Source organism: Rhodococcus sp. NPDC058521, assembly GCF_042719695.1.
Classification (GTDB): Bacteria; Actinomycetota; Actinomycetes; order Mycobacteriales; family Mycobacteriaceae; genus Rhodococcus_F.
In genome coordinates, this window is sequence record NZ_JBHXNL010000012.1 from 1 (window position 1) to 56435 (window position 56435).

The window sequence follows — 56435 nt, forward strand, 5'->3', positions numbered from 1 at the left end:
GCTACCAAGGACAACTCCGCCCCGCCGCCGCATAGAATCTGTCTCACATCTACGTAGACACCCGTGTCCCACGTCTACCTAGACAGCACAGAGTCTCTGGACTCCTCAACCACTCACAGGGGTTATTCGGGGCGATCCTGCAACGACGGTGCGGCTGCGGCCAGGAGTGCTTCGCGGTTGCGGTTCAGCGGGGGATAGATGCGCTGGGTGTTGATGTTGATCTTGGTGGCCTTGGCCTCTGCGCCGCGTGACACCACGTGACGGTCCCACCCCTCCGTATACACCGCTCCCGCGGCGCCGAGGTCGAGAACCGTGACATACCAAGGTATTCGGAGCGGCAGTATCGGCTGTCCGAGTAGGTCGCCGACGACGTTGTACCCCGCATACCGCCCCATCGGTCGCCCGTGCTGACACGACATCACCGACAGGTGCTCGTCGTCCATCCGTGCCGCTGCAACGTCGCCGGCCGCGAACACGTCGGGTACGCCGGCGACGCGCAGGTAATCGTCGACGGGCAAGCGCCCCAACCGGTCGTGTTCGTGACCGATCTGCGTAGTGAGTGGATTGGCGCGCATCCCGGCGCACCACACAACGGTGCTCGCGGCCAGCTCCTGGCCTGTGGACAGTGTCACGCTGCGCTCGCCCACGGATGAAACGCCGACACCCGTCATCGCCTCGATCCCGTTGTCGTTCAAGGCGTCTTCGATCACAGGCCGCGCAGAGTCGCCCATGTCGGAACCGACATGCGGGTTGTGGTCGACCAGTATCACTCGTGGCGTCACCGCTCGGTCGGCGAATGCTCTGGCCAACGCCCCGGTCAGTTCGGATGCCGTTTCGATGCCGGTGAGACCTGCGCCGACGACCACTGCCGTCGCAACCCCGGCATCTCCGTCACTGTCCGACAACCGGGCCAGGTGGCGCTGCAACTCGATGGCGCCGTCGTAGGTGTCGACGTCGAAGGTGTACTTCCGCACGCCCGGAAGATTCGGTTTCGCGACCTGGCTTCCGAGGGCCATGATCAACCTGTCGTAACCATGCTCGCTGTTGTCCGACGTCGTCACGGTACGGGCGGTGGTGTCGATCGACGTGACGTCGCCGGCGATATGGTCCACGCCCACAGGGTCGAGCAGGTCCCCGAGCGGGATGCGGCAAGAAGTCAGGTCGGCCTCGTAGTTCCGGACCCGAATGTCGTGGAAGGGCTTCTTGCTGATCACCGTGACATCGACAACGTCCGACGCATCGAGTTGGTCGAGTCTTCGGGCCGACCCGAGCGCGGCCCACAACCCGGCGAATCCCGAGCCGAGGACGAGGATGCGACGCGAATCGGTCACCACTCCATCGTGACAGGTTTGTGTCGACGACGGATCGCTACAGGCTCCGGAGTCTTCCGCCGCGGCGTCCGGCCTCCCGCATAGCCATCACCCAGCCGTCGTCGCCGGGGGCGATTCCCGAAATTTCCCAATCGTCGCGTTGTTCGTATCGAAGGCGGGCGGCATGCCCGGAATCGACCAGGTCCTCGGTGGATGAACGGTCGGCGAGTTCGGTGCGGGCTTTCGTCAGCAGTTCGAGCGCTTCGTCCAGGGCTGTGAGCAGGGCTTCCTGGTTGCCTTCGCACATCGCGCGAACCAGTCGGGGGGCAGAGCCCGCCACCCGCGTTCCATCCCGAAACGAGCCGGCGGCAAGCCCCAGCGCGAGCGGACCACCCGCGTCGCCGGTGATGGCAAGCGTCTCGGCAAGGATGTGCGGCAGGTGGGAGATGCGCGCGGCCGCCCGGTCGTGTTCTTTCGAATCGGCGGGAACCACCTCGGCCCCGCAGTCGAGCGCCAGCCGGGCGACTTCCGTCCACACAGCCGCGTCCGCGCCCTCGTCGGTCGCCACGACCCACACGGCGCCCCGGAAGAGATTCTCGTCGCCGGCCGCCCACCCAGACTCGGACGTGCCTGCCATCGGGTGCCCGCCGACGTACCGCTTCGCGAGACCGTGTCGGCCGACCGCCGCGGCGATCTCCGCCTTCACACTGACGACATCGGTGATCGGGCAGTCGGGTGCATGTTCGGCTATCGCGCCGAGAATGGTGTCGACCGCCGGGACGGGTACGGCGATCACGATAAGGGCGTTCTCGTCGGCAGCTCGCTTCGCGGTGGCAACGAGATCGGTGTCCGCCTCGAAACCGTCGGCTCGTGCGGCCTCGACCGAGGCGTTCGAACGGTTGTATCCCCAGGTGGAGCGCCCGGCCGCGGTGGCTGCGCGCAGTAGCGAACCGCCGATCAACCCGAGGCCGAGAACACAGACGGGGGTGGAGCTACTGGTGTCGGACACCCGAACAGGTTGGCACATTTGTTCACAGACTTCATTCAGTGGCGCATTGCGGGCTACCGTTGCCTCCATGGGTGCACAGCGCGCAGGAGAGAACAGCTCCTCCACGAGTCCGGTCGAGGACTTGGAGGGCTTCGGTGTCGCCGTCGTACACGAGGACGGTGCGTGGAAAGTGAAAGCGCTCGGCCAAACGTCGTTGACCAGCCTCAGCGCTGCCGAGCAAGAGCTCAAGGGACTACGTAGTCCCGGAGCGTTCTTCGGCCTCCTCGATGTGGACGACGAGTTCTTCGTCATCCTCCGTCCCTCACCTTCCGGCACGCGACTTCTCGTCTCCGACGCGACGATGGCAGTCGACTACGACATCGCCGCCGACGTCCTCGAGGCTCTCAACATCGACGTTCCGGACATCGACCCGGACGAGCTCGATGACATCGAACCATGGGCGGAAGGTGACTTGAGTGTGCTCTCGGACCTCGGGCTTCCCGAACCGATGATGGCGGTGATCACCGCCGAGACCGACCTGTATCCGGACGAGCAACTGGGCATGATTGCAGAACGGCTCGGATTCACGTCCGAGCTGTCCGCGGTCCTGGACAAGCTCCCGCGTTAGATGGGTCTGCCCGACGACGAGCAGATGATCAGGGCGGCGATCGATGCCGCTCGCGAGACGTATTCGGCCGATGTGCCGGTCGGAGCTGTCGTGTTCGACGCCCACGGAAACGAGTTGGCCCGTGCCGCCAATGCGCGCGAAGCCTCGGGGGACCCCACCGGTCACGCCGAGATCGTGGCGCTGCGTGCTGCCGCACTGGTGCACGGGGACGGCTGGCGGCTCGAAGGCGCCACCCTCGCCGTGACTCTCGAACCGTGCACGATGTGCGCCGGAGCCCTGGTGCTCGCGCGGGTCGGGCGGGTTGTGTTCGGAGCGTGGGAGCCCAAGACCGGTGCGGTCGGATCGTTGTGGGACGTGGTGCGAGATCGTCGACTCACGCATCGTCCGCAGGTGCGCGGCGGAGTGCTGGAAAATGACTGTGCAGCGTTGCTCGCCGAATTCTTCCGCGATCAGCGCGGTTGAATCCATCTTGTGAGACATTCCACCCAGCGGTGGCCATCACCCAGCAATCCGTGTTTGAGTGGACGACAGGTGCCCAGGCGGCACTACCGGGCCACCAACTTCGGTGGTTCGTTCGGATTCACGGAGGAGTTCTCATGGGAATCGCAGACAAGGCAGAAAACGCCAAGGACGACCTCACGGGCAAGGCGAAGGAAGCCGCAGGCAACGTCTCCGGCGACAACGACCTGGAGAACGAAGGCAAGGCCGATCAGTTCACCTCTGCCGTGAAGGACGCCGGCGAGAAGGCCAAGGATGCCGCCTCCAACATCAAGGACAAGCTGACCTAAGCCGCCTCACCAGCCGATTTCGGCTCAGACGCGCCCTCCGGTAATGTCTCTTCGCGGTGGCGTGTCCGAGCGGCCGAAGGTGCAGCACTCGAAATGCTGTGTACGGTAACCCCGTACCGAGGGTTCAAATCCCTCCGCCACCGCCAACGAAGTCCCCCACCTGCAGTGCAGGTGGGGGACTTTCGCATTGCAGGTACGTCAGTGCCCGGAGCTGTGGACGAACAGGTGCGAACGGTGCTGGTCGTGGTTGAGATGCGCGGTGACGGTGTCCATTGCACCTCTCGGTGGAAACTGAGTCGCGATTGTTCCGGGCGTGCATACGTAACCAAGTGAGCTCCAGTTGCCAGCCTTTGTCTCATCACACTCCGCTGGCGTCATTGCTGGGTAGGTCGGATTCGCCATGGAGACTGCTCGGCCGTCGCCAAGCTCGGAAGGTCCGTCGAACCGGGCCCACCGCGAGGGTTCACCCACGAACTCCGCGTACTGATACGCCTGCCCGAACTCGAAGCCGGACGGCACGTTGAAGCCCGCATCCTGCAAAGCCTCGATGATCCTGTCCTCGTCGAGAGTCTCGCGCTCACCGACTGTGGTTGATCCGCAGGATGCCAGCACGACGACCGAGACGGCCAGGGCGGAGACAGTCACCCAGCGATGCCTCGAGGTCACGATTGTTTCCGGATGAGCTGCCATCCGAACCGACTCAGGCCTGCAGCCAGCACCAGCCCGAGAAGTGCCCCGATCAGTGGGGCGGCCAGAAGCACTCCACTCGGGAATTCGAATGAGGTCCCGCTGTCGTCAGCACCCACGAAGGCATAGTTGACGCGTCTCGGAGTCGACGTGTCGCTGCTCCAGATCAACAGAGCGGCACTGACGAGCAGACCGAGTGCAAACCCGAATCCGGCCAGCAGGACGAAGAGAACTCGCATCTGTGTATGAGACCACGGTGAACCTTCAGATAGCGTCGTTCCACGTCGGTGGCCACGGCTAATGTCGGCTCATGGGTCATTACTTGCGAAAGGAACCGATTCCGTACGAGTCCGCGCCGACATCCCGCAAACGTTGGTATAGGCGATTTTCCCTGCGCGGACTGATGGGTGACCGAAAGGCAAGTAGATATTCGTCCTTGGCACCGAGGCACCCCGATGGTTCACGTACCGCCGTCATCTCGCCGAACAACGACGGGTCAGGCGGCGCGGGTTAGCCAACGAAATCCCCCATCTGCAATGCAGGTGGGGGATTCTCGCGTCGTACGGCTGATCACCAGGGGACGGCCCCGTCGCGATCGATGAACGTCCCGGATGCGGCGGTGTCGGGCAGCACGGCCGCATCCGTCACCACTCTGGCGGCGTCTTCGGCCGTCAGTGGGGCCTGTGCGCGGTTGGCCGGCGTCAGGTCCGTCTGCACGAAGCCCGGACACACGGCCGTCACCTTGATCGGTGTATCGGACAACTTCTTGGCCAGGCCGACGGTGATGCTGTTCACCGCCGCCTTCGAGGCCTGATACGCCGGCACGACCATCCTGAAGTACGGCGAACCGGGGTCCGACTGGTCGGTGAGCGAACCCATTCTGGTGGAGACGTTCACGACGCGGCCGGCGACGCTCTTCTTCAGGAGAGGAACGAAGGCCTCGGTCGTGGCGACTAGTCCGAACACGTTGGTCGCGAACGTCGAGCGGAAGAGATCAGTGCTCGCGAACTCGTGGGGCTCGGCATCCGTGGCCTCCGGGAGGACGCCGGCATTGTTGATCAGTATGTCGAGAGAGCCACGGCGCCTGCCTATCTCGTCGGCCGCGGCCGCTACGCTCGATTCGGAGGTGACATCCAGTTCCAGTGCTTCGACATCCATGCCTGGATTGGAGTTGCGGAGCTCGGTGGCGGCCGATTCGGCATCCGCCAGGCTCCTGCTCGTCAGTACGACGGAGATCCTCTTGCCTGCGAGTGCCTGCGCGGTGGCGTATCCAATGCCCCGGCTACTGCCGGTGACCAGTGCGAGTGTCATCGATTTTCCGATCTGTCGTCAGGGCCGGCGTCTGTGGAAGCGGTGCCGGTTGGGTGAGCTGCCCACACCGCGTAGACGCCAGGTGATCGGAAAATGTGAGATCGGTCAGTTCGGCACGGCGTGTATCCGGTCGTGGACATCTTGGCCGTGGGCCTGGGACAGCAGTCGGTCGAGTGCCGCGCCCACCGCAGTGGGGTTCTCGTCGATCACCATGTGGCCACACCCGGGTACGCGGACCAACTCTGCGCCTGGCACGTGGTCGGCGATCTCGAGGGAATGGTGGAAGGGGGTGACCTTGTCGTCTGCCCCGCACAGCACGACGGTGGGGATGGAGCCCAACAGCGGCAGCGCGGCCGTCTCGTCGTGATCGGCGAGGGCGCTCAGGAATCCGAGCATGGTGCGTGTCTTGGTGGAACGGATGGTCGCTGCCGTGCGCTTGGAGATGGCGTCGTCGGAGAAGTTCTTTCCGAATGCGTAGTACTTGACGGCGGTGTCGACCACGGGATTGACAGCCCCTCGGACAACGTCCGCGAAAGGGCCCACACACCACGCTGCTGCCTGCACGGTGGGGACCAACGGTCCCCCGAGCAGTCGGGCGATGCCGGACCGCTGCAACTTCGCGGCCGCTGTGGACAGTAACGCGGTGCCCACGACGGTGGTGCCGATCTGGTCCGGGTGGCGCCGGGCCCAGGCCAGGATGGTCATCGCGCCCATGGAGTGGCCCACGAGGACGACCTTCGACTGTGCGGGCAGGGTGCGGAGTACGGCTTCGAGGTCATCGCCGAGTTGGGATACCCGGAAGGTGTCGCGGTGGCCTTCGCCGGAGCAGCCGTGGCCGCGCTGGTCATAGGACACGAGCTGAATGTCCGAACCCCACACACGCTGCAGATACTGCTTCTGTGCATCCCAGCACTCCATGCGCATCGTGTAACCGTGAACGAAGACGACAACGACGGGGGCCTTGCGCGGACCACTGGTTTCGACAGCAAGGGGAACACCGTCGTCAGTGACGATCGTGGACCGTCTCGTGCGGGAGATAGTCGTCACGTTGGGCATTTCTGCCGATTTGTCGAAACCGTTCATGCCACCAATCAAACATGCCGATTGTGTGAGTCACGTCTCAGTTTGAGACACTTGTGACCCACCACGAGTTCCTTCACTAGGCGGACCAAAGAAAGGCGACGCGTGCCAGCAGATTTGCCAGTTGATGTGATCCGGGGCGCGCGCGAAGAATTTCTCGACGGGAGAGATGCGCTCCCGGACGTTGTTCGTGCGCCGGTTCTCGACTCCTGGAAGCGATCGAAGTCCTGGAACGTCGACAGCCAGAACCTCGAATTCCCGTTCGTGCGGGAGCCGAACCTCGAGACCGTGCTCGGCCGAGCCGCGGCACCGGTGACGCGTGAGCTGGCCGAGGACCTCTCGGGCGAGCCGGTGGCACTCGTTCTGTCTGCAGCGGATGGGGTGGTGCTCGACAGATCTTCCGCTGACAGCGCGTTGACGCAGGCATTCGACACTTACGGGATTCTGCGTGGGCACAGCTGCGCCGAGGAGCACGTCGGAACCAACGCGATCGGCACCGCGCTCGAAGCTCGCGCGACAGTGCTTGTCGACGGGCACGAACACTACGCTGACCCACTCGTCGCAATGTCGTGTGTGGGTGTGCCGATCGTTCACCCTATTTCCGGGACTTTGCTCGGAGCGCTCGACCTGACATGGTGGGCGGGCGGCACCCGATCACTGCTGGCCTCCTTGGCCAAGTCCACGGTTCGCCACATCGAGAGCCGGATACTCGACGGCTCGGGCGTGCGAGAGCGCCACCTGTTCGAGGCATATCGGCGCACTTGCCGGCGCACCACGAAGGGTGTGCTGGCTATCGGCGGAGACGTACTCCTTGTCAACGACTACGTGCGCAAGATTCTGGACAACGACGATCAGACGGTTCTGGTCGGGCACGCCGTAGATCTGCTGGTTGCGTCAATCGTGCAACCGCTGACCGTGAGTCTGCCCAGTGGGCGCAGTGTTCGAATCACACCGGTGGATGCAGGAACGGCGGGTCGCGGAACGGTGGTGTTCACCGTCGCAGCGTCCGAGTCGAAGCCAGTGCACGACCTCTCGGCTGCCCGCCCAAAGCTGCCCGGCGTGGTGGGAGCCAGTACCTCGTGGCAGCGGAGCTGCGCCGAAGTGGTGCGCCGCGTGCGTGCGAAGCGGTGGGTTCTGGTGGAGGGCGAAACCGGTGTCGGGCGCAGCCACCTTCTTCGCATCGCCGCTGCCGAGAACCTGCCGGGCGGCCGGCCGAAGGTGCTCGGCGTACTCGACTACACCGACCAGGAGAGCTTCCTCGGAGACGTCGCCTCCGAGCTCGAGGTGGACGATTTCAGGCTCGTGCTTCGCGATCTGGACGCTCTCGATCCGTCGGTGGCCTTGGATCTGCTCCGGCTCCTCGAGAAGCGCCGCCAGGACGGTTGGGTGGGAGCGTCGATGAACACCGCTCCGACCGGGGAGTCGTCGGCGCTGCGGGAGGCTTTCGACCGGGTGGTTCCCGTGACGCCATTGCGCCACCGTGTCGGGGACCTCGAGCAACTCGTTCCTCATTTGCTCGGACGAATGTCCACCGGGTCGGGTCCCATGTTGTCACCTGACGCCGCTGCGCAGCTCGCCAGGTATGCGTGGCCGGGCAACGTCGCCCAATTGCGCCGCATCCTCGCGGAAGTGGTGCAGAAGCAGCGGTCGGGTGTCGTGGCGGTCGACAAGTTGCCCGCCGAGTGCCGTGCCGTGACGAGACGTCGGCTGACGCAGATCGAGTCTTTGCAGCGTGACGCGATCGTGCAGAGTTTGCACGACAATTCCGGTGATAAGACCGCCGCCGCGGCGGCACTCGGGATCTCTCGGGCGACGATCTATCGCCGAATCCGAGAGTTCGGCATCACCTGAACGGATCCGCCCTGAACTCGGCGGGTTGCCGGATTTTCTACTGCGATGGTAGGAATTGCGCGTGCACATCACAGCAAGGGTCGACTACGCAGTTCGGACGCTGGTCGAACTCGCGGTTGCCGAGCCCTCGCTCCGCAAGTCGGAGTTCCTGTCGACCTCGCAGAACATTCCGCACAAGTTCCTCGAAGCCGTCCTCGCTGATCTGCGGAGGGGTGGCCTGGTCGAGAGCCGCCGAGGTCCCGAGGGCGGATACCGGCTGGCTCGTGCGGGCGCGGACATCTCGATCGCCGACATCATCAGGACGGTCGAAGGGCCGCTTGCGTCGGTGCGTGGTGAGCGGCCGGAGGACGTCGAGTACCAGGGGCACGCCGCGCCCTTGAAGGATGTGTGGATCGGCGTGCGGGTGAATCTGCGCGCCGTGCTCGAGAACGTCAGCGTTCAGGACGTTGCCGACGGCACGCTGCCGGCTTTCGTCGACGATCTCACCGCGGATCCGGGGGCCTGGAGTCGCCGGTAGTGCGGTGACTACCGCCACAGCGGGGTCGAATCTGTGGCGAAGAACATTCTTTTTGCACCCCTCTGCAAACTTGCAGAGCTCTGCAAGATCGGTACCGTCGATGAAGTGACCAACTGCCTCAGTCTCCGCGACCGCAAGAAGGCCGCCACCCGTGCGGCCCTCGCGGCAGCTGCTGCTCAATTGGCGCACCGCGTCGGAATCGAACACGTCACCGCAGATGTCATCGCTTCCGAAGCGGGAGTCTCGACCCGCACCTTCCACAACTACTTCGCCAACAAAGAAGAAGCTGTGCTCGCTCACTTCGAGGAGTTCGTGAAGGGATGGGTCGAGGTGCTGCGCGCTCGCCCGGCCGAGGAGCCCATCCTCGATTCGCTCGAGTACCTGACGACGAACATCGTGACCGATCCCAATCGAACGCTTGAAGAGACCTTCGAACTGATCGAGATCGTCGAGTCCAGTCCGGCGCTCATCGCAAAGAAGATGGAGATGCACACCCGCATCACCCGTCTGCTGGGCTCGGTCATCGCCGAACGAACGGGAACGGATCTCGATCGCGATCTGTATCCGAGCCTCGTGCACATGATGGTCGGCGCGGTGTGCAAATCCTCACTCGACCTGTGGTTGAGCGGGAAGTCGGATGCGTCCGGCCCGGACGAACTCGTCCAGGACGCGTTCCGGCAAATTCGCGCGGGGCTGCCACAGCCCCACTAGTTCGGGTCTCATCCGACCCGACGCCTGTACCTGAACCGACAATCGAGGAGCCTTTCGTGGCCACCTATCTCTATCGGATCGGCAGATTCGCCTACCGGCGAAAAGGTGCCGTCCTCTCCGTCTGGCTGGTGATCCTGGTCCTGATGGGCGTCGGGGCAGCAACGTTGTCCGGCCCCACCAAGGATTCGTTCTCCATTCCGGGCACCCCGGCGCAGAACGCCCAGGACCTGATGGCCGAGCGCTTCCCCGAGGCGGCCGGCCAGGACCCCATGAACGCTGTTGCCGCCCGTTACGTCTTCGCGGCGCCCGAGGGGCAGACCCTCGAGAGCGAACAGAGCCAGGCCGCCATGGATGCGGTCCTGACCAAGATTCGCGGCATCGACCAGGTGAAGGAGGAGGCGAAGGCAGACCCGAGCCAGTCCGAACAGGCACTGGTCAATCCCGTCGTCGCCGACGCCAAGCTCGCTGAGATGTCCAAGGCCGCCGCGTCCTCGCAAGGCATCCCCGAGGACACCGCACTCGCGAACGCGAAAGCACTCTCCCCGCTGAACGAAGACAAGACCGTCGGCTATGTCGAGGTTCCGTTCACCGGTGGAATGGGTGACGTGACTCAGGATCTGCGTGACGAGATCGCCGCAGCGTCCGACGCCGGTACGAACGCCGGCCTCACGGTCGAGATCAGTGGTACCGCCGTCAACGAGACCGAGCCCCCCGGTGGCACATCGGAACTCATGGGCATCGGTGTGGCTGCCGTGGTCCTCGCACTCACATTCGGCTCACTCGTGGCGGCAGGACTGCCGTTGATCACCGCGATCATCGGTATCGCCATCGGCAGCCTCGGTATCACCGTGGCATCCGGCTTCATGGACCTGAACTCGATGACGCCGACCCTGGCGATCATGATCGGTCTGGCCGTCGCGATCGACTACTCACTCTTCATCGTGTCTCGCTTCAAACACGAACTGAGCCTCACCGACGACAGATCCGAAGCCGCCGGGCGAGCAGTCGGCACTGCCGGCTCGGCAGTGGTGTTCGCCGGTCTCACCGTCATCATCGCGCTGATCGCCCTGCGCGTCGTGGGCATTCCGTTCCTGTCGGACATGGGTGCGGCTGCCGCGTTCACCGTGTTCATCGCGGTGCTCATCGCACTCACGCTGCTGCCCGCCGTGCTCGGGCTGTTCGGCCGCAAGGCGTTCGCCGGGAAGATCCCGTTCCTGTCCGGCAAGGAGCTCGAGCACGACGAGGGCAAGCCCAGCGCCGCACTGCGCTACATGTCCTTCGTGGTGCGTCGTCCTGCCGTCCCGCTGATCGCGGGTGTGGTTCTCCTCGGTGCGTTGGCCATCCCGGCCGCTGGACTGAGCTTGGCCCTCCCGAACGAGGGCACGGGCGATCCCGAAACCAGTGCGCGGCAGGCCTACGACCTGGTGTCCGAAGGATTCGGTCCCGGCCGCAACGGTCCGCTGCTGGTAGTTGCGGACGCCAAGGATGCAACCGTTCCGGCGGGTGAAGCCTTCGGCGAGGTCGTGAAGACCATCAGCGACCAGGACGATGTGTCCAACGCGCAGGTCGTCGGCACCAACAAGGCGGGCGATACCGCGCAGATCATGGTCACCCCGAACAGTGCCCCGAGTGATCCGGCGACGATGGATCTCGTCGACAACATCCGCAGTGCCGAGTCGGATCTGAACGAGTCGATCGGTGTCAACTACGGCGTGACCGGTCAGACCGCCATGGAGGGTGACGTCTCCGACACGCTTCAGGGTGCGTTGATTCCGTACCTATCGGTGGTCGTGGGCCTCGCATTCCTGCTCCTGCTGTTGGTCTTCCGATCGGTCCTGGTGCCGCTCACCGCGACACTCGGCTTTCTCCTCAGCGTCGCGGCGACCTTCGGTGCCACGGTCGCGATCTTCCAGGAGGGCTTCGGCGGACTGATCTCCAACCCGCAGCCGATCGTCAGCTTCATGCCGATCTTCCTGATCGGTGTGGTGTTCGGTCTCGCAATGGATTATCAGGTGTTCCTGGTGACACGTATGCGTGAGGAGTACGTGCATGGTGCGACGGCCAAGGAAGCCGTGACGGTCGGGTTCAACCACGGCGCCCGAGTGGTGAGCGCAGCGGCGATCATCATGATTTCCGTGTTCGCGGCGTTCATGGCCGAGCCGGACTCGCTCATCAAGTCGATGGGCTTCGCGTTGGCCGCCGCCGTCTTCTTCGACGCGTTCATCGTTCGCATGGTGATAATCCCGTCGGTGATGGCACTGCTCGGCGACAAGGCATGGTGGTTGCCGAAGTGGCTCGACAAGGTTCTCCCGAACGTCGACATCGAGGGGGAGAACTTGAAGAAGACTCTCCCGTCCGAGCCCGAGGAGAAGTCCGCGGTCCCGGCGTCCTAAAGCGGCTTCGCCTGTGAGTGGTTGACGAGTCTCTGGACTCGCTGACCACTCACAGGCGTTTATTCGCAGGAAGTCGTTCTTTTCGATTGGTAATCTCCTCGCATCATGCTGATCCAACTTCTCAGCACCTTCCTCCGTCCCTACAAGCGTGAGCTTGCGGGCGTCGTCGCCTTTCAATTGGTGGCAACCGCCGCGGCTCTCTACCTGCCCAGCCTCAACGCCGATCTCATCGACAACGGCGTCACGAAGGGCGACACGCAGTACATCCTCTTCAGCGGTGGCGTCATGCTCGCGGTGACCGTCGTGCAGATCGTGTGCTCCATCGGCTCCGTCTACTTCGGTGCCAAGGCCGCGATGGGATTCGGTCGCGATGTGCGTAGTGCCGTCATGAGTCGGGTGGGAACGTTCTCCTCGCGCGAAGTGGGACGCTTCGGTGCCCCGTCTCTAATCACCCGTAACACCAACGACGTGCAACAGGTCCAGATGGTTGTGGTGATGAGCTGCACCATCCTCGTGATGGCGCCGATCATGTGCGTGGGCGGTGTCGTGATGTCGGTGCGCGAGGACGCGGGAATGTCCTGGATCCTTGCGATCACCGTTCCGATCCTCGCGATCACGATGGCGTGGGTGATCTCGCGCATGGTGCCCGCCTTCCGCGAGATGCAGGCCAGGATCGACGGCGTCAACGGTGTGCTCCGCGAGCAGATCACCGGCATGCGCGTGGTGCGCGCCTTCGTGCGGGAACGCTCGGAGGAAGAACGCTTCGAGGTGGCGAACGAGAGGCTCACCGACACCGCGCTGCGAGTCGGCCGATTGACCGCCATGATGTTCCCGCTGGTCATGGTAATCGCCAACGTCACGAGCGTTGCGGTCATCTGGTTCGGTGGCCACGAGATCGACGCCGGGGGAATGGAAGTCGGATCGCTCACAGCGATGCTCAGCTACATAATGCAGATCCTGATGTCGGTGATGATGGCATCGTTCATCGCGATGATGGCTCCCCGCGCCTCGGTGTGCGCCGAGCGCATCAGCGAGGTTCTCGCGACCGAGTCGACGGTGGTGCCGCCGAAGAACCCGGTCACGGTCATGGAGAATCCCGGTCTGGTCGCACTGCGGGGCGCCGAGTTCAAGTTCCCCGGCGCGGATGCTCCCGTTCTGAGAGACATCACGTTCACGGCCGAGCCGGGCAAGACCACGGCGATCATCGGCGGCACCGGTTCCGGCAAGACCACGTTGCTGTCGCTGATTCCGCGACTCATCGACGCCACCGCGGGGGCGGTGACGGTGTCCGGCACCGACGTCCGTGAACTGGACACGGACCTGCTGCGGTCGGGAATCGGTCTGGTGCCGCAGCGCCCCTATCTCTTCTCCGGCACGGTCGCCACCAACCTGCGGTACGGCAAGACCGACGCCACCGAGGAAGAGTTGTGGCACGCACTCGAGATCTCGCAGGCCGCAGACTTCGTGCGCGCCATGCCGGACGGCCTCGACACACTGATAGCTCAGGGCGGCACCACCGTGTCCGGCGGTCAACGGCAGCGTCTCGCCATCGCGCGCGCTCTGGTGCGGCGACCGTCCGTGTACCTGTTCGACGATTCGTTCTCGGCGCTCGACCTCGCCACCGATGCCCGGTTGCGCGCCGCGCTGAAGCCGGAAACGTCCGAAGCCTGCATGATCATCGTCGCCCAGCGTGTGTCGACCATCGAGGGAGCCGATCAGATCGTGGTTCTCGAGGACGGCGCAATCGTCGGCATCGGTACTCATGACGACCTTCTGACGACGTGCCCGTGCTACGTGGAAATCGTCGAATCCCAACGATCCGTGCAGGAAGCGTGATGACGGAACGCAAAGAATCGGGTCCGCCGATCCCGACGCCGGGTGCGCCGGACGCCAAGGCGAACGCGCTGTGGCCGTCGATGAAGCGTCTGATCGGGCGGATGCGCCCACACCGGGTAGCCGTGATCGTCGTGCTCGTGCTGGCAGCCATCTCCGTGGTGTTCACGGCGGTGGCACCGAGGATGTTGGGCCAGGCGACCAACCTGATCTTCGACGGAATCATCGGAAAGCAGTTGCCCGCCGGCATTTCCAAGGAGCAGGCGATCGACGGTCTGCGCGCCCAGGGTCAGGACACGTTCGCGGACATGGTGTCCGGAATGGGTGTCGTGCCAGGCGTGGGTATCGACTTCGACGGCGTCGGCAAAGTCCTGGTGACGGTGCTGCTCCTCTACATCGGTTCGTCTTTGTTCATGTGGCTCGCCGGATACGTGCTCAACATCGTGGTGCAGTCTGTGGTCAAGCAGCTTCGTGCCGACGTGGAGCGCAAGTTGCATCGTCTTCCGTTGCGTTACTTCGATTCTCATGCGCGTGGCGACATCCTGAGTCGTGTCACCAACGACATCGACAACGTGTCGCAGGCGATGCAGCAGACCATCAGCCAGTTGATCGTGTCGGTGATGACGGTGATCGGCATTCTCGTGATGATGATCGTGATCTCGCCGTTGTTGGCGCTGATCGCGGTCCTGACGGTGCCGTTGTCCATCATCGTCACGACGATGATCGCGACGCGTTCCAAACCGCATTTCGTGTCGCAGTGGAAATCCACGGGCACTCTCAACGCGCACGTCGAGGAGGCTTACACCGGCCACGAACTGGTCACCGTCTTCGGTCGTAGCCGTGAGGTGCAGGCCCGCTTCGAGGAGCAGAACGAGGGGCTTTACCAGGCCAGTTATCGGGCTCAGTTCATTTCCGGCCTGGTCATGCCTGCCATCATGTTCCTGGGCAACCTCAATTACGTGGCGATCGCCGTGATCGGCGGCATGCGGGTCGCTTCGGGCACGATGAGTCTCGGTGATGTGCAGGCGTTCATCCAGTACTCGCGTCAGTTCACACAGCCGCTCACGCAGATCGGCGCGATGGTCAATCTGCTGCAGTCCGGTGTCGCGTCGGCCGAACGCGTTTTCGAGATCCTGGACGAGGACGAGGAAGAACCCGATCGGACGGATGCGCCGACTCCGGCAGACCCGAAGGGTCTTGTCGAGTTCGAGAACGTCACGTTCGGGTACTCGCCCGAGGTTCCGTTGATCGAGGATCTGTCCCTCGTGGCCCGGCCGGGGCAGATGGTTGCGATCGTGGGGCCCACCGGCGCCGGCAAGACGACACTGGTCAACCTCATTCTCCGGTTCTACGAATTGAACTCCGGGCGCATCCTTCTCGACGGAGTGGACGTCGCACAGATGACCCGTGACGACCTTCGTTCGAGAATCGGAATGGTGCTGCAGGACGCCTGGTTGTTCGGCGGCACCATTCGGGACAACATCGCCTACGGCCGTCCCGACGCCACCGAAGAGGATGTTCTGCAGGCCGCCAAGGCGAGCTACGTGGACCGGTTCGTGCATTCGCTGCCGGACGGTTACGACACGGTCGTCGACGAAGAGGGCAGCAACATCAGTGCGGGCGAGAAGCAGCTCGTCACCATTGCGCGCGCCTTCATCTCGCAGCCGTCGATCCTGATTCTCGACGAGGCAACCAGTTCCGTGGACACCCGCACCGAACTCCTGGTGCAACACGCGACCGCAGTGTTGCGCAGCGACCGCACCAGCTTCGTGATCGCACACCGTTTGTCGACGATCCGCGACGCCGATCTGATCGTCGTCATGGAGGAGGGCCGCATCGTGGAGCAGGGCAGTCACGAGGAACTCCTGCGCACGCGCGGTGCCTATTTCCGGCTGTACAACAGCCAGTTCGTCGGAGCGGACGTCTGATCGGCCTGTGATTGGATGGCCGATGTGAATGACGCCCAGCCCGTACCTGCTCCGCCCGACCCGTTCTTCACGGTCGGCACACGTATCGAGGATCGTTTGGGCCGTACCGGCACCATTCACACTCCGCACGGGGACATAGCGACCCCGTCGTTCGTGGCGGTGGGGACGAAAGCGACGGTGAAGGCCGTGCTGCCCGAGAGCATGAAAGAGCTCGGTACACAGTCGTTGCTGGCGAATGCGTATCACTTGTACCTGCAGCCGGGTTCGGACATCGTGGACGAGGCCGGCGGGCTCGGTAAGTTCATGAACTGGGACGGACCCACTTTCACCGACAGCGGTGGATTTCAGGTCATGTCCCTGGGCGTCGGCTTCAAGAAGGTCATCGCCATGGAACACATCGGTGTCCAGTCCGACGACGTGATCGCGCAGGGCAAGGAACGGCTCGCACACGTAGACGCGGACGGGGTGACGTTCAAGTCGCATCTCGACGGCTCGATGCACCGGTTCACGCCGGAGGTGTCCATGCAGATTCAGCATCGACTGGGTGCGGACATCATGTTCGCGTTCGACGAGCTGACGACTCTGATGAACACCCGCGGGTATCAGGAAGAGTCGGTGGAGCGGACTCAGGCGTGGGCGGTGCGGTGTATCGCCGAACACGAGAAGCTCACCGCCGAGCGTGCGCACCGCCCGTATCAGGCGCTCTTCGGGGTCGTGCAGGGAGCGCAGTACGAGGACCTGCGTCGGCAGGCATGCCGTGGCCTCGAATCGATCGTCGGTGAGAGCGGACACGGTTTCGACGGATACGGCATCGGCGGTGCCCTCGAGAAGCAGAACCTGGGCACCATCGTGCGCTGGTGCAACGAGGAGTTGCCCGAGCACAAGCCGCGCCACCTGCTGGGTATCAGCGAGCCGGACGACTTCTTCACCGGCATCGAGAACGGGGCGGACACGTTCGACTGCGTCAACCCGTCACGAGTGGCGCGCAACGCGGCGATCTACCACCCGGACGGCAGGTTCAACATCAACACCAGTCGATTCCGGCGGGACTTCACGCCGATCGACGAGAACTGCGACTGCTACACCTGTGCGAACTACACGCGCGCCTACATTCATCACCTGTTCAAGGCGAAGGAGATGCTCGCCTCGACGCTGTGCACCATCCACAACGAGCGGTTCACCGTGAAGCTCGTGGACGACATTCGTGCGAGCATCGAGGACGGCACCTTCCACGAGTTCAAGGCGCAGATGCTGGGGCGCTTCTACTCCTGAAGCACGTACGTCGGTTCACGCTTCTTGACGAAGGCGATCACCCGGTAAGTGGCGGGCATGACGAGTACCTCGACGAGGGTCTTCCACAGGAAGCCGACGATCACGTAGTTCACGAAATCCGTCCAGGTGTCGATGCCGATGGCGGTCGCCGCGATGGAACAGAAGATCAGTGTGTCCGCGAATTCGCCGACCACGGTGGAGCCGATGAGGCGGGCCCAGAGGTGCTTCTCCTTGGTGCGCTCCTTGATGAGGACGAGCGTCACCGAGTTGAGGAGCTGGCCCACGAGATAGCCGGCGAGACCGGCGAGCAGTAGCTGCGGGTAGACACCCACGACCGACTCGAGTGCCGGCTGGTTCTCGTAGAAGTCGGCGGACGGCAGGTGAAGGAGGATCCAGAAGCACGCCGACGCGAGAATCAGCGAGCCGAATCCCAGGTAGATCGCGCGTCGGGTCGATTTGAATCCGTAGACCTCGCTGAGCACGTCGCCGATGATGTAGGCGAGCGGGAAGAGGAAGAAGCCGCCGTCGGTGATGATCGGAAGAATCTGCAACGGTCCGATGGACAGTTCGGAATCTCCGAAGAATGCGACCCCTTTGGTCGCGCAGATATTCGAGATCAGCAGGGTGGCGGTGAAGAGCGCCACGAAGGTCGAATAGTAGCCACGACTCACGTGCGCGAACGATGCGCCCGAGGCCGACTTTTCTTGCTGATCCGAAGCTGTCACAGGCGCTATCCAAGCACTCCGAGTGGAACGGGCGCGAGTCCACCCCGATGGAGTGTGACTCGCGCCCGCCTGTACTCGGTTGTCAGAGCTGAACGACTCGGGTGCCTCCGGCGAGTTCGTCGTGCTTGCCCTGGCGCAGCGGGTTCTTGCTGATCGTGACGGCGATGAGGATGATGAAAGCCAGCCCGGCCAGGTTGAACAGAAGGCCGAGGAACGGGATCGATCCCAGCACGGTGATGCCGTAGAAGGCATTTCGGATAAGCGACTGCTTCGGCGTGGGCAGTCCACCGTCCGGGCCGACGACGCGGAGTCCCACGATCTTCTTGCCCAATGTCTGGCCACGAGTGGTCTCCAGGAACACGAAGTACCCGATGGTTGCCGCGGCGGTCAGTAGCGCGCCGATCACTCCGCCGATCAGACCCAGGGAATACGAGAGGAAGAAAGTGACGATCCCCGTGGGAATTCCAACGATGAGCCCGTCGATGATGCGGGCGCCGAGTCGAGGAGCGAGCTCGCCGGGCAGCGGCGCGTCCGGCGTCGGTCCGAACCCGGACCCCTGTGGCTGGTTGAAGTCTGGTGCAGCGAATTGTCGGGTCTCGGTCGGATCGAATCCACCAGTGCTCATGCGTTTCCCCCTGTTTGTGCGTCGGCGTACGACGTCGTAGTCGAATTGCCCGTGAAGATTACGCACTGGTGGGGCGAAAGTGACAAAACAAGAGACGCCTCCTCTCACAATGTGAGAGGAGGCGTCTGTGCCTGTGATCAGACGGCGGATACGTAGCGTCGCGTCAGTACGCGGTAGGCGTAGGTCGAGGCGATGATCGTCATCGGGACCGTGACGAGCAGCCCGAGGCCACACGGGATGGCACCGAGAATGTTGATACCGACCAGTGCGAGTGCCAGCAGGAGCAGGGACCCGACGTTCTTGGAGATCACGTCGAAGCTCGCCTTGATAGCTGGAATCGGCTGGAAGTTCTGGTCGACCACGAAGGGCAGGGTGAACCAGGTCAGGAAGATGATGATCAGGCCGGGAATGACGAGCAGCACCAAGCCGATCGTCGACGCGATACCCACGATCAGGCTGGCGACGATGACTGCCGCCACGTTGCTGAACTGGAAGAACGAGCCGATCGCCGGCTTGTTTCCGTCCACCTCGTGTAGGGCACCACGAATGAAGGCAGCCTGAATCAGGTAACCGACGATCGTGCTGACGAGTCCGCCGATAGCGCCGAGAACGGAGAACTCGAACGCACCGTCGTCCTCGGCAGTGAACCCGTTGCCGAAGATGAACTGGATGAGTCCGCTGATCAGGAACGCGATGATGACGATGGCGATCCAGGTGAGAGCGTTCTCACTGAACTTCTTCCACCCGAATGCGATCGCGTTGCCCACCGACAGTTCGCCGGAGCCGGGGCCGCCCTGCGCAGGCTGCTGGAACGGAGGCGGTGGCGGGTAGCTGCCGGGAGGTGGGGGATAACCACCGGGCGGGGGTGGGTAGCCACCGGGAGGCGGGGGATAACCAGCGGGGCCTTGGGGCGGGGGCGGCGGGTAACCACCCGGGGGCGGCAGGTAACCACCCGGGGGATTGTTGCCTTCCGGCGGGGGCCCGTACGGGTCTCCGGGCCGGCCACCTGCGGGGTCGTTCGGATCCGATCCACCGGTTGTCATGGGTTTCCCTTTCGGAAGGATGATTGCTCCGATATTCGAAAGAATACGCAAGCGCGTTGAATTGGAGAAGGAATGACGAATGCCCCGCCGTCGTGTGACGGGCGGGGCATTAGCGGTGTTCGGTTCGGTCGGATCAGCCCTTGACGACCTGGGTTCCGCCGGCAAGTTCGTCGTGCTTGCCCTGCTTGGTGGCGCTTCCGTTGATCGTCACCGCGATGATGATGTACGCGATGATCGCCAGGAAACCACCGATGATCGGAATGATCGAGAGCAGCGTGAAGGCGTTACGGATTGCGGACTGCTGCAGCGTCGGCTTCTCGGCTCCACCAGGTCCGTGGACGCTCAGTCCGAGGACCTTCTTCGCCGGCGTCCATCCCTGGGTCACCTCGAAGGCGACGAAGTAGATGAACGTCAGAAGGCCCGAGAACAGTCCGGTGACCAGGAAGTTGTCCGAGGCTCCGAACACCAGTGCCAACAGGAAAGCCACGATTCCGACGAGGAGTCCGTCGATAAGGCGGGCTCCGAAACGAATGCCGAGTCCACCGGGCTCACCGCCGCCGGGCAGGCGGTTCGACGCACCGTAGGCGGCCTGGTCGTCGAAGTTCGGCGGCGGCGGCGGGTAGTTGCCCGGAGGGGGCGGGTTGCCGCCCGGGTTCTGCGGCGGCGGGTTGTAGCCCTGCGGGGGCTGGCCGTAAGGATCGCCGGGCTGCCCGCCCGCCGGGTTGTTCGGGTCGAATCCACCGGTGGTCATATGTTCCCCTCGTCATGCTCGATTTCGATCTTGGGGTTACCAACCTACGGCCCGTCGGCGCCGATTGCTCACCTTTGCCCGGGTTCGGGCCACGTCGCAATCGGTCGGATCGATGCTTTGCCTCGATCTTCTGGAGGTCCCTGTCTCGGCCTGGGCGGTTTCGGATGGGGTGCTTCGAGCCGGCAGGTCGCACGACGCTAGGTCGAACGCGCCGTGACGCCCGCGATTTCGTCCTCACGGAACGCGTTCACGAACAGTTGATGATCTTGACGGCTCACTTCGGCGTATTCGATACCAAAGTCGATGATCTCGGCAACGAATTCGTCGACATGACCATCGATGATGCCGTGTATGGCGTCCTCGGTCTGGAAGGCGACCAGGGTCTGATCGCTGTCTTCATCGGAGACACAGTGCACCTTCGCGGTCGCCCGACCGAGATCCTCGAGCACGGGCGCAAGGTCGTCCGGCTCGGTGAGGTCGGACCAATCGAGATCCAACTCGTAGGGGGAGAGTTCGGAAACGACGAACCCGGTACCGCTGATCTCCGTGTACCCGAGTAACGGATCGGTGTGGACCTGCAGCGCACGCTGGCTCACGACGGTGCGGTGGCCCTCGTGCTGAAAGTAGTCGCGGACTGCTGTTTCCTCCACAACGCGGCTCGGGGCGGCAAAGTTGCCCTGTTTGAGGGAAAGAACGATGTCGTTCTCGAGCGCCTGCGAGGCACCCTCGACAAGTACATTGAAGGCAGGCAGGCCGGCGCTACCGATTCCGAAGCCTTTCCGCCCCACCACATCCTTGATCCGATAGAAGCCTGGACGCTCGGACTTCTTTCCCTTGGGAAGTCGCTCGACGTAGGTATCGAAAGCCTGACACACGCTCGCGTATTCCGTCTCCTCGAGATCGCGGACACCACGTCCGCGCTGGAAATGCCGGTCGTGGTCTTCGAGCACCGTGACGGACTCGAGAAGGCCGACCCGGGTGGAGTCCCGCGCACTGAGCAGCAGATCGTGAACAGCGCCACGCGAGTTGTCCAGACGCAGCGCATACTCGTCGTCCATGTCGCGTCGCACATAATGTCCGACCTGGTCGACGTAAGCACGCAGATAGGTCTCGGCGAGCGAGCGAACAGTGCTCTCGGGGAGCGCTTTCTGCCAACCCATCAAGGCGAGACTCGCAACGAATCGACGAAGATCCCAACTGAAATGGCCCACGTAGGCCTCGTCGAAATCATTGACGTCGAAGATCAGCGTGCCCTCCGAGTTCATGTACGTCCCGAAGTTTTCGAGGTGCAGATCGCCGTGGATCCACACTCGGCCGGTGCGCTCGTCCGCCCACGGATCGTCGAAATCCCGTAGATCGTTGTAGAAGAGGCAGGCGCTACCCCGATAGAAGGCGAACGGGTCGGCGGCCATCTTCCTGAACTTCGTGCGGAACGCGCTCGGATCCGCCTCCATCAGGTCGGCGAAAGCCTCCACCAGTACGTCTACGATCGTCCGGCGTCGGATTGGATCGACTTCTTTCACAGTTCCACCGTACGGATCGTGCGACTACTACCCGATCGACCGAACCCGTGACCCTCGTGTTGACAGCTGACCGGGAGAGGCCGATGCTCGGTATCAGCCCGGCGAATGGGTAGTGCTCAGGCGAGGAGAGACCCTGGAATGCAGCACATCACACTTCGCGGCCCGTTTCGACGTCGCCGCAGCGCACTGGTGACCGCATTGATCGCTGTTGTCGGCGTTGCCGCAGCCGGATGCGGCGCTGGGCAGGACACTCAGACCGGCAATCAACAAGCCGCGGTCGGCGGTAACAGCGCCCAGGTCGACGGGATCGAACTGCTCAACGTCTACTTCCGCGCCGACCCGACCGACACCGGTCAGGCCCGCTATGGGCAGGTAACACTGGCCTTCACGGTGATCAACACCTCGGACACCGCCGACCGGCTCGAATCCATCGACGCGACGGCAGATGCTTCGCTGACCCTCGAAGGGCCGGACGAAGCACGCGTGATACGGCCCGGCACTTCCATGTCCGCCGGACAGCCCATCGAGCAACTCGAGCCTGCCACGGCGCCCGATCAACCCATCACGGTGCGAGTCGACATGCCCGACGATGCAGTCCGCCCCGGGCTGACCCATCCCGTCACCTTCACGTTCGAACGAGCGGGGTCGGTCACGCTTCAAGTGCCGTTCGACGCCTGGACCCCGACGGAGTCCGTCCCCACGGCTCGACCGTTGCCGCCGCTACCTGCGCACCCCTGAATACCCCGTCCCCGCCGGTCATCACGACGGTTGCCATCGTATCCTCCGTCGACCAACACACTTTTCGATCCAGGACAGTGAATATCGAATCGGTGTACCACTGAATACTGAAACACTGAACGTATGGTTCTGAAGACCTCGCGCCAGACCGTGGGCCCGAAAGTGATCCGGCTCCTGGGGGAAGCTCGGGAGCACAGATGACGAGCGACGATCCGGTCGCGGAACTCATCGCAACCGGCGACGAGTGGTCTCGGGCCATCGTCTCCAACGATGCCGGCCAGATCGACAGCTTCATGACAGACGATTGGGTGATCGTTTCCGAGGACGGCGTCTCGCCGAGGGAGGAGTTCTTGAATCTCGTCAGCTCCGGAGCGCTGACCCACTCCGCCATGGACCGCATCGGTGAGGCCAGAGTTCGGATCTACGGTGATACGGCGGTCCTCACCGCCCGCACAACGAACACGGCTCATTACGCAGGGCAGCAGTTCGACGCCGACGAGTGGACCACCGACGTGTTCGTCCGGCGAGAGGGCCGCTGGTTGTGCGTGCTGAGCCACATCACCCCAGCAACGTGACAGGGGCGGACTTCGAACGGCTCGTGCGGCCGTATCGAGGCGAGTTGCGCGCACATTGCTATCGGATGCTCGGATCCGTGCACGATGCCGAAGACGCAGTGCAGGAGACCCTGGTTCGTGCGTGGCGGGCGATGCCGGCCTATACCGAGCGCGGCGCACGGCGGGCGTGGTTGTACCGGATTGCGACCAACCGGTGCCTGTCGATGATCGAGGCAAGGAAGCGTCGAGAGTTGCCGATGGATCTGACGCCGGGCGCACCCGTCGTCGAAACGGCTTGGCTCGAACCGTATCCCGCTTCTGGCCGGTACGCAGATGCCGAGCAGCGCTGCCTCGAACGCGAAGGAATCGAGCTCGCTTTTGTTGCTGCGCTACAGCATCTTCCGGGATCGCAGCGGGCAATTCTCGTGCTGCGTGATGTGCTCGGCTTCTCGGCCCGAGAAACGGCCGACGTTCTGGGGACCACGGTCGCGGCGGTCAACAGTTCTCTGCAGCGGGCGCGAACATCGATACCGGCCCCATCGCAACGAACGGAATTGCAGGCTCTCGGCGACGACGGGGTCCGGGCTTTGGCACAGCAGTACGCGGCTGCATGGGAGGCAGGTGACGTCGACGGGATCATCGCGTTGCTCAGCGCCGACGCGAAATACGCGATGCCGCCGTTGCCCGAATGGTACGAGGGCCATGCGGCGATCCGTTCGTTTCTGGTCAGCGGCCCGCTGCAGGAACGGTGGCGGTTCGTTCCCGTCAACGCAAACGGGCAACTCGCATTCGGTACGTACATGTGGGCTCCGCTTCGAGGCACGTTCGTGGCACTGGCACTCGATCTGCTTGCCGTTCGAGGCGGCCGGATCGCTGAAGTCGTCTCTTTCCTCACTCCCGAGATCTTCACGATGTTCGATCTGCCGGAGGAAATCGAGGCCGACCGATGAGTTCGCGGTCTTGGGCGGGTTGTACCTCTCGACAGGCAAGTCCTCAGCCGATCGTGGGGTCGGCGCCAGCGAAAGGAACGACGTCATGTCCGACGAACAGGAAATCCGGTCATTGATCGAGAGATGGGCGAACTGCGCGCATAACGGCGACTTGCCCGGTGTGGTTTCCGACCACACGGACGACATCGTGATGTTCGACGTCCCACCACCGGAGCGCGGTGCACGCGGCATCGACGCCTATCGCGACACCTGGCCGGGGTTCTTCGAATGGCAAGCACAGGGAGCCTCGTTCGACGTCGAAACTCTCGAGATCACAGCTGGGCAGGACGTCGCCTTCGCGTTCGCGTTGGTCCGATGCGGCACACCGGACGACTTCGCGAAGGCTCCCGATACGCGGCTTCGACTCACTCTAGGACTGCGCAAGGAGAACGCCAGATGGCTTGTCGCGCATGAGCACCACTCGTTTCCGGAGGTGTGAGCGGCCACCTGGCCCAGTCCTCTTGTCGGGCTGATCTGGGTATACAGTGAACAGGTGATTCCGTCAGCGCGTCGACCAACCCTGGAACCCAACCTGACCGAGCCGCTCGAGTGCGGCGTCCAGACAGTGCTTCCCGATGATTTCAAGTGAGGTAAGCAGGGTCATTGTTCTGGACGGTCTGTCAGAAGTGTTGCGAACGGGGTGCTCACCCCATCATCATGGCGCCGAGAGGCTCTGACTGTCTATTGACAGAGTCAGCCCCGCAACATCGACCGATCAGCCCTGGCGTGCCTTGAAGCGCGGGTTCTTCTTGTTGATGACGAAGACCCGCCCGCGCCGACGGACCACCTGTGACCCGGGCAGCTTCTTGATCGACTTGAGCGATGCACGAACCTTCACTGGAACTCCTCGATGACCCCACCACGCACTACCGACGCAGCTATTGGAAATGATTGTCGATATCGTATCGTAGTCATACAATCACCGAGCGGAAGGGGCGGCCTATGGTCGAATGCACTCCGCTGCATTTGGTGTTTGGAGTCAGCGGCCCCACGAGACGTCGGCTCGTCTCGGCGATCCGCCGAAGCGCCGACCGGCCTGTTCTGTCGACTCCAGGACGAGCGCACGACGCCGACGTCGCCCAGGCCGCCGCCTCCTTCGTCCGAACGCATGCTGCGCATCCGGGAGGGCTCGTCATCGAGTGCCCGGACTACTGCCTGCCGCCAGAGTTGATCAGTGAATTTGCCGCCTCCGAATACCTGCCCGGCGACGAGGTCGACGTGGCCACGGTAGTCACCGTGGTGGATGCGGTCAGTATTCGATCCGACCTCACAGATGCTGCGCCGGCCGGGTTCTCGTCGCGAGCCTTGGTGACGGTGGGGCAGATCGAGTATGCGTCCGTGCTGGCTGTGGTGAATTGGGAAGATCTTCCGAGACAGGAGCTCACTTCACTGCTGTCTATGCTGAGTCACTTGTCTCCGACGGCGACTATCCGGATCGACAGCTCCGGTACGAACCTGTTCGATGGGGATCGCCGAGTTTACCGTGAGGGCGTAACCGAGAATCCGGGGTGGGTGCGAATCCTCAACGGCGAGTTGGAGAGCAGTTGTCCGTTCGGCGCGTTCGCCTCGACCGAATCCACCCCGACCACGATTTCGTCACTCCGGTATGAACAGGTGCGGCCACTGCATCCACATCGCCTCGCTCGCGCTCTGCACGGTCTGTTCGAAGAACATCGGTGCGGGCGGGTGATCCGATCGGCAGGATTCTGCCACTTCGCCACCCGGCACGGCGTCACAGCACAATGGAGCCAAGTAGGCGGGGTGATTTCCTTCGAACCGCTTGCCAGAGACGGAGTCGACGAGGAACTCCTGGCGGTTGGGCAAGATATCGCGTTCATCGGAGTCCAGCTCGATCGATCGGGGTTGATCGACGTTCTCGATGCGTGCGCCTTGCGCGACGACGAACTGCGGGCCGGCCCCGCCTTCTGGGATCGCCTCACGGATCCGTTTCCTCGCTGGCACGAGTACGGCTGAGATGGGCCTGCAGAGCGAAACTGGTTCGAATCGACGGTGTGCAGGCTCCACGGTATGGTGTTGCTCCAAGACTGTCATCCAGCCGATTCGCGCCCGTTGTGGGCGCGACTTGTCGTGCGTTCAAGGGGAATTCATGTTTCGTGCGCGCGTCGTCGCCGCCACCGCCGGAGTTGCGATCGTGGCCGCATCACTGATATCGCCGTTCGCGGCTTCTGCTGTGCCGTCCACCGGCTCGACCGGCACCGGCTCGACCGACCCGGTGGGTAAGGCTCCGCATCCGGCAAACTTCGTAGCCGATTGCCCGGACCTGCTTGTCGTCGGCATCGCGGGAGGGGACGACTCCGGCGTCGATCGGGATCCGTTCGTCGAGAACAACACCGCGATCGTGGGCAACGCGCTCGGGCGGCTCACCGTGCCGACCGGATTGGCGTTGAAGAACGAGCCCGGAACGGTCGGTTGGGCATACGTCCCGTACCCCGCCACCTATGGCCTGGGACTGCTCACGCCGGTGCCTTCGTATCAGGATTCCGTGGCCTACGGCATCACCTCCATGAATCGCATCCTCGACGACACCAAGACGCGCTGTGGTGACAAGACCAAGTTCGCGTTGGTCGGCAACAGCATCGGCTCGGAGGTTGCGTCCCGGGTGACGCAGGACATCGGTTCCCGCGGCAAGTCCGCACTGGTATCGGCGGACGACGTCGTCGGCGTGGCGCTGGTAGGCAATCCCTACCGTCCGGCAGGCAGTGATTCGATGGGCAAGCCCGGGCCTGCCGGTGGCGGGTTCATGTCGTCCGAACCGATCGACTACGGCTTGCTGAAAGACAAAGTCACCCAGGCGTGCCGCCCACTGGACGTCGCTTGCGATTCACCCCGCGAGATTGCGCTGCTCGACCTGGCGTTGGGTGTGCTCGGACAGTCCCGGTACCACGTGCTCAACCCGGGAATGACGATCTCCGATACGGACCGCGCACTGACATCGATGGCGGCGCGCACCGTCGGGTACATCGTCAGTCACCCCGAGTGGATCGAGTCCGACGAGTCTCTGTTGGACGTGCTGCGCAAGGTGTCGGACCGAACCTACGAGGTCGACGAGGTGCACCTGACGCCGCAGCAACGGTCGGACGCGGTGACGTGGGCCCTCGGCCCGGGCGCCGAGGTAGTGCGCGCCAAGCTCGAGGAGGAGGGCGCGGGGTTCGTCGAAGACAATCGCGACATCTTCGACCTGGTGATCAAGCCGTACATCCTGTTCGGGTACGCCCAGCACACCCTGTACTGGGTTCAAAACCCATTCGCTCCCGGAACCCAAGAGGTCGATCAGCTGATGGCATGGCTGATCGACCTGGCCAGGGAACAGAAGTAGTCGCGGCTGAGATCAGCCTTCGGGGGTGAAGATCGCGAACGCTCCACCCTGCGGGTCGGTAAGGACGGCGAACCGACCCGTGCCGGGGATGTCGGTGCCGGGGACATGTACGGCACCGCCGAGTTCGGTGGCCTTCGCTGCGGAGGCATCCACGTCGTCTACACCGAAGTAGAGCGCCCAGTGCGGCGGGATCTCCTCCGGGAAGTCGGCGCCCATCGCCATCATTCCGGCGAAGTCCTGACCGTCGATGCCGAATTGGGTGTAGCCCTAGCCTGCGTTGACCGTCCACCCGAAAACGTCGGTGTAGAACGACTGTGCGGAGGCGGTGTCGCGGGTGCGCAGTTCGATCCAGCACAGCGCGCCGGTCTCGTTCAACCGGGCGGCACCGGCGAACTGCCTGGCCTGCCACAGGGATAAGACGGCACCGGTCGGGTCCGCAAGGACCGCGAACCGGCCGAGTTCGAATACATCCATCGGCTCGGCGAGCACCGACCCGCCGGCAGCTTTGGCCTTCGCGACCGTGGCATCGACGTCTGCGACGGCGATGGATGCGGTCCAGGCGACCGGTTGGCCCTCCTGGTAGAGCGGGGTGGCCGCGGCCACCGCGTCGTCGCCGAGACTCATCATCGTGTAGCCACCGGCCTCCGGGTCCGGCTCGCCCGGCGTCCAGCCGAGCAGTGCCCCGTAGAACGCCCCGGCAGCTGAGATGTCCGTGGTGCCGAGTTCAGCCCAGCAGGGGGCACCGAGCTGCGGTTCAGTGATCTTCATGGTTCCCTCGTTCCGGTTGGACGTTAAGGTCGTCGATCACCGTGGAGGGTAGTCCTGCCGTCCGACAGAGTGCTGGATGAATTCGCCGCCGCAAGTCGAACTATCCTGGTTCGGTAGCGTTCTTCGTTCGTGACATGCGATCCCGCTCGATCAGCGTGATGGCGCGACGATTAGGCTGGTAATCGTGACCAATACCGGGGGATTCGACGACAACAACCGTTACGAGGGGCAGGACGGCCCCACTTACGGTGAGATTCCGCCTCTCCCGCGTGACGGATACGGTGTTTCCGAAAGTGGCCAGGCGACGTACTCGGCGCCCACAGAGAGTGTTCCGAATCAACAGCCCCCATACGGATATCCGCCGGTTCCCCCGCAGATGCCCCCTACCGGGCAATATGGCCAGCCGGGTCAGTACGGTCAGCCGGGTCAGTACGGTCAGCCGGGTCAGTACGGTCAGCCCTACGGTGTCGGTCCGTACGGGCAGCCGAACCCGTACGGCTACCAGCAGAATCCCGGGACGAACGGGCTGGCGATCGCCGCATTGATCACCACCTTGGCCGGCGGCTTCTTTGCCTGCGGTATCGGGTTTCTCGTCGGACCGATTCTCGGTTTCGTGGCGCTCGGTCAGATCAAACAGTCCGGTGAGCAAGGTCGAGGAATGGCGCTCGCGAGTATCATCGTGGGCGGAATCGCACTTGTGCTGCTCATCGCATACGTCGTGTTCATCATCGTGCTCGCGGCATCGTCCTCGGTATGATCCCTAGCTGAACGTCCACGGCTGCCGGGGCAGTGTTCGTGGGTCGAATCTCTCGAGAAGCGTCAACAGGTCCACAGGTTCGTCGGCCCTGCACATGTTCAATGATTCGGCGAGCACAGCCAGGACCTGCATCGGCGTCCTGCCAAGCGATTTCTGGTCCGTGAGCGTGACTGCCCCGTCACGTTTCGCGAGGCGTTTGCCTTCTGCATTGAGCGCCAACGGGACGTGTGCGTATCGGGGGACCGGCAGATCGAGCAGAACCGACAGGTACGCCTGGCGCGGAGCGGACGTCAGCAGATCGTCGCCCCGCACGACCTGATCGATGCCCTGCGCGCCGTCATCGACCACGACCGCGAGGTTGTAGGCAGGAGTGCCATCACCCCGCCGAAGTACGAAATCGTCCACTGCGCCGGTGTACTCGCCGTGCAGAACGTCGGAGACGGTGAACATCGAGGTGTCCGACCGGAGCCGCAAAGCCGCAGGCCTGGTGCGGGCTTTCTCCCGGCGCTGCGATTCGGTCAGTGTGCGGCACGTCCCCGGGTAGGCGCCGTCGGGTGCGTGCGGTGCCGAGGGTGCGCTCAGTATTTCCCTACGCGTGCAGAAGCACTCGTATGTATGGCCGGATGCCCGCAGTCGAGTGATCGCATCCTCGTAGTACTCGAGCCGCGCGGATTGGTCGAGTACGTCGCCGTCCCAGTTCAAGCCCAGAGCGGCGAGATCGTCGAGCTGACGTTGCCGGGAACCTTCTCGCACCCGGTCGAGATCCTCGGCCCGCACCAGAAAGCGTCGATCGGTGGAACGGGCAAACAACCACGCGAGCAGGGCAGTTCGCAGATTTCCGAGGTGAAGGTCGCCGGAAGGGCTGGGCGCGAACCTGCCTGCACCTGTCACGGCCCTACCTCTCTGTCAGCTTGCGAGCTCGATCTCGGATCGGTGTGCATCCGTACCGGTTAGGGTAAGCCGAATCTGCGTCTCGAGGACATGCTGCAGGTACTCGGGTGGGTAGAGCGCGGGACTTCCGATCGCATCGAGTGCGAGACCGTCCACCGTCGCGAGAAGGAGGGCAGCGCGCGTCTCGGCTTCGGGGGTTCCGATTCCGATGAGAACCGCCGAGATGCCGGTGCGGATGGTGAACAGGGTTTTGCGCCGAATCTCCGCGAGCGTGGGCGATGTGGCGGCGCGCACCGCGAACGCCGTGATGACGTGTGCCTCACGGGAGCGTGCGTCGTCGAGAGGAAGTAACTGGGAGAGCGCTGCGAACAGAGCGCGGGACGGGGCTTCGTCCTCCTGGACCGCGGCCAGTCGTGACAACAGTTCGTCCACGAACTTGCGGAGGGCGAAGGCGAACATGTCGTCTTTGGTCGAAAAGTGGTGCTGTACAGCGCCGATCGACACTCCCGCACGCTTCGCGACCTCACGGACGCTGGCGTTCTCGAGCCCGGACTCGGCCGCCACGTCGAACAGTGCCGCGGCCAGTCGGTCGGGACTCGTGGAGGAGTATCGGCGCTCTCGCATTCGAGGCACAGTACATGCGTACGGAATGTGACGCAGTCGCGGGGCGTCGGCTACGACGTGTGGCTCGTGGCGTAGGTATCGACGTATTCCTGCCCGCTAAGCGTCAGCAAATTCTGCATCAGTTCGTCGGTTGCCGCGCGCACCACGTTCCGGTTCTCGGCGAGGGGTGCGAAACGGCTGAAATCGAGCGGTTCGCCGACTCGAATGAACACTTTGCCGAATCGCCACATCCTGCTTCCGATCGGATTGACCTTGCTGGTCCCGTGCATCGACACGGGGATCACCACGGCACCGGTGGCGAGGGCAACGCGCGCGATGCCGGTCTTGCCCTTGTGTAAACGGCCGTCCGGGGAGCGGGTTCCCTCCGGATAGATGCCCCACACCCTCCCTTTCTCGAGGATTGCGCGAGCGGTGGCTAGTGCGCCCGCCGCGGCGTCGCCTCCATTTCGGTCGATGGGGACCTGCCCCGCCGCTGTGAAGAACCACTTCTTCGCGCGGCCCAGTGCGCCCGGTTGCGTGAAGTATTCGCTCTTGGCGACGAAGGTGATCCGGCGGCGAACCATGAGGATCAGAAAGAACGAGTCGACCACCGTCAGATGGTTGCTCGCGAGTATGACGGGTCCCCTTCGTGGAATATGTTCGGCCCCAGTGATGCTCGGGCGTCCGAACAGTCGCAGGATCGGTCCGATCAGGACGTACTTGAAGATCCAGTACCACATCCACGTCCTCCCGTTCGTTCTCCCGGTGGAGTTCCGACACCACCATGGTAGACACTGTCTACCAGATGAAGGCATGGTGGTGAAGACATGGTGGTGAAGAGTGGGCTCCGCGAGCAGCTGGTGGTCTGTGCCATGGAACTGTTGATGGAAGGCGGCATCGAGGCGGTGGGTCTGCGCGCGGTCACCCGGCGTGCAGGCGTGTCACACGGTGCGCCGAGGCGATACTTTCCGACGCTCGAATCGCTGTTGTCCGAAGTGGCCGCACGCGGATTCGGAGAATTGGCGCAACAGATCGGGCAGGTGGACGACACACTGCCCGTCGATCGACAACTCGAACGAATCGCCCGGATCTACACGGACTTCGGCATTCGCCGACGGTCGTTGTTCGAGCTCATGTTTCGTCACGATCTGCTCGAAGGCTCGGGAAACGACTTGCGTGATCACTCCCGCCCGCTCTTCGCGCTGTTGGTGGGCATGCTCCGCGACGCCGAAGACCCGCAATCGGCAGCGATCGAACTATGGACCAACCTGCACGGGCTCGCCACGCTCGCCGGTACGAGGGCTCTGGACATCGTCGCGGAGGGGGTCGACACCGACCGCGTCGCGGCCAGGATCGTGGCCACTCACCTTGCCGGGATCACGGCGCGAGGCACGTCGGCGCGCAACTCGACATCGACGACGAAGTCACCGTCCTCGGGCCCGTAGCGGCGCTGCGGATCGAAATCCTCGACACGGAAACTGTCCAGTGCGGGCGAATGTGTCGTCACGGCAAGCGAACCGCCGTCGATGTCGAACTGCAGCAGCCGTTGGAACCCGGTCTCTCGGCGTCCGTCCACCCGAAAGTTCTGATAATCGGCGAGTAATTCGACCACCTGGCGGTCGGTGTTCCCGATCTGTCGGTCCGTGACTGTCACCTGCCCGTCCACGTGGCCCGACAGGACGAGAAACACCGACTCGAACGGCTCCACGAGCCGATTCCATATCTGCTGTCCGGAACTTCCCCCCAGGTCACCGAAACCGGACATGCGAAGTGCACCCGACTCGTCGAGGTAATAGTGACTGCCGATCATGACGTTGCGATCCGGATGCGCCGCGAGTACCTCCTCGGCCCACCGCATCACGTGTTCGGGTGGGTTGTACCCGATGTGGAGCATCAGGAATTTCGCACCGGCAGCGTCGATCAGGTCGTAGTGGGCAGAATTGTCGGAGTCGCTGACGGAATCGCCCCACCACGGACGGTCGCGGTAACGCTGGGGTCCGAAGAACTCGTTGAACAGCGCGTGATTCTCTTCGTGCGAGGCCGGGAACGAGCCGCCCTGCCGCGTTCCAGATGTTGTCGTGGTTTCCCGGGAGCACTCCATGCGGAACGCCGGCCCTTTCGAGGATCGCCATTGCTTCGTCCGCGGCCTCGAACTCGGTCCGTGCTTGCTGCGGGGGGCGTCCGGGACTTATCCAGCTCTGGATCACGTCGCCGGTGTGCATGGCGTAGGCGATCTTTCGCTGCGCGGCATTGACCGCCGTCCATTGCGTCATCGCATCGAACACCCCGGGATTGTCCCTCGAGAGACGTACTGAGTGTCGGTGAAGTGTTGCAACGCAAAGTCGTACGAGGGGTCGGCGAAACGCTGATCGGGCGCCGAGTTGTGCCGCCGGAACGTGTCGTCTCGGCGGGGACTGTCGACGACCAGCACGGACGCCGTCTCCACCGGCCCGTCCAATGTGGTCGACAGGGTGATCGGGCCGTTGGGTGTCGTCGGCAGCGCGACGCCGACCGGATGGCCCCACGACTGTGTCGTCTCGTCCCACACATGCATGGCGAGGTCGTTCAGGTTGACGGAGTTCCCCTGCCACGTCAGCGTCGGATCTGCTGTCCCCGAAGGGAATCGAACGTCGTAACGTAGGTAGGGAAACTTGTCGAACTCGGTGGTGACCGAGTCCTCGATGTCGGTCTCGCCGGTTCCTTCGCGCGCTGCAGGCACAGGATCCGAACTCGAACCGGAGAACATCGTTGCCGATTCGACCGGTGTGGACGCCGTCAATCCCAGCGCCGGAAGTCCGACGGCACCACCACCGGGCCGAGGCTGCGCTTGCACACCGGAGGAAGCGAACACGACGAGGCCTATCGCGAGCAGAACGATGTGCCTGGGCTGCGACATACTCAGAGGCTATTACGGATCAGACGGCACGGCCCAGGTGAGCGAGAAGTCGAGTCTGGGCGTCCGCGTTCTCGGGAGCGGAAACGGCCGGACCGCACACCCCGGACATTCGGAGGTTCTCGCCGAGCGAGGTTGCCACCGAGTCCACCCATTGCAGGTCGGCCGTCGGGATCGTCTCGTCGGTCCCGACGGCGCGGGCCAGGTCCCAGCCGTGCACCACGAGGTCGAAACAGTGAAAGCCGTCGACGGTCGCAGCAAGGGTGGTGCGCCCGAAGTGGCCGTCGTACTCGCGACCACCGAGATCAGGGGCGTCCAGGATCTTCTGCATCGACTCCCGCGTCGTGTTCCAAGCTCCCAGCGGATCGGTGTCGACGGACGGCCCTTCGTCGAGTACGAGGTCGACGACGCCGACGATGTCGCGTTGGGTGTCGATGACGTGACGGACGACGTCGCGCGCCGTCCACCCCTCACACGGTGACGGGTTCTCCCACTTGTCTGCAGGAACGGCCTCGATTCGGGAGGTGAACTTCCCGGCGAGGTCTCGGTAGTGATCGGCATGCGGTGTTGTCGTCATGCTGCTGATTCTTTCGCGAACGGGGAGTGTTCGGCTTGAACGTTTCCGACATCGACGACCGAGTAGCCGCCATGCCAGTCGGGGGCCTGCCCGGCCAGTAGGTCGCTGGGCGTGAGGGTGGCAATTCTTCGGCACTCGCGGGACAGATGGGCCTGATCGCTGAAACCTGCCGCGTGAGCCAGTTCTGCGAGGCCTGCGCCCGCGGTGCCACGCGCCAAGGACATGAAGCGTTGTAGTCGGAGGATGCTGCGCAGGGTCGCCGGGCTGTAACCGAACGCCTCGTTGCATCGGCGCTGCAGCGTGCGTTCGGTGACCGAGGTGGCATCGGCGAGGGCCGCGACGCCCCAGGGTCGCTGGGCAAGCGCTCCGCGAACATTGTCGACGAGGTGATCGGTGGCACCTGCTCGCGCACGCCAGCCACGCACGGCTCCCTCGAACGCAATGATTCGTTCGGCCGGATTGTGGGCATTCTCGATTCGGTCGGTCAATGCGCGATCGCAGCGGGAACCGAGAACGTCTCCGAGGTCGACCCGGATGTTGCGAACATCCGCGGCGGAGGTGCGGAGGAGGTGAGTGGCGGCGCCGGGGCGGAAGCGGATCCCGACGGACGCCGTGCCGGGCGGCAGAGTGAAGGACCACGCGGTGGTTTCGGGACCGCACACCCGGATGCCCACGCCGCGAATCCACAGCACATCCATACATCCGTCGGGCACCAAGAGGTGTTCCCCTTCGATCTCCGCGTTCCAGCCGCACACCAGCACGTCGGCGAGATCGGGGGCGGCGGCGGTCGGCGTGTACCAGGCCATACAGAAAGCCTAGTCACGGGCGCCGACATGAAAGTGAAACTGGAGCAGCCGGTCGTCCGGGGCCGCTGCGCTCGATCGATCGGACAGGAATGTCATGACCAGAAATTGGGCGTTGGCCGCAGTGGCGGCCACGACGTTGGCGATTTCCAGCTGCGCATACGACTCGGTGGACGAGGACTACCCGAGCAGTGACGGACCTTCGGAGACCACGGCCACGTCGATGCCCGCGCCCGCGGACGAAGCAGCCCTCGGACTGGGCGCCACCAGTCTCGGCGACATCGTCGTCGACGACAGCGGAATGACCGTCTACGTGTACGACAAGGACGAGGTCGATTCAGGTCTCAGCTCGTGCGAGGGCAGTTGCCTCGACTCCTGGGAACCGGTCACCACCGAGTCGCAATCTCCGCAGGTCGACGGTGTCGACGCGGCGATCGCAACGATTCCCGCCGCGGGCAACGCCTTCCAGGTGACCGTCAACGGCCGTCCCCTGTACCGGTTTGCGGACGACGAGAACCCAGGGGACGTCCAAGGCCAGGACCTGGACAGTGTGTGGTGGGTCCTCGATCCGGTGGGCAACCCGATCCTGGAACCCCCGGCCTGACCCCCCAACCCCGACGAATGTCACACACGTTCAGTTGGGGCGGGCCGGTGTGACATTGGGCTGGGCGGGTAGCACCTTCACTTCGACGCTCAGAGCCACAGCACACACAGCGAGTGCACCGATCGCCGCACCGGCAACGAGCCCGACGACGAGCGCAAAGTAGCGCAACCACGTCCACCTCGGTCCACCCTTGAACGCCCCCGCCAAGCGTTGCCCCATCTTCACCAGCGCCTTGTCATGTAGGTGAGGCCGATGGTGACTTCGCCGTCGCGCTGGAAGACCATTCTCCGCCCCCATCGCCGGGACCATGGCACCTACACCAATCGCTGTCATGCCGGTGCTCGCTGCGATCGAACCCACGTTCAGAAGGACGGAAACGGTCGTCAGCATCGCAAACTTGCGGCTGCGGCGGTCGTGATCGAAACGATGTCCGACGACCGCGCCGAGTACGACCCCGACGACGAAAGTGAGGATCACCCCGCCTGCCGTCGCAACATGCGCCCAGGCACCGTCAGCGAAGCCGACGCTGAACCGCGTCAGGTTTCCACTCATGAACGACACGAAGAAGCCGCCGAGGGTGATGAACCCCAGCGCATCGACGAACCCGGCCAGGCCGGACAGGGCAACCGCCAATGCCACGATGTCTGCTGTATCCGATCATCGCGACAGACGTTATCCAGCCCAGTCTCCCGACGAATGTCACACCGGTTCGGTTCAGGTGAACGGGTGTCACATTCGTCGGGAGGCGGGGGTGGAAGGACGAAAACAAAGGAACCCCCGATCGATTTCGATCGGGGGTTCCCTGTGGCGGAGGATAGGGGATTTGAACCCCTGAGGGCGTTAACCCAACCCGCGTTCCAGGCGAGCGCCATAGGCCACTAGGCGAATCCTCCGTGGGCGAGCATACCCAATAGCTCCGCCTGACCGTTAAACGGGCAGCTCGGCCGGGCTTTCAGGCCCAGGCGAGCTTTTTGGTTGCCTGCTCGGACAGTGGGGCCACCCGGTCGCAGGACATGTCGGGATTCAGTGCGGCGTCGAGTCCGAATTTCGCTTCCACGGAAAGCACGCCCGAGTCGGTTTCCAGTTCGAGAATGCACTGGTATTTGGTCTCGGCCAGCACGGTGCCCGTCATCTCGCCGACCTCGAGGGTGCGTAGGGGCTTGGTGGACTGGGGGAGAGCTGCGACGGTGACGGCCACGGTGTTCATCAGCTCGGGCTTGCCCCAGAGGCAGCTGCGCCGGTCTGTCGAATCGGTCGGTACGCCCTCGCCGGCGTCGGTGACGAGGCTCTCGATCGTGTCCGACGCCACGAGCGTGCAGGGATCGGTGGTGTCCCATGCTGCCGGTTGTGGCCCGTCTGCGTCGGCATCGCCGCCGCAGGCCGTGGCCGCAGCAACCAACCCGACCGATGCCGCTACCTGCAAAATCTTTCCAAAGTTCATGTGGATCCCCGTATCCTGAGCAGTGATGCGGGGCGACGTTAGCACTGCCCGGTCGCGTGCTCGGCCGAAGTGGCGCGGGTGATGCAGCGGCGGTGGGGTGCGTCGCAAGCTCGTCCCGGTTCCGTCTACACTCTGTGGTGGATCCCGCGCGGCGCGCATCCTGTGAACTCCCCCAGGGCCGGAAGGCAGCAAGGGTCAATGGGCTCTGCCGGGTGCGCGGGGTCCCCTTATTTTCTCGCATACCCGACTCCGTCAGGTCGGTGAAAGGCCGCTACGGAATGCCTAGCCAAACCCAGATCGGTTTGATGAGCCACGACGAACTGCTCTCCGAGCACGAGCACCAGACTGCGAACTTCACGCAACTGCTCGCCGAGAAGCTGACGTTGGATCTGACGCGAGGCAAGCCGTCGCCGGAACAGCTGGATCTGTCCGCCGACCTTCTGTCGCTGCCGGGTGACGGCGATTACCGCGACGGCAACGGAACCGACTGCCGCAACTACGGCGGATTGACCGGTCTTCCGGAATTGCGTGCGATCTTCGGTGAGATCCTCGGCATTCCGGTCGAGAACCTGCTGGCCGGCAACAACGCGAGCCTCGAGATCATGCACGATCTCGTCGTCTTCTCACTTCTGCACGGCAACCCGGACTCGTCGCAGCAGTGGTCCAAGGAAGAAAAGGTCAAGTTCCTGTGCCCGGCTCCGGGCTACGACCGGCACTTCGCGATCACGGAATCCTTCGGCATCGAGATGATCACCGTCCCGATGAACCCGGACGGGCCCGATGTGCACATGATCGAGGAACTCGTTGCCTCCGACCCGCAGATCAAGGGTCTGTGGGCAGTGCCGACGTACTCGAACCCGACCGGTGCAGTCTTCTCCGAAGAGGTCACCCGCGCGCTGGCGACCATGCCGACTGCGGCCCCCGATTTTCGTTTGTTCTGGGACAACGCCTACGCCGTACACCCTCTGGTCGGCGAGACCGCTCCCGCTCTGGATGTTCTCGGGATGGCTGCCGAAGCCGGTCACCCGAACCGTCCGTACGTGTTCGCGTCGACGTCCAAGGTCACGTTCGCGGGCGCGGGCGTCAGCTTCTTCGGTGCTTCCGAGTCCAACTTGGCGTGGTACCAAAGCCATCTCGGCAAGAAGAGCATCGGCCCCGACAAGCTCAACCAGCTGCGTCACCTGCGTTTCTTCAAGGATGCGGATGGTGTGCGTGCGCACATGGAGAAGCATCGCGAACTTCTGGCCCCCAAGTTCGCCTTGGTCCTGAGGATTCTCGAGGACCGGCTGGGTGCGTCGAAGGTCGCGTCGTGGACCGAGCCCAAAGGCGGCTACTTCATCAGCCTCGACGTCGTGGAAGGCACGGCCAAGCGAGTTATCGAGCTGGCCAAGGAAGCCGGAATTCTGCTCACCGGCGCCGGATCGGCCTTCCCGTACAAGACCGATCCGGACGACAGGAACATTCGCATCGCCCCGAGCTTCCCGACGGAGGAAGAACTCGAGAAGGCGATGAACGGTGTCGCTACCTGTGTTCTGCTGGCCGCGACGGAATCTGCGCTGCGTTCCTGACTTCCCAACCCCGACCAATGTCACACCGGTTCGCGTGAGCTGAACCGGTGTGACATTGGTCGGGCCCCAAAAGGGGTGAGCCGAGGCGACTACTGGTTGTCGAGTTCCTCGACGATGTTGTCCACCAAGAGCTTGGCGCTGTAGTAATCGAGCCGGAAGCTCTCCTCGCCCAGTGCGAAAACCTGATCCTGCTGCACCGAAGGGGTGTCCCTGAGCAGCGGGTCCGCGACGAAACGCTCGGCGTCGGGTTCGGTGGCGCTCACGATCATCGTGGTGTTTCCGGGGAGCGCCAACGGCAGATTCTCCTGTGTGGCGGGATAGACGTCCTTGCGTCCGGCGAAGTCGCCGGCATCGGCGTCGGTGATCACCGTGGGCAGTTCTGCGAGGGAAAAGCCCAACCTGGTCAGGAGCATTCCCTGGGCCGACACCGGTGTGAAGATCCGGGAATCCTCGGGAGAGTTGTAGGTCAGGACGTTGACCGGGTTGGCGGCGCTGATCTTGTCGCCCAGTTCGGTCTTGGCCTCGTCGATCCGGGTATCGAACTCGGAGATGATCTCCTGGGCCTGTTCTTCGGCGCCGATGATGCCGGCGATCTGGATGGAAAGGTCCTGCCAGGACTTGTCGTCGTAACGCAGCAGGACGACCGGGGCGATCTGCTTCAGGATGTCCACCTGCTCGCGGGCGGTGTCGGCGCCGCCGGCGGACACGAAGATGAGGTCCGGTTCTGCCGCAGTGATGCGTTCGACGTTCGGTGCCCCCTGGTACAGCGTCTCGACCCCCTTTTCGTCGGCGACGTCGGCCCATTGGCTGAATCGGCCGTCCTTGTCGGTGACGGAGGAGGGTGCCTGCGTGCCGGTGCCGATGATCGGAGCGTCGAGGGCGAGTAGAGACCCGGTGAGCGTGACACTCGTGGACACGATTCGTTCGGGCTTCTTGTCGATGGTGACGCTGCCGGTTTCATCGGTGATGGTGCGCGGCCAGTTTCCTTCGGAGGCCGAGTCGGCGCCAACCGTACTCGATGACTCGCTGAGCGATTCGGTATCCGACGAGCATGCAGCGCTCGCAATTCCGACTGCGAGTATTGCTGCCACCGCCATTGAACGACGAAGTTTCACGGTCTCTCTCTTTCGGCCGAGTAAAGGATCGTCTTAGGTTAGCGTTACCTGGTCATGAAGTGGAGTTGGAAGTTGCAGAGGATGCCTGGCCCGGAACGTCGGATCGTCGATTCCGAGGTGATCCGGAACCTGAAGCAGGACGACGTGCCCGCGTTCTGGAACCGTGTCGCCACTACCGGGACGCCACTGGTCATGGGCGACGGTGCGGGTACGGGTTCGGTCGTCGCCACCTTCTGTTGGCGCGACCCCGACGGTGACGAGAGTGCCTCGCCAACCCGGCACGTCTACCTCGACGCGAACGGAATCACGGACCGCGGCAACCTCGAACGCACAGCATTGACTCGGGTTTCGGGGACCGACCTGTGGCACGTGTCGATCGAAGTCCCCGACCGTTGGCGCGGCGCATATCGCTTCGTTCCCAGCGCAGAGCGCCTCGCACCACCCGACGGTCATCCAGGCTGGCAATGGTGGAGGCGGGTGTTGGCGGACGCCCGTTCCGACCCTTTCAATGCATTGCCCGAGCGAGTGGCGCAGTCAGGGACGAGTTCCGAAGCCGTGATGCCCGCAGCTCCACGGCAACGGTGGTGGACGGATACCCCTGGGCGCGGCCGACTTCACGAAGAGTCGTTCGACCTGGCGGGCACACCGCGATCGGTGTGGATCTACGAGCCGCCGGGGTTGGTCGCGGAAAGCAGGCCGGTCGTGGTGATGTTCGACGGCAGAACCTGGGTGGAGGAACACCCACTCGCCGCAGCGGTCGATTCGATAGGCGATGCCGGGGCACGTGTTCCGCTCGTAGTGATGGTCGACAGTGTGGGGATCGACCTGCGGTCGGAAGAGTTGGGATGCAGCCCGACTTTCGCGGCGGGACTGGTCGTCGAGTTGCTGCCATGGCTTCGTCGGAAGTGGGCCGCGACAGACGATCCTGCCTCGACCATCGTTGCGGGGTGCAGTCTCGGCGGCCTGACCGCCTGCCATCTGGCGCTGACGGAACCGGACACATTCGGGTGCGCCGTGAGCCTGTCCGGATCGTTCTGGTGGCCGGGCGCAGCTCCGGGAATCTCGATTCAGGACCGAGTGAGCAGAACAGCGGTGTTCGGCAGCCGGTTCGTCCTGGAGGTGGGTTCACTCGAATGGATGCTCACCGAGAGCAACAGGGAGGTTCGGGACCTGCTGGTCGAAAAGGGATTCGACGTGCATTATCGCGAGTTCTGCGGTGGGCACGAAGTCCTGCAGTGGCGGGACCGACTGATCGCCGGTGTATTCGAGATGCTGCACCGACCCGGGTGGCAAGATGAGGCGTATGGCAGTCACGTTGAACTTGGTCGGTGACCCCGAAGCGGATGAGCTGTTGGCGAAGGATCCGCTGGCGCTCCTCGTTGGAATGCTTCTCGACCAGCAGGTCCCGATGGAAACCGCTTTCCTCGGGCCGAAGAAGCTCCATGATCGGCTCGGCGCACTCGACGTGAACGCGATTGCCACGATGGACCCCGAAGAGTTCGCGAGCCTGTGCGCACAGACTCCGGCGGTCCACCGATTCCCTGGTTCGATGGCCGGCCGAATCCAGGCCCTTTGTGCGTTTCTCGTCGACAACTACGACGGCAAACCCGAGGCCCTGTGGACGTCGGGCGATCCCGACGGCAATGCAGTTCTGAAGCGACTGAAGGCGCTGCCGGGTTACGGCGATCAGAAGGCGAGAATTTTCCTGGCCCTGCTGGGCAAGCAGATCGGCGTCGAGCCGGACGGATGGCGAGAGGCCGCGGGCGCATACGGGGACGAGGGTGCTCGTCGTTCGATCGCGGACGTAGTCGACGAGAAGAGTCTCCTCGAGGTGCGCGAGTTCAAGAAGGCCGCCAAGGCTGCGGCCAAGAAGAAGTAGTTACTCCCACACCCCACCTGGCTGTCGGAGCTCGCCGGTAGTCTTTCCGCGTGGCCCTGTACCGGAAGTATCGACCTGCGTCGTTTGCCGAGGTGGTGGGGCAGGAGCACGTCACCGAGCCTCTGTGCACTGCCCTTGACTCGAAACGCATCAATCACGCCTACCTGTTCTCGGGCCCTCGTGGCTGCGGCAAGACGTCCTCCGCCCGCATTCTCGCTCGCTCCCTCAACTGCGTCGAAGGCCCCACGTCCACGCCCTGCGGTGTGTGCACGTCGTGCGTTGCCCTCGGCCCCGGCGGGCCGGGAAATCTCGATGTCACCGAGCTCGACGCGGCCAGCCACGGTGGTGTCGAAGACACTCGTGAACTTCGAGATCGTGCGTTCTATGCGCCGGCGGAATCTCGATACCGCGTGTTTATCGTGGACGAGGCGCACATGGTCACCACGGCGGGCTTCAACGCGCTGCTGAAGATCGTGGAAGAGCCGCCGGAACACCTCATCTTCATCTTCGCCACCACCGAGCCGGAGAAGGTGCTCCCCACCATCCGCTCGCGTACTCACCACTACCCCTTCCGGTTGCTCGCCCCACCGGTCATGCGCGGACTCCTCGAGAAGATCTGTACGCAGGAGAGCGTTCCCGTCGAAGACCCGGTGTATCCGCTGGTCATTCGTGCAGGCGGTGGATCGCCGCGTGACTCGTTGAGCATCCTGGACCAACTGTTGGCCGGTGCATCGGACGAAGGCGTCACGTACGCGCGTGCGCTGGGACTGCTCGGCGTGACCGATGCCTCTCTCCTCGACGATGCGATAGATGCGCTGGCTCGAAACGACGGCGCAGCCCTGTTCGGCACCGTCGAGAACGTGATGGACGCGGGCCACGATCCGCGCCGATTCGCTTCGGATCTACTCGAACGGTTACGGGACCTCATCTTGATGCAGGCGGTTCCCGACGCGTCCGAGCGCGGCCTCGTGGACGCGCCGATGGACGTTCTGGAAAAGATGCGTGATCAGGTCGGCCGTATCGGTCCCGCGACTCTGACTCGCTACGCAGAAGTGGTGCACGCAGGACTCGGGGAGATGCGCGGGGCCACAGCCCCGCGCCTGCTGCTCGAGGTCGTCTGCGCGCGACTGCTTCTGCCTGCCGCATCCGATGCGGAATCGGCTGTGCTGCAACGCCTGGAGCGGGTCGAACGCGGCCTCCCGGCGGCCGGGGCCGAGGCGAGTGCGCCTGCCGCGGCCGCAACTCCGGCTCCGGCGACCGCTGCATCCGATGTTCCGATCAAGTTCCAGCGTCCGTCGCAGCGCAAAGCTGCGGAGGAAGCCGCGGCTCCAGTCCCCGAAGCAAAGCCTGCACCCGAGCCGACCTCGGAGCCTGCGCCGACCCCGGAGCCTGCGCCGCAGCCCGCTCCCGAGCCGGAGCCTGCGCCGCAGCCCGCTCCCGAGCCGGAGCCTGCGCCGCCGCCCCCACCCCAGCCCGCTCCCGAGCCGGCTCCCGAGATCTCCGAACAGCCGACGGCAGACGTCCCGGAACCCGAGCCCGTGCCGGAGTCGACCCCGGAACCGGAACGGGAGACCGTCGAGGAGCCGGAGCCGGCGGTTGCTGCCGCCTCTGCCGGACCGGACGTCGCCGCTGTCCGCGACGTCTGGAATCAATTGCGCGAGAAGGTTGGCGAGCGTAACAAGATCCTGCCCGCCATGTTGTCCGCTGCAACGGTGTACGACGTGCAGGGCAACAAACTCGTTCTCGCACACCCCACGCCAGGACTCGGCGCACGTATCGTGCAGCCACACAATGCCCGGGTGCTCTGCGAGGTGCTTGCGGAGCGGTTCGGTGGCGCATGGGAAGTCGAATACCTCCCAGGTGTGGAAGCGCCCGCTGCGCCGAAAGCCGCGCCCAAGGCGGCTCCCGCCAACACCCGCCCTGCGGGCGCACCCCGATTCTCGCGCCCCAGTCAGGAACGCGCCGCCGAAGCTCGCGCGACTCCTGAGAGCCCGTCGCCCGGTGACGGGGGAGCGCAGAACCCACCGCCGTCCGTCGACGACATTCCGCCGCCCGAAGCGCCCGACTACCCCGAAGATCCGGGTCCGCCCCCCGTGGACTACGAGTCGACTCCGCCGGCGTCGACTCCGGAGGACGAGGACGAGATGTTCGCGGAGGCCGCCGAACCGGCCGATCCCGCGACGAGGCGTGACCCGGAGGACGTGGCTCTAGAACTGCTTCACGACGTGCTCGGGGCGAAGAAACTCGAGGGCTGAGCGCCAGGCGAAGATCGCCTTGGTCACGATCTTCGCTCGGTTGGGTCCTTCCCCTATTTCTGCAACACGTTCTAGAGTGGTGTAGCCGGGGTCAATCCCCTGTGCAGCGCGCCGTGTCCATGGTCGGCGTCGACGCAACTTAGGAAGGAACACCTCAAGTGACCACAGAGGCATTCATTTATGAAGCCATCCGTACGCCGCGTGGCCGCGGCAAGAAGACCGGCTCCCTGCACTCGGTCAAGCCGATCTCACTGGTCACGGGCTTGATCGACGAACTTCGCAGCCGCTTTCCGGATCTCGACGAAGACCGGATCTCCGATCTCGTCCTCGGTGTCGTCACCCCCGTGGGCGACCAGGGCATGGACATCGCGCGCGTCGCGGTCAACGACGCGGGGCTGCCCGACACCGTCGGCGGCGTCCAGCTCAACCGTTTCTGCGCATCCGGCCTCGAGGCCGTGAACGTCGCAGCACAGAAGGTTCGCTCCGGCTGGGACGAACTGGTCATCGCCGGCGGTGTCGAGTCGATGTCTCGCGTCCCGATGGGCTCGGATGGCGGGCCGTGGGCACTGGACCCGGCCACCAACTTCGACAACTACTTCGTTCCGCAGGGCGTCGGCGCGGACTTGATCGCAACGATCGAGGGCTTCACCCGCGACATCGTCGATGCCTACGCCGTGCGTTCGCAGGATCTCGCCGCCAAGGCCTGGTCCGGCGGATACTTCTCCAAGTCCGTGGTGCCGGTCAAGGACATCAACGGCATCACCGTCCTCGACCAGGACGAGCACATGCGTCCCGGCACCACCGCCGAGAACCTCGCGGGTCTCACTCCGTCCTTCGCCATGATCGGCGAAGCCGGCGGGTTCGACGCCGTGGCTCTGCAGAAGTACCACCAGGTCGAGAAGATCAACCACGTGCACCACGGCGGCAACAGCTCCGGAATCGTCGACGGCGCAGCGCTCGTGCTCGTCGGATCCGAGCAGGCCGGCAAGGATATGGGACTCGAGGCCAAGGCGCGCGTCGTCGCGACCGCCACCTCTGGCGCGGATTCCACCATCATGCTCACCGGCCCCACGCCGGCTGCGAAGAAGGCGCTGGCCGCGGCCAGCCTCACCATCGACGACATGGATCTGGTCGAGATCAACGAGGCGTTCGCGTCCGTCGTGCTCAAGTTCCAGAGGGACATGAACGTCCCCGACGAGAAGCTCAACGTAAACGGGGGCGCGATCGCAATGGGCCACCCGCTCGGCGCCACCGGCGCAATGATCACCGGAACGATGGTCGACGAGCTCGAGCGTCGCGGCGGCCGGTACGCCCTCATCACGTTGTGCATCGGCGGCGGAATGGGTGTCGCCACCATCATCGAGCGCGTCTGACGCTCACACGAACAGGAGACGAGAAACAGTGAGCGAGCAGAACATCATCAACTGGGAGCGCGACGCCGACGGCATCGTCGTCCTCACCATCGACGACCCCAACCAGGGCGCGAACACGATGAACGACGCGTACATCGACTCGATGAAGGCAACGGTCGATCGCCTGGAGTCCGAGAAGGACAACATCGCCGGCGTCGTCATCACCTCCGGCAAGAAGACCTTCTTCGCCGGCGGCGACCTCAAGGGCATGATCAAGCTCGGCCCCGAGAACGCCGAGGACATCTACAACCGCAGCATCGGGATCAAGAAGGATCTGCGTCGCCTCGAGACGCTCGGCAAGCCGGTCGTCACCGCGATCAACGGTGCCGCGTTGGGCGGAGGCCTCGAGATTGCTCTCGCCACGCACCACCGCGTCGCAGCGGACGTGAAAGGCGTCAAGATCGGCCTTCCCGAGGTGACCCTGGGCCTCCTTCCCGGTGGCGGTGGCGTCGTCCGCACCGTGCGCATGCTCGGCCTGCAGAACGCTTTGATGGGTGTGCTGCTTCAGGGACAGCAGCGTGGCCCGGTCGCCGCGAAGGAGACCGGACTGATCGACGAGGTCGTCGGCACCGTCGAGGAACTCGTTCCCGCAGCCAAGGCATGGATCAAGGCCAACCCCGAAGGCGGCGTTCAGCCGTGGGACAAGAAGGGCTACAAGATCCCGGGCGGCACCCCGTCGACCCCGGCCTTCGCGGCGAACCTTCCGGCATTCCCAGCGAACCTGCGTAAGCAGATCAAGGGTGCCCCGATGCCCGCACCGCGCGCCATCATGGCTGCCGCAGTGGAGGGTTCGCAGGTCGACATCGACAACGCTCTCGTCATCGAGGCGCGCTACTTCACGTCCCTCGTGACCGGACAGGTCGCGAAGAACATGATTCAGGCGTTCTTCTTCGACCTCCAGGCCATCAACGGCGGCAAGTCTCGCCCGGACGGCATCGAGAAGACCGCGATCAAGAAGGTCGGTGTGCTCGGTGCCGGCATGATGGGCGCCGGTATCGCCTACGTGTCCGCCAAGGCAGGCTTCGAGGTCGTCCTCAAGGACGTCAGCATCGAAGCAGCCGAGAAGGGCAAGAACTACTCGGAGAAGATCGAGGCCAAGGCACTCTCGCGCGGCAAGACCACGGAGGAGAAGTCGAAGGCACTCCTCGATCGGATCACTCCGACTGCCGATCCCGCAGACTTCGCGGGCGTCGACTTCGTCGTGGAGGCCGTCTTCGAGAGCCAGGAACTCAAGCACAAGGTGTTCCAGGAGATCGAGGACATCGTCGATCCCAAGGCGCTGTTGGGCTCGAACACCTCGACGCTTCCCATCACGGGTCTCGCCACGGGTGTGAAGCGTCAGGAAGACTTCATCGGCATCCACTTCTTCTCGCCGGTCGACAAGATGCCGCTGGTGGAGATCATCCGCGGTGAGAAGACGTCCGACGAGACGCTGGCGCGCGTGTTCGACTACGTGCAGGCCATCCGCAAGACGCCGATCGTCGTCAATGACTCGCGCGGTTTCTTCACCTCGCGTGTCATCGGCACGTTCATCAACGAGGCCATCGGCATGCTCAAGGAAGGTGTCGAGCCCGCAACCATCGAGCAGGCGGGCCTGCAGGCCGGCTACCCGGCGGCACCGCTGCAGCTCTCGGACGAACTGAATCTGACGCTCATGCAGAAGATTCGCAAGGAATCCAAGGAAGCCGCAGAGGCCGAGGGCAAGGAACTTCCCGCCGACCCGGCCGGCGACGTCATCAACACGCTCGTCGAGAAGCACGACCGCAAGGGCAAGCTCGGCGGTGCCGGCTTCTACGACTACGAGGACGGCAAGCGCACCGGTCTGTGGGCGGGCCTTCGTGAGGAATTCGGTAGTGCCGAACTCGATGAGGTCCCGTTCGAGGACCTCATCGAGCGCATGCTGTTCATCGAAGCCATCGAGACGCAGAAGTGCTTCGACGAGGGCGTCCTGATGACCAGTGCCGACGCCAACATCGGTTCGATCATGGGAATCGGCTACCCGGCGTGGACCGGTGGTGTGCACCAGTACATCGTGGGCTACGAGGGCGGCCAGGCCGGCTTCGTGAAGCGGGCGGAAGAACTCGCTGCCAAGTACGGCGAGCGCTTCACGCCTCCGGCGTCGCTGAAGTAGGCGGCTCCGCCGCCCGTGAGTGGTTAGCGAGTGCAGAGAGTCGCTAACCACTCACGGAGGAAGTTGTCCCCAGTCCTGGGTATTACTCACAGGACTGGGGGATTTCTCTGTTTCGAGGATTTCCGGGTCGGTCGCCGCGGTCACCGTGGCAGCATGACCAATGCACTGAAGGAATTGGCCGTCTCCCAGTTCGGTCTCGTCACTCATTCACAACTTCACGCCCTCGGCTACCCGCGAAGTCGGGTTCGTCATCGGGTGGAATCCGGTCGATGGCAGGCGGTCCTGCACGGCGTCTACGCCGTGAGCACCGGGCCGATCTCGAGGGCCGCCACCCTGGAGGCTGCACTTCTGTTCGGGGGCAACGGTGCTCTGCTCAGTCACTACACGGCGGCCGAGGAGTGGGGAATGATTCGCGCGGAGGACGCCAGGCCGGTCCACATCACGGTTCCGTACGGACGATCTGCGATCTGTCAGGGGCAGACAGTGGTGGGGTCCGAACTTGCCGCAAGCAGTCTGTGCCATCAAGAAGGCGCGGCGGTACATCCTGGTGTGGCCGTTCATCGTTCGCGGGCCCAGAACTTCATCGGAGTCGAGATGGATCAGCCGAGAACGACGAGGGCAGATACGGCTGTCGACCTTGCAGTGGAACAAGACACTGCGGAAGAGGCGTATGCGTCATTGGTGCGCACGGTCGGCAATTCCCGAATACCGCTCGTCGACATTCGTCGAAGACTGGACGAGCGACGGCCACGCAGGTATCGAAAGGTACTGGCCGATGCAGTGCGTCTACTGGCAGAAGGTGTTCAATCGCTGCTCGAGTACCGCTACGCAGTCGACGTCGAGAGTGCACATGGGATTCCTCCTGCGCTGCGTCAGTCACCTGTGGTGGTGGACGGCCGGACCTTGTTCGAGGATTGCGACTACAGCCCGTACGGAGTTCCGCTGATCGTCCGGTTGGACGGGCGCGGTACACATTCGATGGCCGAGGTGGCATTCCGGGATCGCCGGCGTGACAACGCGGCGGAGCTGGCTCGACGTCCCAGGCTGGTCTATGGATACGACGAGGTGACGAAGAACGCGTGTGAAGTAGCGAGGGAAGTGGAGACGGTCCTGACGCGTGAAGGATGGGTCAGAACGCACCCGAGTCCCTGTCGGGCCTGTGAGTGGTCAGCGAGGGCAGAGACTCGCTAACCACTCACAGGGGTCAGGCTTTCCACCACGGGCGCAGGGGAACCTGTGCATCTCCCTTGGGTGTCAGCTTGACGGCAACGACCTGGTGGAGCTGAACCACGTTGCGCTCGAAGCCGAGTCGAGAGCCGGCCATGTACAGACCCCACACGCGTGCCGTGCCTTCGCCGACCTCTTCGACGCACGCATCCCAGTTGTCGACGAGGTTCTTGCACCACCCGGCGAGTGTCAGCGCGTAGTGCTCGCGCAGATTTTCCTCGTGACGCACTTCGAGGCCGACGTTCTGGATCTCGGAGATGATGCGTCCCGACCCGGTGAGCTCGCCGTCCGGGAATACGTAGCGATCGATGAATCCGCCGGCCTTCGTTTGGCTACGGTTGTCCGGCCGCGTGATGCAGTGGTTGAGGAGCTTCCCGCCCTCACGCAGCTTGTCACGCAGAAACGAGAAGTAGGCAGGGTAGTTTCCGACACCGATGTGTTCGGTGAGACCGATGGAAGAGATCGCGTCGAATCCCGTTTCGGGAACGTCTCGGTAGTCGGAGAATCGAACCTCGGCGAGTTCGGCAAGTCCTTCGTCGGCAATCGCTTTGCGCGCCCAGTCGGCTTGTTCCTGGGACAGTGTCACGCCGATCGCCTTCACTCCGCGTCGCGCCGCGTAGCGGACCATCCCGCCCCAACCACATCCGATGTCGAGCAGTCGGTCTCCGGCTTGGAGCCCGAGCTTTTCGAACACCAAGCGGTACTTGTTTTCCTGTGCCTCTTCGAGCGTGTTGTCTGCGTTCTCGTAACAGGCACACGTGTAGGTCATGGACGGACCGAGGACGCGCTCGTAGAAGGCGTTCGATACGTCGTAGTGGTGGTGAATCGCTTCGGCGTCGCGGGTGCGGGAGTGCCGCAGCCCCTCGGCGACTCGCCGCCAACGGGGGAGATGTTCCTGCGGGGGAGGCGCGATTGGCCGCAACACGTCCCATCCCAGCGACCTTGTGATGGTCGCGAGAGTGAGGGCGGACGGACGGCGGAAATGCAGTTCGTCGCCCATGATGCGCAGGATCTCGTAGGGGTCGCCCGGGTGGACGCCGACCGCTTCCAGATCACCCGCGACGTATGCCCGTGCCATTCCGAGGTCGCCGGGCGCCGTTGCCAGGTAGGTGGTACCGCGGGTGGTCTTCAGATGCAGTCCGTACGGCGCGTTCTCGGGGCCCGCGGAGCTGCCGTCGTAGGCGGTGAAACGGAGCGGAAGCATTCCGTCGGAGAGCGTCTCGAGGATTTCCGCGATGGAGAGTCTGTGGTCTGTGCCCTGCGTGGCAGGGCCTTTCAGAGTAGTCATCGTCTTTGTACCGCCTTCGAAAAGAGATCCAACAAACGGGATTCGGAATCGTATTTTTGTTTCAAAGCCGCGTAATGCTCGCCGCCGTAGTAGAGGCGTTCGAAGTCCTCACGCGAATAGAAGGAGTCGGAGTACAGCGACTTGTGTCCGTCGAAATCACTGACCTTCTCCTCGATGAGTCGGTTGGCCGCGCCCTCGGGTTCACCGGCGACGACGGGCACCGAAGACCAGAAACCGATGTTCACGTAGGTGCGTTTCGGCTCGAGCGGGTACAGCGGCCACGGCCGCTGTGCGGAGGCGCCGGCGGGCGCGGGCTCACGCAATCGCAGCGGGCACAGCCACAGCGGTTCGATCGGGACTTCTTCGAGGAACCAGTGAACGAAATCTGCGGTTCGTTCGATCGGCACCTCGACGTCTTGGACGACGCGCTCGCGGGGCGGGTTGCCTTTGCGGTGCTCGATACGGTCGCCGATGTCCCATCGGTGATCGAGGGCGATGATCTTCCAGTAGAAGCTGCTGCGTAGCAGGCTTTTCGGCCAGAACCTGCGAATCTTCGGGTTCTGCGCACCGAACGCACGAGAGCACCAGAACCAGTCGGTGTCCCACCGCCACAGGTAGTCACGGATGGTGAGCCGGTCGGTTTTCGGGTGATTGATCGACGAGTGCTGAATCGAGCGGTAGAAGATGTCGTTGCCGGTGTAGTCGCTGACCGGACCGCCTTCGTCGGTTTGTCGTCCGAGAATCAGGTAGCTCTCGTGCGCTGTGAACACGACGCCGTCGAGGTAGTCGACGGTTTCGCCGTCGTATTCGCGGTCGTTCACGATGCGGTCCATCGTGGTCTGCAGCTCCTCCAGGGAGTCGAATCGCAGATGGCGCAGGGCGACATACGGTTTCACGGGTTCGAGCTGGATGCGAAGGCGGATGGAGTACCCGAGTGTTCCGTAGGAGTTGGGGAAGCCCCAGAAGAGGTCCGCGTACTCGCCTTCGGGCCGCGCAGTGACGATTTCTCCCGAGCCGGTCAGTACGTCGATCTCGAGTACCGACTCGTGAGGAAGTCCGTTGCGAAACGATGTGGATTCGATCCCGAGTCCGGTGACCGCGCCGCCGAGCGTGATGGTCTTGAGTTGCGGTACGACCATCGGCGCGAGCCCGTAGGGCAGCGTCGCGTCCACGAGGTCCTCGTATGTGCACATACCCGATACGTCGGCGGTGCGGGCATCGGTGTCCACCGAGATGACGCCGTCGAGGCCGGAGACGTCGAGGCCGGGCGCGGAGTTCTTCGCTCGCGCACGAAACAAGTTGGACGTTTTCTTCGCGAGGCGAATGTTGGCGTCCCGTGGAATTGCGCGATACGAGGTGAGGAGTCGCTCGACCCCGGCACGATGGGCCTCGGGGCCACGCAGGGTGGGGGTCCCGCGGGAATCGGATGGACGACGACCCGCCCGCAGGCTTTTCATGAGTTCGACCGAAGAGACAGCCACAAGGTCGACGCTAGCGCTGAATCGTTGTTCCGGCTATGTAAATTTCGACTACTTGCGAACACTTCGCGCAACCGACATCGAAAAGTGAGCTACCTCACATTGGAAAGTCGCGTCTTCGCCCGCCGCCTGCATCTGCAGGCAGGATGGAGGCGTCCGATTTCATGTGCAGGTTTCGTCACGCAATTTCGTCGTCAAAGGGAGTGCCATCGTGGGCCAGGTCAGTGCCAGCAGTTCGATCACCGTTTCGTCGTCGCCCGAGAAGACGCTCGCAGCGCTTTCCGACTACGACACGGTACGCCCGCGGATTCTCTCGGAGCAGTACCTCGACTACCGCGTGATCGAGGGCGGTCAGGGCAACGGCACCGTGGCCCACTGGATCCTGAAGGCGACGGAGAAGCGCTCCCGCGACATCGAGGCGACGGTCACGGTTGCCGGCAACACCATCACCGAGACGGACGCGAACTCCTCGCTCGTCACCACCTGGGTGGTCGAGCCCAGCGGTGCAGGTTCGACCGTCACCACCAAGACGGAATGGAAGGGCGCGGGTGGAATCGGTGGGTTCTTCGAGAAGACCTTCGCCCCGCTCGGCCTGAAGAAGATCCAGGCCCAGGTTCTGGAGAACTTGAAGGCAGAGTTGGCCTGACCGGTCACGGACTACGCTGACACACACACGCAGAGAGGACCACGTTCAGTGCAACCAGGTGGACAGCCCGACATGTCGCAACTTCTCCAGCAGGCGCAGCAGATGCAGGAGCAGTTGATGGCGGCTCAGCAGGAAATGGCAGAGGCGGAGGTCACCGGCCAGGCCGGAGGCGGTCTCGTGACGGCAACCGTCAAAGGCACCGGCGAGGTCGTCGGACTGAAGATCGACCCCAAGGTGGTCGACCCCGAGGACGTCGAGACTCTGCAGGATCTGATCATCGGCGCGATCGAGGATGCCTCGGGCAAGGCGCAGGAGTTCGCCGCCGAGAAGCTCGGACCGCTCGCCGGCGGCATCGGTGGCGGAGGCGGATTCCCCGGCCTCCCCGGCATCTAGAGGACGCACGTGTACGAAGGTCCAGTTCAGGACTTGATCGACGAGCTCGGAAAGCTTCCCGGCGTCGGACCGAAGAGTGCGCAACGTATCGCGTTCCATCTACTCGGGGTCGAGCCGCCGGAAATCGACCGTTTGCAGAAGGCCCTGCAGAGGGTGCGGGACGGCGTGCAGTTCTGCATCGTGTGCGGCACGGTCTCAGACAAGGAGAAGTGCCGGATCTGTGCAGATGCGCGCCGTGACCGGACCCTGATCTGCGTGGTGGAAGAGCCGAAGGACGTTCAGGCTGTCGAACGGACCAGGGAGTTTCGCGGCCTCTATCACGTCCTCGGCGGAGCTCTGGATCCGTTGTCCGGTGTTGGGCCCGATCAGCTTCGTATCCGGGAGCTGCTGGGGCGTATCGGTAATCAGGTCGACGGCGTCGACGTGTCCGAGGTCATCATCGCGACGGACCCCAACACCGAGGGCGAGGCCACCGCGACGTACCTGGTGCGGATGCTTCGGGATTTCCCTGGGTTGAAGGTGTCGCGTTTGGCTTCCGGATTGCCGATGGGCGGCGATCTCGAGTTCGCGGACGAGCTGACGCTCGGACGCGCGTTGTCGGGGCGTCGGGAGCTGTGACGGCGCCCAAGCGCACAGCCGACGAGACGCGCACGCTCATCGTCGAATCGGCGGGCAAGGCGTTCGCCACCCGCCCGTACCGGGAGATCACGCTCAAAGACATCGCCGAGGACGCCGGCGTGAGTGCACCGCTGATCATCAAGTACTTCGGTTCCAAGGAGCAGCTCTTCGACGAGCTCGTGGATTTCACGTCGGCGGCGGAGATGATGTTCGATGCTCCGCTGCCGAAACTCGGGGAACGGTTGGTGACACTGTTCACGCGACCTCTCGAGGAATATCGGCCGCTCTCGATGAACATCCTGTCCATGAGCGGTGCCGGTGAGGAGAGCAGTGCCAAGCTGCGGGACAACTACTCACGTCAGGTGATCGACGGATTGGCTGACCGCCTCACCGGTCCCGACGTGCGGTTACGCGCCGAGCTGGTCCTGTCGATGCTGATGGGACTCGCCCTCATGCGGCGCCGGATGATGCAGAACCAGGCGGCGGGATCGTCGGCGGAAGTGGTGGCGACGTACGCACCGTTGGTGCAACGACTGTTGGACGGTGCGACGGTCTGACCGTTTGCGAGGTAAACGACGATTCACCTAGCCTGGTGAACATCCATTTACCTCGCAGGACAGGCGGTGCCGCGTGACGACCTCGATCGAGTCTCCCGGTGCGCCCAGTCTCGAGATCGAGAGCGGCGGGTCCCGGTTCCTGTTCCCGATTCTGTGCGGGGCAGCGATCTTCTATGCGGTGATGCAGACGGTCATCATTCCGCTTCTGCCGGTTCTCCCCGGGCTCACCAACTCGAGCCAGGTCGCGGTGTCGTGGATGGTGACGATCACCCTGCTGGTCGGCGCGGTGATCACTCCCATCTTCGGACGGCTCGCCGACATGTTCGGCAAGAAGCGGCTTCTGCTCACCGCGTTCGTGATGATGACGTTCGGATCGCTGCTGTGCGCTGTGTCCTCCGACATCGCCGTCCTCATCGGTGCCCGCGCACTGCAAGGGGCGGGCGCGGCAGTGATCCCGATCGGGGTGTCCCTGCTGCGTGACGAACTTCCGCCGCACAGGGTGAACAGCGCGATCGCGATGATGAGTTCCACGCTCGGATTCGGTACGGCGCTGGGTTTGCCGTTCTCCGCTGCGATCGCCGAGTTCTACAACTGGCACATGCTCTTCATCGTGACGACGCTCATCGGTGTCGTTCTGACGATCGCCACGGTGGTGTTCGTGCGCGAATCACCGATCGGCGCCTCCGGTCGATTCGACGGAGCCGGTTCGGTCGGGCTCGCCGCCGCATTGGTGTGCCTGCTCGTTCCGATCACCCAGGGCGGCACCTGGGGCTGGACGAGTTCGGCGGTTCTCTCGACGTTCGCGGCTTCGGCAGTGTTGTTCGCGCTGTGGGGTGTTCACCAGTGGCGACGCGAGAGCCCGCTGGTCGATCTCCGGGTGTCCATGCGTCGCGCGGTGTTGATCCCGAACGTGGTGGCGCTGCTCGTCGGGTTCGCTTTCTTCGGCAACACCCTCATCACCACCCAGCTGTTGCAAACTCCTTCGGACGGCGCCGGCTACGGTCTCACCATCGTGCAGGCCGCGCTGTGCCAGCTGCCGACGAGTGCCGCGATGATCATCTTCGCTCAGGTGGGTGTGCGCATCACCGAACGCTTCGGGTCGAAGGTCACCATGATGTGTGGTGCCGTCGTGTTGACCGGCGGCTACATCGTGCATGCCATGGGCGGCAAGGATCTGTGGCTGGTGATCACCACGCTCGGAGTCACCGCCATCGGTACCGCCCTGGTCTACAGCACGCTGTCGATTCTGATAGTGCGCGCCGTGCCTGTCGAGATGATGGCAGCGGCCAACGGCGTCAACGTGCTGCTGCGGACGGTCGGCAGCACGGTGTGCAGTGCCGTGGTGGCGACGATCCTGGCCGCCCACCTGGTGGCCGGCACCCACTTCAGTACCGAATCCGGATTCACCGGCGCCTACCTGGTGTGCGCGTTGTTGTCGGTCATCGTGTTGATCGCCTGCGTCGCGCTGCCGGGGAGGAATACGCAGATGAAGAAAGTCTGTGCCTGACTCGTATATCGGCGCGGGCCGCGACTACGGCGACGTAGGATTGTTTCGGCTGTGGCCGAGGAGATCGCATGAGTCAGATGATCGGCAGGTTGTTCTCCGTCTTCTTCGTTCTGTTCTTCATCGGATGGCTAGCCTTCGACATGCCAGTCGCGCTGGGCATCGTTTACGAGGGGAACAGTTTGTATGCGCGCGAGATCGACCCGATTTTTCGGGATCCGCCATCGTGGCTCCAGACCATCAGTTGGTTCGCGTTTGCGTATGGTCCCTTCTACGCGGCGGCCGCATACGGGTTCGTTCGTCATACGTCGTGGTTGCCGTACGTGGTGTTGCCGCTTGCCGGGATGATGGTCGCGACCACCGCGATCTACATGATCGAAGACGCGACCGGCGACGTGCAGCCATTGGATTGGGCAGCGTTCTACTTGCTGAACGGGCCGTATATCGTCGTGCCCGTACTGGCTGCGTCCTGGCTGATCGTGGCCGGACAACAGCGGGTCGATCGGAGTCCGACGGCGAGTCCCTGACACCGCGCGTCGCCACGATTCGTACGTGATCCCGAAGGACGCAAGCACACCCCTGCGCGGGTGGTTCTACGTACGGCACGAGCGGTGTTTCGCCGCCGTTTCTCATGAGTCTCGTCGAGGTGTTGTGACATGACTCACATTGCTGTATGGTCGATAGTGCGGAACGAGGAAATGTACCTGTGAGCAGAGAAAACTCGTGAAGCAGAGATCCGGCCGAGAATGCGAAAGCGTTCCCGGCCGAACCCCTGTAAGGGGTGCTCTATGCGAGGCGCTCGCGCCTGAGCTGGCTCACTTCGGGGAGATCGAGGGGTGTCAGCTCGGACACTCCGAGCGCTCGCATCAGCAGTAGATCCGCCAACTCCGGGTTTCGGGCGAGAACCGGACCGTGCATGTACGTGCCGATCGCCGAACCCTGGACGACGCCCTCGTTGCCGTCACCCACGCCATTGCCCACGCCCCGGGAAACCCTGCCGAGAGGCTCGGCATCCGCACCCAGCGAGGTACCGCCGCGGTGGTTCTCGAAACCGGTGAGCTGTGCAGTCAGGCCGTCGAGTCGAGGCGCGGTGACCACCTCCCCGATGGACCGATTCTCCTGCGGCGAGGTGGTGGCATCGAACATCGAGATGCCTTCCACGCGTTCACCTGCCGACGTCTCGTACCACCTGCCGAGTACCTGGATGGCGGCGCAGATGGCGAGGACCGGTGCACCACGTTCGGCGGCCTGCTGGAGGCCCGGGTACCGCGTGAGGTGACGGGTCGCCAGACGTTGGGCGGAGTCTTCGGCGCCGCCCAACGTGTACACGTCGAGAGACTCGGGAACCGGATCGCTGAGCGTGATCTCCACGATCTCCGCGTCCAGACCGCGCATCCGCGCCCGCTGACGAAGGATCAGGGCGTTGCCACCGTCGCCGTATGTGC

At 63.8% G+C, this 56435-nt stretch carries 57 protein-coding genes, 2 tRNA genes, 1 other RNA gene and 1 pseudogene (1 of these 61 running past the window's edge); 34 read left to right on the forward strand and 27 right to left on the reverse strand.

The window, feature by feature from the left end:
• Positions 1–122: 122 nt before the first annotated feature.
• Positions 123–1331 (reverse strand): NAD(P)/FAD-dependent oxidoreductase, encoded by a 1209-nt coding sequence (locus ACFWO3_RS16990; RefSeq protein WP_378579831.1) that lies wholly within the window; start codon positions 1329–1331, stop codon positions 123–125.
• 37 nt (positions 1332–1368) lie between these two features.
• Positions 1369–2337 carry a prephenate dehydrogenase gene (locus ACFWO3_RS16995; protein WP_378579833.1) on the reverse strand — a complete coding sequence of 323 codons (969 nt, stop codon included), beginning with the start codon at positions 2335–2337 and terminating at the stop codon, positions 1369–1371.
• 49 nt (positions 2338–2386) lie between these two features.
• Between ACFWO3_RS16995 and ACFWO3_RS17000 the strand changes: the two genes are divergently transcribed.
• From ACFWO3_RS17000 to ACFWO3_RS17015, 4 genes are all read left to right on the forward strand, one after another.
• Positions 2387–2926: a tRNA adenosine deaminase-associated protein gene (locus tag ACFWO3_RS17000; protein ID WP_378579835.1), complete on the forward strand. Its 540-nt coding sequence runs from the start codon at positions 2387–2389 to the stop codon at positions 2924–2926.
• On the forward strand, positions 2927–3388 hold the full coding sequence (locus tag ACFWO3_RS17005; RefSeq protein WP_378579837.1) for a nucleoside deaminase: 462 nt from the start codon (positions 2927–2929) through the stop codon (positions 3386–3388).
• A gap of 134 nt (positions 3389–3522) precedes the next feature.
• Positions 3523–3714, forward strand: a complete 192-nt coding sequence (locus tag ACFWO3_RS17010; protein WP_378579839.1) for a CsbD family protein — start codon at positions 3523–3525, stop codon at positions 3712–3714.
• 55 nt (positions 3715–3769) lie between these two features.
• Positions 3770–3860: transfer RNA gene (locus ACFWO3_RS17015), tRNA-Ser, on the forward strand.
• 52 nt (positions 3861–3912) lie between these two features.
• On the opposite strand, the gene ACFWO3_RS17020 is transcribed toward ACFWO3_RS17015, so the two are convergent.
• From ACFWO3_RS17020 to ACFWO3_RS17035, 4 genes are all read right to left on the reverse strand, one after another.
• Positions 3913–4359 carry a hypothetical protein gene (locus tag ACFWO3_RS17020; protein ID WP_378579841.1) on the reverse strand — a complete coding sequence of 149 codons (447 nt, stop codon included), beginning with the start codon at positions 4357–4359 and terminating at the stop codon, positions 3913–3915.
• 17 nt (positions 4360–4376) lie between these two features.
• Positions 4377–4640 (reverse strand): hypothetical protein, encoded by a 264-nt coding sequence (locus ACFWO3_RS17025; protein ID WP_378579843.1) that lies wholly within the window; start codon positions 4638–4640, stop codon positions 4377–4379.
• Between the two features lie 331 nt (positions 4641–4971).
• Complete coding sequence (locus ACFWO3_RS17030; protein ID WP_378579845.1) at positions 4972–5712, reverse strand: SDR family NAD(P)-dependent oxidoreductase; 741 nt, start codon at positions 5710–5712, stop codon at positions 4972–4974.
• Between the two features lie 105 nt (positions 5713–5817).
• The gene (locus tag ACFWO3_RS17035) at positions 5818–6795 is read right to left on the reverse strand and encodes an alpha/beta fold hydrolase (RefSeq protein ID WP_378579847.1); all 978 of its coding nucleotides are present in this window, start codon (positions 6793–6795) and stop codon (positions 5818–5820) included.
• Between the two features lie 102 nt (positions 6796–6897).
• Here ACFWO3_RS17035 and ACFWO3_RS17040 point away from each other — a divergent pair, with 102 nt between their 5' ends.
• The 7 genes from ACFWO3_RS17040 (at position 6898) to tgt (ending at position 17297) form a co-directional block, all read left to right on the forward strand.
• Complete coding sequence (locus ACFWO3_RS17040) at positions 6898–8643, forward strand: sigma-54-dependent Fis family transcriptional regulator (RefSeq protein ID WP_378579849.1); 1746 nt, start codon at positions 6898–6900, stop codon at positions 8641–8643.
• 61 nt (positions 8644–8704) lie between these two features.
• Entirely contained in the window at positions 8705–9160 is a 456-nt protein-coding gene (locus ACFWO3_RS17045) for an RrF2 family transcriptional regulator (RefSeq protein ID WP_378579851.1), read from the forward strand.
• 105 nt (positions 9161–9265) lie between these two features.
• Positions 9266–9871 carry a TetR/AcrR family transcriptional regulator gene (locus ACFWO3_RS17050; protein WP_378579853.1) on the forward strand — a complete coding sequence of 202 codons (606 nt, stop codon included), beginning with the start codon at positions 9266–9268 and terminating at the stop codon, positions 9869–9871.
• A 56-nt stretch (positions 9872–9927) separates the two neighbouring features.
• On the forward strand, positions 9928–12264 hold the full coding sequence (locus ACFWO3_RS17055) for an MMPL family transporter (protein ID WP_378579855.1): 2337 nt from the start codon (positions 9928–9930) through the stop codon (positions 12262–12264).
• A gap of 105 nt (positions 12265–12369) precedes the next feature.
• Positions 12370–14100: an ABC transporter ATP-binding protein gene (locus ACFWO3_RS17060; RefSeq protein WP_378579857.1), complete on the forward strand. Its 1731-nt coding sequence runs from the start codon at positions 12370–12372 to the stop codon at positions 14098–14100.
• Positions 14100–16025 (forward strand): ABC transporter ATP-binding protein, encoded by a 1926-nt coding sequence (locus tag ACFWO3_RS17065; protein ID WP_378579859.1) that lies wholly within the window; start codon positions 14100–14102, stop codon positions 16023–16025. The genes ACFWO3_RS17060 and ACFWO3_RS17065 overlap by 1 nt, the downstream gene beginning before the upstream one ends.
• Positions 16026–16040: 15 nt before the next feature.
• Entirely contained in the window at positions 16041–17297 is a 1257-nt protein-coding gene (tgt, locus tag ACFWO3_RS17070; protein ID WP_378579861.1) for a tRNA guanosine(34) transglycosylase Tgt, read from the forward strand.
• On the opposite strand, the gene ACFWO3_RS17075 is transcribed toward tgt, so the two are convergent.
• The 5 genes from ACFWO3_RS17075 to ACFWO3_RS17095 form a co-directional block, all read right to left on the reverse strand.
• Entirely contained in the window at positions 17288–18022 is a 735-nt protein-coding gene (locus ACFWO3_RS17075) for a queuosine precursor transporter (protein WP_378579863.1), read from the reverse strand. The two genes, tgt and ACFWO3_RS17075, sit on opposite strands and share 10 nt — an antisense overlap.
• Positions 18023–18104: 82 nt before the next feature.
• Positions 18105–18647: an RDD family protein gene (locus ACFWO3_RS17080; protein WP_378579865.1), complete on the reverse strand. Its 543-nt coding sequence runs from the start codon at positions 18645–18647 to the stop codon at positions 18105–18107.
• A 137-nt stretch (positions 18648–18784) separates the two neighbouring features.
• Positions 18785–19690 carry a hypothetical protein gene (locus ACFWO3_RS17085; protein ID WP_378579867.1) on the reverse strand — a complete coding sequence of 302 codons (906 nt, stop codon included), beginning with the start codon at positions 19688–19690 and terminating at the stop codon, positions 18785–18787.
• Positions 19691–19823: 133 nt separating this feature from the next.
• Entirely contained in the window at positions 19824–20441 is a 618-nt protein-coding gene (locus ACFWO3_RS17090; RefSeq protein ID WP_378579869.1) for an RDD family protein, read from the reverse strand.
• Between the two features lie 197 nt (positions 20442–20638).
• Entirely contained in the window at positions 20639–21895 is a 1257-nt protein-coding gene (locus tag ACFWO3_RS17095) for a DUF2252 domain-containing protein (RefSeq protein ID WP_378580085.1), read from the reverse strand.
• 207 nt (positions 21896–22102) lie between these two features.
• Between ACFWO3_RS17095 and ACFWO3_RS17100 the strand changes: the two genes are divergently transcribed.
• From ACFWO3_RS17100 to ACFWO3_RS17115, 4 genes are all read left to right on the forward strand, one after another.
• On the forward strand, positions 22103–22702 hold the full coding sequence (locus tag ACFWO3_RS17100) for a hypothetical protein (protein ID WP_378579871.1): 600 nt from the start codon (positions 22103–22105) through the stop codon (positions 22700–22702).
• Between the two features lie 197 nt (positions 22703–22899).
• Positions 22900–23277 carry a nuclear transport factor 2 family protein gene (locus ACFWO3_RS17105; protein ID WP_378579873.1) on the forward strand — a complete coding sequence of 126 codons (378 nt, stop codon included), beginning with the start codon at positions 22900–22902 and terminating at the stop codon, positions 23275–23277.
• Positions 23274–24206: a sigma-70 family RNA polymerase sigma factor gene (locus tag ACFWO3_RS17110; RefSeq protein WP_378579875.1), complete on the forward strand. Its 933-nt coding sequence runs from the start codon at positions 23274–23276 to the stop codon at positions 24204–24206. Before ACFWO3_RS17105 ends, ACFWO3_RS17110 begins: the two co-directional genes overlap by 4 nt.
• A gap of 85 nt (positions 24207–24291) precedes the next feature.
• The gene (locus ACFWO3_RS17115; protein ID WP_378579877.1) at positions 24292–24684 is read left to right on the forward strand and encodes a YybH family protein; all 393 of its coding nucleotides are present in this window, start codon (positions 24292–24294) and stop codon (positions 24682–24684) included.
• Between the two features lie 276 nt (positions 24685–24960).
• Here ACFWO3_RS17115 and ykgO read toward each other — a convergent pair whose 3' ends face one another.
• Positions 24961–25083: a type B 50S ribosomal protein L36 gene (ykgO, locus tag ACFWO3_RS17120; protein ID WP_378579879.1), complete on the reverse strand. Its 123-nt coding sequence runs from the start codon at positions 25081–25083 to the stop codon at positions 24961–24963.
• A 131-nt stretch (positions 25084–25214) separates the two neighbouring features.
• Here ykgO and ACFWO3_RS17125 point away from each other — a divergent pair, with 131 nt between their 5' ends.
• Entirely contained in the window at positions 25215–26219 is a 1005-nt protein-coding gene (locus ACFWO3_RS17125) for a GTP-binding protein (RefSeq protein WP_378579881.1), read from the forward strand.
• Positions 26220–26352: 133 nt separating this feature from the next.
• The gene (locus tag ACFWO3_RS17130) at positions 26353–27582 is read left to right on the forward strand and encodes a cutinase family protein (RefSeq protein WP_378579883.1); all 1230 of its coding nucleotides are present in this window, start codon (positions 26353–26355) and stop codon (positions 27580–27582) included.
• A 12-nt stretch (positions 27583–27594) separates the two neighbouring features.
• On the opposite strand, the gene ACFWO3_RS17135 is transcribed toward ACFWO3_RS17130, so the two are convergent.
• Both ACFWO3_RS17135 and ACFWO3_RS17140 read right to left on the reverse strand, forming a co-directional pair.
• Positions 27595–27807, reverse strand: a complete 213-nt coding sequence (locus ACFWO3_RS17135; RefSeq protein ID WP_378579885.1) for a VOC family protein — start codon at positions 27805–27807, stop codon at positions 27595–27597.
• A 42-nt stretch (positions 27808–27849) separates the two neighbouring features.
• Positions 27850–28350 carry a VOC family protein gene (locus ACFWO3_RS17140; protein WP_378579887.1) on the reverse strand — a complete coding sequence of 167 codons (501 nt, stop codon included), beginning with the start codon at positions 28348–28350 and terminating at the stop codon, positions 27850–27852.
• A 184-nt stretch (positions 28351–28534) separates the two neighbouring features.
• Between ACFWO3_RS17140 and ACFWO3_RS17145 the strand changes: the two genes are divergently transcribed.
• On the forward strand, positions 28535–29107 hold the full coding sequence (locus ACFWO3_RS17145) for a DUF4190 domain-containing protein (protein ID WP_378579889.1): 573 nt from the start codon (positions 28535–28537) through the stop codon (positions 29105–29107).
• Between the two features lie 3 nt (positions 29108–29110).
• Here the strand turns inward: ACFWO3_RS17145 and gluQRS are convergent, their stop codons facing one another.
• The 3 genes from gluQRS to ACFWO3_RS17160 are packed head-to-tail and all read right to left on the reverse strand — an operon-like array spanning position 29111 to position 31341.
• Positions 29111–29998 carry a tRNA glutamyl-Q(34) synthetase GluQRS gene (gene gluQRS, locus ACFWO3_RS17150; protein WP_378579891.1) on the reverse strand — a complete coding sequence of 296 codons (888 nt, stop codon included), beginning with the start codon at positions 29996–29998 and terminating at the stop codon, positions 29111–29113.
• Positions 29999–30013: 15 nt separating this feature from the next.
• Positions 30014–30622: a TetR/AcrR family transcriptional regulator gene (locus ACFWO3_RS17155; protein ID WP_378579893.1), complete on the reverse strand. Its 609-nt coding sequence runs from the start codon at positions 30620–30622 to the stop codon at positions 30014–30016.
• A gap of 50 nt (positions 30623–30672) precedes the next feature.
• A complete protein-coding gene (locus tag ACFWO3_RS17160) occupies positions 30673–31341 on the reverse strand; it encodes a lysophospholipid acyltransferase family protein (protein ID WP_378579895.1) in 669 nt (222 codons plus the stop codon).
• An 87-nt stretch (positions 31342–31428) separates the two neighbouring features.
• Here ACFWO3_RS17160 and ACFWO3_RS17165 point away from each other — a divergent pair, with 87 nt between their 5' ends.
• Positions 31429–32046, forward strand: coding sequence for a TetR/AcrR family transcriptional regulator (locus ACFWO3_RS17165; RefSeq protein WP_378579897.1), 618 nt, complete (start codon positions 31429–31431; stop codon positions 32044–32046).
• Here the strand turns inward: ACFWO3_RS17165 and ACFWO3_RS17170 are convergent.
• The 3 genes and pseudogenes from ACFWO3_RS17170 to ACFWO3_RS17180 form a co-directional block, all read right to left on the reverse strand.
• Positions 31965–33497 (reverse strand): annotated as a pseudogene (locus ACFWO3_RS17170) (metallophosphatase). The gene ACFWO3_RS17165 and the pseudogene ACFWO3_RS17170 overlap by 82 nt on opposite strands.
• Before the next feature lie 19 nt (positions 33498–33516).
• On the reverse strand, positions 33517–34080 hold the full coding sequence (locus tag ACFWO3_RS17175) for a TIGR03086 family metal-binding protein (RefSeq protein WP_378580087.1): 564 nt from the start codon (positions 34078–34080) through the stop codon (positions 33517–33519).
• Complete coding sequence (locus ACFWO3_RS17180) at positions 34068–34877, reverse strand: helix-turn-helix domain-containing protein (RefSeq protein WP_378579899.1); 810 nt, start codon at positions 34875–34877, stop codon at positions 34068–34070. Before ACFWO3_RS17180 ends, ACFWO3_RS17175 begins: the two co-directional genes overlap by 13 nt.
• 94 nt (positions 34878–34971) lie before the next feature.
• Here ACFWO3_RS17180 and ACFWO3_RS17185 point away from each other — a divergent pair, with 94 nt between their 5' ends.
• Complete coding sequence (locus ACFWO3_RS17185; RefSeq protein WP_378579901.1) at positions 34972–35478, forward strand: hypothetical protein; 507 nt, start codon at positions 34972–34974, stop codon at positions 35476–35478.
• A 30-nt stretch (positions 35479–35508) separates the two neighbouring features.
• On the opposite strand, the gene ACFWO3_RS17190 is transcribed toward ACFWO3_RS17185, so the two are convergent.
• From ACFWO3_RS17190 to ACFWO3_RS17200, 3 genes are all read right to left on the reverse strand, one after another.
• Positions 35509–36117, reverse strand: a complete 609-nt coding sequence (locus ACFWO3_RS17190; protein ID WP_378579902.1) for a YoaK family protein — start codon at positions 36115–36117, stop codon at positions 35509–35511.
• Positions 36118–36283: 166 nt separating this feature from the next.
• Positions 36284–36371: transfer RNA gene (locus ACFWO3_RS17195), tRNA-Ser, on the reverse strand.
• A 59-nt stretch (positions 36372–36430) separates the two neighbouring features.
• Positions 36431–36919, reverse strand: coding sequence for a hypothetical protein (locus tag ACFWO3_RS17200; protein WP_378579904.1), 489 nt, complete (start codon positions 36917–36919; stop codon positions 36431–36433).
• A gap of 136 nt (positions 36920–37055) precedes the next feature.
• On the opposite strand from ACFWO3_RS17200, the gene ffs reads away from it, so the two are divergent.
• Together ffs and ACFWO3_RS17210 are read left to right on the forward strand one after the other, a co-directional pair.
• Positions 37056–37150: signal recognition particle sRNA small type (gene ffs / locus ACFWO3_RS17205), an RNA gene on the forward strand.
• 47 nt (positions 37151–37197) lie between these two features.
• Positions 37198–38487, forward strand: coding sequence for an aminotransferase class I/II-fold pyridoxal phosphate-dependent enzyme (locus tag ACFWO3_RS17210; RefSeq protein WP_378579906.1), 1290 nt, complete (start codon positions 37198–37200; stop codon positions 38485–38487).
• An 89-nt stretch (positions 38488–38576) separates the two neighbouring features.
• Here the strand turns inward: ACFWO3_RS17210 and fepB are convergent, their stop codons facing one another.
• A complete protein-coding gene (fepB, locus tag ACFWO3_RS17215; RefSeq protein WP_378579908.1) occupies positions 38577–39602 on the reverse strand; it encodes a Fe2+-enterobactin ABC transporter substrate-binding protein in 1026 nt (341 codons plus the stop codon).
• Between the two features lie 54 nt (positions 39603–39656).
• Here fepB and fes point away from each other — a divergent pair, with 54 nt between their 5' ends.
• The 6 genes from fes (at position 39657) to ACFWO3_RS17245 (ending at position 48470) form a co-directional block, all read left to right on the forward strand.
• Positions 39657–40934, forward strand: a complete 1278-nt coding sequence (gene fes / locus ACFWO3_RS17220) for an enterochelin esterase (protein WP_378579910.1) — start codon at positions 39657–39659, stop codon at positions 40932–40934.
• Entirely contained in the window at positions 40906–41481 is a 576-nt protein-coding gene (locus ACFWO3_RS17225) for an HhH-GPD-type base excision DNA repair protein (RefSeq protein ID WP_378579912.1), read from the forward strand. Before fes ends, ACFWO3_RS17225 begins: the two co-directional genes overlap by 29 nt.
• A gap of 50 nt (positions 41482–41531) precedes the next feature.
• The gene (locus ACFWO3_RS17230; protein ID WP_378579914.1) at positions 41532–43736 is read left to right on the forward strand and encodes a DNA polymerase III subunit gamma and tau; all 2205 of its coding nucleotides are present in this window, start codon (positions 41532–41534) and stop codon (positions 43734–43736) included.
• Positions 43737–43894: 158 nt separating this feature from the next.
• Positions 43895–45109, forward strand: a complete 1215-nt coding sequence (locus ACFWO3_RS17235) for an acetyl-CoA C-acetyltransferase (RefSeq protein ID WP_378579915.1) — start codon at positions 43895–43897, stop codon at positions 45107–45109.
• A gap of 28 nt (positions 45110–45137) precedes the next feature.
• Positions 45138–47279: a 3-hydroxyacyl-CoA dehydrogenase NAD-binding domain-containing protein gene (locus ACFWO3_RS17240; RefSeq protein ID WP_378579917.1), complete on the forward strand. Its 2142-nt coding sequence runs from the start codon at positions 45138–45140 to the stop codon at positions 47277–47279.
• Between the two features lie 153 nt (positions 47280–47432).
• Positions 47433–48470 (forward strand): type IV toxin-antitoxin system AbiEi family antitoxin domain-containing protein, encoded by a 1038-nt coding sequence (locus ACFWO3_RS17245; protein ID WP_378579919.1) that lies wholly within the window; start codon positions 47433–47435, stop codon positions 48468–48470.
• A 13-nt stretch (positions 48471–48483) separates the two neighbouring features.
• On the opposite strand, the gene ACFWO3_RS17250 is transcribed toward ACFWO3_RS17245, so the two are convergent.
• A complete protein-coding gene (locus tag ACFWO3_RS17250) occupies positions 48484–49794 on the reverse strand; it encodes a class I SAM-dependent methyltransferase (protein ID WP_378579921.1) in 1311 nt (436 codons plus the stop codon).
• A complete protein-coding gene (locus ACFWO3_RS17255; RefSeq protein WP_378580089.1) occupies positions 49791–51242 on the reverse strand; it encodes an FAD-binding oxidoreductase in 1452 nt (483 codons plus the stop codon). The genes ACFWO3_RS17250 and ACFWO3_RS17255 overlap by 4 nt, the downstream gene beginning before the upstream one ends.
• A 241-nt stretch (positions 51243–51483) precedes the next feature.
• On the opposite strand from ACFWO3_RS17255, the gene ACFWO3_RS17260 reads away from it, so the two are divergent.
• From ACFWO3_RS17260 to ACFWO3_RS17285, 6 genes are all read left to right on the forward strand, one after another.
• Positions 51484–51918: an SRPBCC family protein gene (locus ACFWO3_RS17260; RefSeq protein WP_378579923.1), complete on the forward strand. Its 435-nt coding sequence runs from the start codon at positions 51484–51486 to the stop codon at positions 51916–51918.
• Between the two features lie 48 nt (positions 51919–51966).
• Positions 51967–52311 carry a YbaB/EbfC family nucleoid-associated protein gene (locus ACFWO3_RS17265; RefSeq protein ID WP_378579925.1) on the forward strand — a complete coding sequence of 115 codons (345 nt, stop codon included), beginning with the start codon at positions 51967–51969 and terminating at the stop codon, positions 52309–52311.
• 9 nt (positions 52312–52320) lie between these two features.
• Positions 52321–52929, forward strand: a complete 609-nt coding sequence (recR, locus tag ACFWO3_RS17270) for a recombination mediator RecR (RefSeq protein WP_378579927.1) — start codon at positions 52321–52323, stop codon at positions 52927–52929.
• Positions 52926–53486: a TetR/AcrR family transcriptional regulator gene (locus ACFWO3_RS17275; protein ID WP_378579929.1), complete on the forward strand. Its 561-nt coding sequence runs from the start codon at positions 52926–52928 to the stop codon at positions 53484–53486. The genes recR and ACFWO3_RS17275 overlap by 4 nt, the downstream gene beginning before the upstream one ends.
• A gap of 73 nt (positions 53487–53559) precedes the next feature.
• Entirely contained in the window at positions 53560–54993 is a 1434-nt protein-coding gene (locus ACFWO3_RS17280) for an MFS transporter (protein ID WP_378579932.1), read from the forward strand.
• Positions 54994–55061: 68 nt separating this feature from the next.
• Complete coding sequence (locus ACFWO3_RS17285) at positions 55062–55517, forward strand: EXPERA domain-containing protein (RefSeq protein WP_378579934.1); 456 nt, start codon at positions 55062–55064, stop codon at positions 55515–55517.
• A 259-nt stretch (positions 55518–55776) separates the two neighbouring features.
• Here the strand turns inward: ACFWO3_RS17285 and ACFWO3_RS17290 are convergent, their stop codons facing one another.
• On the reverse strand, positions 55777–56435 hold the 3' portion of the coding sequence (locus ACFWO3_RS17290) for a type 1 glutamine amidotransferase (RefSeq protein WP_378579936.1). Its footprint extends 49 nt past the window's final position; 659 of the gene's 708 nt are visible here — the last part of the coding sequence; its start codon lies beyond the right edge, outside the window — the gene reads right to left on this strand; the stop codon is at positions 55777–55779.

What these genes read in the sequence shown, in the direction of transcription:
- ACFWO3_RS16995 (WP_378579833.1), bottom strand. Translation starts at nt 2,337, where the DNA reads ATGTGCCAACCTGTTCGGGTGTCCGACACCAGTAGCTCCACCCCCGTC.
- ACFWO3_RS17000 (WP_378579835.1), top strand. Translation starts at nt 2,387, where the DNA reads ATGGGTGCACAGCGCGCAGGAGAGAACAGCTCCTCCACGAGTCCGGTC.
- ACFWO3_RS17005 (WP_378579837.1), top strand. Translation starts at nt 2,927, where the DNA reads ATGGGTCTGCCCGACGACGAGCAGATGATCAGGGCGGCGATCGATGCC.
- ACFWO3_RS17010 (WP_378579839.1), top strand. Translation starts at nt 3,523, where the DNA reads ATGGGAATCGCAGACAAGGCAGAAAACGCCAAGGACGACCTCACGGGC.
- ACFWO3_RS17025 (WP_378579843.1), bottom strand. Translation starts at nt 4,640, where the DNA reads ATGCGAGTTCTCTTCGTCCTGCTGGCCGGATTCGGGTTTGCACTCGGT.
- ACFWO3_RS17030 (WP_378579845.1), bottom strand. Translation starts at nt 5,712, where the DNA reads ATGACACTCGCACTGGTCACCGGCAGTAGCCGGGGCATTGGATACGCC.
- ACFWO3_RS17035 (WP_378579847.1), bottom strand. Translation starts at nt 6,795, where the DNA reads ATGAACGGTTTCGACAAATCGGCAGAAATGCCCAACGTGACGACTATC.
- ACFWO3_RS17060 (WP_378579857.1), top strand. Translation starts at nt 12,370, where the DNA reads ATGCTGATCCAACTTCTCAGCACCTTCCTCCGTCCCTACAAGCGTGAG.
- ACFWO3_RS17065 (WP_378579859.1), top strand. Translation starts at nt 14,100, where the DNA reads ATGACGGAACGCAAAGAATCGGGTCCGCCGATCCCGACGCCGGGTGCG.
- tgt (WP_378579861.1), top strand. Translation starts at nt 16,041, where the DNA reads ATGGCCGATGTGAATGACGCCCAGCCCGTACCTGCTCCGCCCGACCCG.
- ACFWO3_RS17080 (WP_378579865.1), bottom strand. Translation starts at nt 18,647, where the DNA reads ATGAGCACTGGTGGATTCGATCCGACCGAGACCCGACAATTCGCTGCA.
- ACFWO3_RS17085 (WP_378579867.1), bottom strand. Translation starts at nt 19,690, where the DNA reads ATGACAACCGGTGGATCGGATCCGAACGACCCCGCAGGTGGCCGGCCC.
- ACFWO3_RS17090 (WP_378579869.1), bottom strand. Translation starts at nt 20,441, where the DNA reads ATGACCACCGGTGGATTCGACCCGAACAACCCGGCGGGCGGGCAGCCC.
- ACFWO3_RS17095 (WP_378580085.1), bottom strand. Translation starts at nt 21,895, where the DNA reads ATGGAGGCGGATCCGAGCGCGTTCCGCACGAAGTTCAGGAAGATGGCC.
- ACFWO3_RS17100 (WP_378579871.1), top strand. Translation starts at nt 22,103, where the DNA reads ATGCAGCACATCACACTTCGCGGCCCGTTTCGACGTCGCCGCAGCGCA.
- ACFWO3_RS17105 (WP_378579873.1), top strand. Translation starts at nt 22,900, where the DNA reads ATGACGAGCGACGATCCGGTCGCGGAACTCATCGCAACCGGCGACGAG.
- ACFWO3_RS17115 (WP_378579877.1), top strand. Translation starts at nt 24,292, where the DNA reads ATGTCCGACGAACAGGAAATCCGGTCATTGATCGAGAGATGGGCGAAC.
- ACFWO3_RS17130 (WP_378579883.1), top strand. Translation starts at nt 26,353, where the DNA reads ATGTTTCGTGCGCGCGTCGTCGCCGCCACCGCCGGAGTTGCGATCGTG.
- ACFWO3_RS17135 (WP_378579885.1), bottom strand. Translation starts at nt 27,807, where the DNA reads ATGATGGCGATGGGCGCCGACTTCCCGGAGGAGATCCCGCCGCACTGG.
- ACFWO3_RS17140 (WP_378579887.1), bottom strand. Translation starts at nt 28,350, where the DNA reads ATGAAGATCACTGAACCGCAGCTCGGTGCCCCCTGCTGGGCTGAACTC.
- ACFWO3_RS17155 (WP_378579893.1), bottom strand. Translation starts at nt 30,622, where the DNA reads ATGCGAGAGCGCCGATACTCCTCCACGAGTCCCGACCGACTGGCCGCG.
- ACFWO3_RS17160 (WP_378579895.1), bottom strand. Translation starts at nt 31,341, where the DNA reads ATGTGGTACTGGATCTTCAAGTACGTCCTGATCGGACCGATCCTGCGA.
- ACFWO3_RS17165 (WP_378579897.1), top strand. Translation starts at nt 31,429, where the DNA reads ATGGTGGTGAAGAGTGGGCTCCGCGAGCAGCTGGTGGTCTGTGCCATG.
- ACFWO3_RS17180 (WP_378579899.1), bottom strand. Translation starts at nt 34,877, where the DNA reads ATGGCCTGGTACACGCCGACCGCCGCCGCCCCCGATCTCGCCGACGTG.
- ACFWO3_RS17185 (WP_378579901.1), top strand. Translation starts at nt 34,972, where the DNA reads ATGACCAGAAATTGGGCGTTGGCCGCAGTGGCGGCCACGACGTTGGCG.
- ACFWO3_RS17200 (WP_378579904.1), bottom strand. Translation starts at nt 36,919, where the DNA reads ATGAACTTTGGAAAGATTTTGCAGGTAGCGGCATCGGTCGGGTTGGTT.
- ACFWO3_RS17210 (WP_378579906.1), top strand. Translation starts at nt 37,198, where the DNA reads ATGCCTAGCCAAACCCAGATCGGTTTGATGAGCCACGACGAACTGCTC.
- fes (WP_378579910.1), top strand. Translation starts at nt 39,657, where the DNA reads ATGAAGTGGAGTTGGAAGTTGCAGAGGATGCCTGGCCCGGAACGTCGG.
- ACFWO3_RS17225 (WP_378579912.1), top strand. Translation starts at nt 40,906, where the DNA reads ATGGCAGTCACGTTGAACTTGGTCGGTGACCCCGAAGCGGATGAGCTG.
- ACFWO3_RS17245 (WP_378579919.1), top strand. Translation starts at nt 47,433, where the DNA reads ATGACCAATGCACTGAAGGAATTGGCCGTCTCCCAGTTCGGTCTCGTC.
- ACFWO3_RS17250 (WP_378579921.1), bottom strand. Translation starts at nt 49,794, where the DNA reads ATGACTACTCTGAAAGGCCCTGCCACGCAGGGCACAGACCACAGACTC.
- ACFWO3_RS17285 (WP_378579934.1), top strand. Translation starts at nt 55,062, where the DNA reads ATGAGTCAGATGATCGGCAGGTTGTTCTCCGTCTTCTTCGTTCTGTTC.